General features: G+C 38.0%; 51 protein-coding genes, 8 tRNA genes, 3 rRNA genes and 3 pseudogenes (2 of these 65 running past the window's edge). 53 read left to right on the plus strand and 12 right to left on the minus strand.

Going from position 1 to position 57,671, the window contains the following annotated elements:
* The 13 genes from MHH73_RS01185 to rocF form a co-directional block, all read left to right on the plus strand.
* Positions 1-96, plus strand: partial view of a hypothetical protein gene (locus tag MHH73_RS01185; RefSeq protein ID WP_191816854.1) — the end only. Its footprint begins 144 nt before the window's first position; only the last 96 of its 240 coding nucleotides appear in the window; the start codon falls outside the window, past its left edge; the stop codon is at positions 94-96.
* A gap of 250 nt (positions 97-346) precedes the next feature.
* Positions 347-1,895: ribosomal RNA gene (locus tag MHH73_RS01190) — 16S ribosomal RNA — on the plus strand.
* 326 nt (positions 1,896-2,221) lie between these two features.
* Positions 2,222-5,155, plus strand: a 23S ribosomal RNA gene (locus MHH73_RS01195).
* A 314-nt stretch (positions 5,156-5,469) separates the two neighbouring features.
* Positions 5,470-5,586, plus strand: a 5S ribosomal RNA gene (gene rrf / locus MHH73_RS01200).
* The 16S, 23S and 5S rRNA genes sit together here with 8 tRNA genes alongside, the layout of an rRNA operon.
* A 19-nt stretch (positions 5,587-5,605) precedes the next feature.
* Positions 5,606-5,680 (plus strand) — tRNA-Asn (locus MHH73_RS01205).
* A 31-nt stretch (positions 5,681-5,711) separates the two neighbouring features.
* Positions 5,712-5,784 (plus strand) — tRNA-Thr (locus MHH73_RS01210).
* A 24-nt stretch (positions 5,785-5,808) separates the two neighbouring features.
* Positions 5,809-5,883: transfer RNA gene (locus MHH73_RS01215), tRNA-Glu, on the plus strand.
* A gap of 4 nt (positions 5,884-5,887) precedes the next feature.
* Positions 5,888-5,963, plus strand: a tRNA-Val gene (locus MHH73_RS01220).
* Between the two features lie 20 nt (positions 5,964-5,983).
* Positions 5,984-6,059, plus strand: a tRNA-Thr gene (locus MHH73_RS01225).
* An 18-nt stretch (positions 6,060-6,077) separates the two neighbouring features.
* A tRNA-Tyr gene (locus MHH73_RS01230) sits at positions 6,078-6,161 on the plus strand.
* A 79-nt stretch (positions 6,162-6,240) separates the two neighbouring features.
* Positions 6,241-6,315 (plus strand) — tRNA-Gln (locus tag MHH73_RS01235).
* A 5-nt stretch (positions 6,316-6,320) separates the two neighbouring features.
* Positions 6,321-6,393: transfer RNA gene (locus MHH73_RS01240), tRNA-Lys, on the plus strand.
* A gap of 293 nt (positions 6,394-6,686) precedes the next feature.
* Complete coding sequence (rocF, locus tag MHH73_RS01245) at positions 6,687-7,583, plus strand: arginase (RefSeq protein WP_191813986.1); 897 nt, start codon at positions 6,687-6,689, stop codon at positions 7,581-7,583.
* Positions 7,584-7,607: 24 nt separating this feature from the next.
* Here the strand turns inward: rocF and MHH73_RS01250 are convergent, their stop codons facing one another.
* Entirely contained in the window at positions 7,608-7,772 is a 165-nt protein-coding gene (locus MHH73_RS01250) for an aspartyl-phosphate phosphatase Spo0E family protein (protein WP_095371073.1), read from the minus strand.
* Positions 7,773-8,094: 322 nt separating this feature from the next.
* Here MHH73_RS01250 and sigW point away from each other — a divergent pair, with 322 nt between their 5' ends.
* From sigW to MHH73_RS01285, 7 genes are all read left to right on the plus strand, one after another.
* A complete protein-coding gene (gene sigW / locus MHH73_RS01255) occupies positions 8,095-8,658 on the plus strand; it encodes an RNA polymerase sigma factor SigW (protein WP_191813984.1) in 564 nt (187 codons plus the stop codon).
* A 13-nt stretch (positions 8,659-8,671) separates the two neighbouring features.
* Positions 8,672-9,301, plus strand: coding sequence for a zf-HC2 domain-containing protein (locus MHH73_RS01260; RefSeq protein ID WP_191813982.1), 630 nt, complete (start codon positions 8,672-8,674; stop codon positions 9,299-9,301).
* 235 nt (positions 9,302-9,536) lie between these two features.
* Complete coding sequence (gene cdaA / locus MHH73_RS01265; RefSeq protein ID WP_191813980.1) at positions 9,537-10,379, plus strand: diadenylate cyclase CdaA; 843 nt, start codon at positions 9,537-9,539, stop codon at positions 10,377-10,379.
* Positions 10,372-11,703 carry a CdaR family protein gene (locus tag MHH73_RS01270; RefSeq protein WP_341064106.1) on the plus strand — a complete coding sequence of 444 codons (1,332 nt, stop codon included), beginning with the start codon at positions 10,372-10,374 and terminating at the stop codon, positions 11,701-11,703. The genes cdaA and MHH73_RS01270 overlap by 8 nt, the downstream gene beginning before the upstream one ends.
* 36 nt (positions 11,704-11,739) lie before the next feature.
* On the plus strand, positions 11,740-13,086 hold the full coding sequence (gene glmM / locus MHH73_RS01275) for a phosphoglucosamine mutase (protein ID WP_341064107.1): 1,347 nt from the start codon (positions 11,740-11,742) through the stop codon (positions 13,084-13,086).
* 486 nt (positions 13,087-13,572) lie between these two features.
* Positions 13,573-15,372: a glutamine--fructose-6-phosphate transaminase (isomerizing) gene (gene glmS / locus MHH73_RS01280; protein ID WP_341064108.1), complete on the plus strand. Its 1,800-nt coding sequence runs from the start codon at positions 13,573-13,575 to the stop codon at positions 15,370-15,372.
* A 500-nt stretch (positions 15,373-15,872) separates the two neighbouring features.
* Positions 15,873-16,118, plus strand: coding sequence for a hypothetical protein (locus tag MHH73_RS01285; protein ID WP_341064109.1), 246 nt, complete (start codon positions 15,873-15,875; stop codon positions 16,116-16,118).
* A 417-nt stretch (positions 16,119-16,535) separates the two neighbouring features.
* Here MHH73_RS01285 and MHH73_RS01290 read toward each other — a convergent pair whose 3' ends face one another.
* Positions 16,536-17,408, minus strand: a complete 873-nt coding sequence (locus MHH73_RS01290; RefSeq protein ID WP_341064111.1) for a LysR family transcriptional regulator — start codon at positions 17,406-17,408, stop codon at positions 16,536-16,538.
* 285 nt (positions 17,409-17,693) lie between these two features.
* On the opposite strand from MHH73_RS01290, the gene MHH73_RS01295 reads away from it, so the two are divergent.
* The 7 genes from MHH73_RS01295 to MHH73_RS01325 all read left to right on the plus strand — a co-directional run bounded on the left by MHH73_RS01295 (position 17,694) and on the right by MHH73_RS01325 (position 24,203).
* Positions 17,694-18,527, plus strand: coding sequence for an alpha/beta fold hydrolase (locus MHH73_RS01295; RefSeq protein WP_341064113.1), 834 nt, complete (start codon positions 17,694-17,696; stop codon positions 18,525-18,527).
* 47 nt (positions 18,528-18,574) lie between these two features.
* Positions 18,575-19,345 (plus strand): SDR family NAD(P)-dependent oxidoreductase, encoded by a 771-nt coding sequence (locus tag MHH73_RS01300; protein ID WP_341064115.1) that lies wholly within the window; start codon positions 18,575-18,577, stop codon positions 19,343-19,345.
* Positions 19,346-19,377: 32 nt separating this feature from the next.
* Positions 19,378-20,391 (plus strand): amidohydrolase family protein, encoded by a 1,014-nt coding sequence (locus MHH73_RS01305; RefSeq protein ID WP_341064117.1) that lies wholly within the window; start codon positions 19,378-19,380, stop codon positions 20,389-20,391.
* Positions 20,392-20,412: 21 nt separating this feature from the next.
* Positions 20,413-21,678, plus strand: coding sequence for an aromatic ring-hydroxylating oxygenase subunit alpha (locus MHH73_RS01310; RefSeq protein ID WP_341064118.1), 1,266 nt, complete (start codon positions 20,413-20,415; stop codon positions 21,676-21,678).
* A complete protein-coding gene (locus tag MHH73_RS01315) occupies positions 21,675-22,154 on the plus strand; it encodes an aromatic-ring-hydroxylating dioxygenase subunit beta (protein WP_341064120.1) in 480 nt (159 codons plus the stop codon). Before MHH73_RS01310 ends, MHH73_RS01315 begins: the two co-directional genes overlap by 4 nt.
* Before the next feature lie 20 nt (positions 22,155-22,174).
* Entirely contained in the window at positions 22,175-23,080 is a 906-nt protein-coding gene (locus MHH73_RS01320) for a VOC family protein (protein WP_341064121.1), read from the plus strand.
* A 340-nt stretch (positions 23,081-23,420) separates the two neighbouring features.
* Positions 23,421-24,203: a 2-keto-4-pentenoate hydratase gene (locus MHH73_RS01325; RefSeq protein WP_341064123.1), complete on the plus strand. Its 783-nt coding sequence runs from the start codon at positions 23,421-23,423 to the stop codon at positions 24,201-24,203.
* A 119-nt stretch (positions 24,204-24,322) separates the two neighbouring features.
* Here MHH73_RS01325 and MHH73_RS22435 read toward each other — a convergent pair.
* Positions 24,323-24,472, minus strand: a pseudogene (locus MHH73_RS22435) (Tn3 family transposase); the annotation flags it as partial.
* A 947-nt stretch (positions 24,473-25,419) separates the two neighbouring features.
* On the opposite strand from MHH73_RS22435, the gene MHH73_RS01330 reads away from it, so the two are divergent.
* Positions 25,420-26,274, plus strand: coding sequence for an aldo/keto reductase (locus tag MHH73_RS01330; protein WP_341064124.1), 855 nt, complete (start codon positions 25,420-25,422; stop codon positions 26,272-26,274).
* A gap of 134 nt (positions 26,275-26,408) precedes the next feature.
* Complete coding sequence (locus tag MHH73_RS01335) at positions 26,409-26,765, plus strand: MmcQ/YjbR family DNA-binding protein (protein ID WP_341064125.1); 357 nt, start codon at positions 26,409-26,411, stop codon at positions 26,763-26,765.
* A gap of 161 nt (positions 26,766-26,926) precedes the next feature.
* Here MHH73_RS01335 and MHH73_RS01340 read toward each other — a convergent pair whose 3' ends face one another.
* On the minus strand, positions 26,927-27,703 hold the full coding sequence (locus MHH73_RS01340) for a MerR family transcriptional regulator (RefSeq protein ID WP_191813924.1): 777 nt from the start codon (positions 27,701-27,703) through the stop codon (positions 26,927-26,929).
* A gap of 13 nt (positions 27,704-27,716) precedes the next feature.
* Entirely contained in the window at positions 27,717-28,658 is a 942-nt protein-coding gene (locus tag MHH73_RS01345; protein ID WP_341069603.1) for an alpha/beta fold hydrolase, read from the minus strand.
* Positions 28,659-29,179: 521 nt separating this feature from the next.
* On the opposite strand from MHH73_RS01345, the gene MHH73_RS01350 reads away from it, so the two are divergent.
* From MHH73_RS01350 to MHH73_RS01375, 6 genes are all read left to right on the plus strand, one after another.
* Positions 29,180-29,515, plus strand: coding sequence for a CPCC family cysteine-rich protein (locus MHH73_RS01350; protein ID WP_341064126.1), 336 nt, complete (start codon positions 29,180-29,182; stop codon positions 29,513-29,515).
* Positions 29,516-29,664: 149 nt separating this feature from the next.
* Positions 29,665-30,246, plus strand: coding sequence for a GrpB family protein (locus MHH73_RS01355; RefSeq protein ID WP_341064127.1), 582 nt, complete (start codon positions 29,665-29,667; stop codon positions 30,244-30,246).
* Between the two features lie 177 nt (positions 30,247-30,423).
* A complete protein-coding gene (locus MHH73_RS01360; RefSeq protein ID WP_191813915.1) occupies positions 30,424-30,573 on the plus strand; it encodes a hypothetical protein in 150 nt (49 codons plus the stop codon).
* Positions 30,574-30,904: 331 nt separating this feature from the next.
* Complete coding sequence (locus MHH73_RS01365; RefSeq protein ID WP_341064128.1) at positions 30,905-31,123, plus strand: hypothetical protein; 219 nt, start codon at positions 30,905-30,907, stop codon at positions 31,121-31,123.
* Positions 31,124-31,445: 322 nt separating this feature from the next.
* Positions 31,446-31,922: an SRPBCC family protein gene (locus MHH73_RS01370; RefSeq protein WP_341064129.1), complete on the plus strand. Its 477-nt coding sequence runs from the start codon at positions 31,446-31,448 to the stop codon at positions 31,920-31,922.
* Between the two features lie 264 nt (positions 31,923-32,186).
* Complete coding sequence (locus tag MHH73_RS01375; protein WP_341064131.1) at positions 32,187-32,909, plus strand: MerR family transcriptional regulator; 723 nt, start codon at positions 32,187-32,189, stop codon at positions 32,907-32,909.
* Here MHH73_RS01375 and MHH73_RS01380 read toward each other — a convergent pair.
* Positions 32,901-34,919 (minus strand): HelD family protein, encoded by a 2,019-nt coding sequence (locus MHH73_RS01380; protein WP_341064132.1) that lies wholly within the window; start codon positions 34,917-34,919, stop codon positions 32,901-32,903. The genes MHH73_RS01375 and MHH73_RS01380 overlap by 9 nt on opposite strands.
* A 443-nt stretch (positions 34,920-35,362) precedes the next feature.
* Between MHH73_RS01380 and MHH73_RS01385 the strand changes: the two genes are divergently transcribed.
* Complete coding sequence (locus tag MHH73_RS01385; protein WP_341069606.1) at positions 35,363-35,851, plus strand: GNAT family N-acetyltransferase; 489 nt, start codon at positions 35,363-35,365, stop codon at positions 35,849-35,851.
* A 324-nt stretch (positions 35,852-36,175) separates the two neighbouring features.
* Here the strand turns inward: MHH73_RS01385 and MHH73_RS01390 are convergent, their stop codons facing one another.
* A complete protein-coding gene (locus tag MHH73_RS01390) occupies positions 36,176-37,045 on the minus strand; it encodes a LysR family transcriptional regulator (RefSeq protein WP_341064134.1) in 870 nt (289 codons plus the stop codon).
* A gap of 144 nt (positions 37,046-37,189) precedes the next feature.
* On the opposite strand from MHH73_RS01390, the gene MHH73_RS01395 reads away from it, so the two are divergent.
* The 3 genes from MHH73_RS01395 (at position 37,190) to tcuA (ending at position 41,099) form a co-directional block, all read left to right on the plus strand.
* Positions 37,190-38,479, plus strand: coding sequence for a CitMHS family transporter (locus tag MHH73_RS01395; protein WP_191813901.1), 1,290 nt, complete (start codon positions 37,190-37,192; stop codon positions 38,477-38,479).
* 18 nt (positions 38,480-38,497) lie between these two features.
* Positions 38,498-39,520, plus strand: coding sequence for an AbrB family transcriptional regulator (locus MHH73_RS01400; RefSeq protein WP_341064136.1), 1,023 nt, complete (start codon positions 38,498-38,500; stop codon positions 39,518-39,520).
* A 97-nt stretch (positions 39,521-39,617) separates the two neighbouring features.
* Positions 39,618-41,099: an FAD-dependent tricarballylate dehydrogenase TcuA gene (gene tcuA / locus MHH73_RS01405; RefSeq protein WP_341064138.1), complete on the plus strand. Its 1,482-nt coding sequence runs from the start codon at positions 39,618-39,620 to the stop codon at positions 41,097-41,099.
* A 52-nt stretch (positions 41,100-41,151) separates the two neighbouring features.
* On the opposite strand, the gene MHH73_RS01410 is transcribed toward tcuA, so the two are convergent.
* Positions 41,152-41,784 (minus strand): D-alanine--D-alanine ligase, encoded by a 633-nt coding sequence (locus tag MHH73_RS01410; RefSeq protein ID WP_341064139.1) that lies wholly within the window; start codon positions 41,782-41,784, stop codon positions 41,152-41,154.
* Positions 41,785-42,093: 309 nt separating this feature from the next.
* Between MHH73_RS01410 and MHH73_RS01415 the strand changes: the two genes are divergently transcribed.
* From MHH73_RS01415 to MHH73_RS01435, 5 genes are all read left to right on the plus strand, one after another.
* The gene (locus MHH73_RS01415; protein ID WP_341064140.1) at positions 42,094-42,342 is read left to right on the plus strand and encodes a hypothetical protein; all 249 of its coding nucleotides are present in this window, start codon (positions 42,094-42,096) and stop codon (positions 42,340-42,342) included.
* Positions 42,343-43,386: 1,044 nt separating this feature from the next.
* Complete coding sequence (locus tag MHH73_RS01420; protein ID WP_341064142.1) at positions 43,387-43,782, plus strand: hypothetical protein; 396 nt, start codon at positions 43,387-43,389, stop codon at positions 43,780-43,782.
* A gap of 1,103 nt (positions 43,783-44,885) precedes the next feature.
* Positions 44,886-45,452 (plus strand): HAAS signaling domain-containing protein, encoded by a 567-nt coding sequence (locus MHH73_RS01425; protein WP_191813888.1) that lies wholly within the window; start codon positions 44,886-44,888, stop codon positions 45,450-45,452.
* Complete coding sequence (locus MHH73_RS01430; RefSeq protein WP_341064143.1) at positions 45,449-46,066, plus strand: NDxxF motif lipoprotein; 618 nt, start codon at positions 45,449-45,451, stop codon at positions 46,064-46,066. The genes MHH73_RS01425 and MHH73_RS01430 overlap by 4 nt, the downstream gene beginning before the upstream one ends.
* Positions 46,067-46,450: 384 nt before the next feature.
* Positions 46,451-46,741 (plus strand): hypothetical protein, encoded by a 291-nt coding sequence (locus tag MHH73_RS01435; RefSeq protein WP_341064144.1) that lies wholly within the window; start codon positions 46,451-46,453, stop codon positions 46,739-46,741.
* Between the two features lie 408 nt (positions 46,742-47,149).
* On the opposite strand, the gene MHH73_RS01440 is transcribed toward MHH73_RS01435, so the two are convergent.
* Positions 47,150-47,437 (minus strand): DNA-binding protein, encoded by a 288-nt coding sequence (locus MHH73_RS01440; protein ID WP_225230571.1) that lies wholly within the window; start codon positions 47,435-47,437, stop codon positions 47,150-47,152.
* A gap of 282 nt (positions 47,438-47,719) precedes the next feature.
* Between MHH73_RS01440 and MHH73_RS01445 the strand changes: the two are divergent.
* The 5 genes and pseudogenes from MHH73_RS01445 to MHH73_RS01465 all read left to right on the plus strand — a co-directional run.
* Positions 47,720-48,808: pseudogene (locus tag MHH73_RS01445) on the plus strand (glycosyltransferase family 2 protein); the annotation flags it as partial.
* Between the two features lie 414 nt (positions 48,809-49,222).
* Entirely contained in the window at positions 49,223-50,464 is a 1,242-nt protein-coding gene (locus MHH73_RS01450; RefSeq protein ID WP_191814026.1) for a nucleotide sugar dehydrogenase, read from the plus strand.
* Positions 50,465-50,531: 67 nt separating this feature from the next.
* Complete coding sequence (locus MHH73_RS01455) at positions 50,532-52,016, plus strand: glycosyltransferase family 2 protein (RefSeq protein WP_341064147.1); 1,485 nt, start codon at positions 50,532-50,534, stop codon at positions 52,014-52,016.
* Positions 52,006-52,245: a hypothetical protein gene (locus MHH73_RS01460; RefSeq protein WP_341064149.1), complete on the plus strand. Its 240-nt coding sequence runs from the start codon at positions 52,006-52,008 to the stop codon at positions 52,243-52,245. The genes MHH73_RS01455 and MHH73_RS01460 overlap by 11 nt, the downstream gene beginning before the upstream one ends.
* Before the next feature lie 19 nt (positions 52,246-52,264).
* Entirely contained in the window at positions 52,265-52,504 is a 240-nt protein-coding gene (locus MHH73_RS01465) for a hypothetical protein (protein WP_191813878.1), read from the plus strand.
* Between the two features lie 265 nt (positions 52,505-52,769).
* Here the strand turns inward: MHH73_RS01465 and MHH73_RS01470 are convergent, their stop codons facing one another.
* Positions 52,770-53,456 carry a DUF1796 family putative cysteine peptidase gene (locus tag MHH73_RS01470; protein ID WP_191813876.1) on the minus strand — a complete coding sequence of 229 codons (687 nt, stop codon included), beginning with the start codon at positions 53,454-53,456 and terminating at the stop codon, positions 52,770-52,772.
* Between the two features lie 105 nt (positions 53,457-53,561).
* Positions 53,562-54,695, minus strand: a complete 1,134-nt coding sequence (locus tag MHH73_RS01475) for a CamS family sex pheromone protein (protein ID WP_341064152.1) — start codon at positions 54,693-54,695, stop codon at positions 53,562-53,564.
* Positions 54,696-54,864: 169 nt separating this feature from the next.
* Between MHH73_RS01475 and MHH73_RS01480 the strand changes: the two genes are divergently transcribed.
* The gene (locus MHH73_RS01480) at positions 54,865-55,629 is read left to right on the plus strand and encodes a hypothetical protein (protein WP_341064153.1); all 765 of its coding nucleotides are present in this window, start codon (positions 54,865-54,867) and stop codon (positions 55,627-55,629) included.
* A gap of 40 nt (positions 55,630-55,669) precedes the next feature.
* Here MHH73_RS01480 and MHH73_RS01485 read toward each other — a convergent pair whose 3' ends face one another.
* Positions 55,670-56,383, minus strand: coding sequence for a class I SAM-dependent methyltransferase (locus tag MHH73_RS01485; protein ID WP_341064155.1), 714 nt, complete (start codon positions 56,381-56,383; stop codon positions 55,670-55,672).
* A 130-nt stretch (positions 56,384-56,513) separates the two neighbouring features.
* Between MHH73_RS01485 and MHH73_RS01490 the strand changes: the two are divergent.
* From MHH73_RS01490 to MHH73_RS01500, 3 genes and pseudogenes are all read left to right on the plus strand, one after another.
* A pseudogene (locus tag MHH73_RS01490) lies at positions 56,514-56,990 on the plus strand (NUDIX domain-containing protein).
* Complete coding sequence (locus MHH73_RS01495; RefSeq protein ID WP_341064156.1) at positions 56,983-57,528, plus strand: hypothetical protein; 546 nt, start codon at positions 56,983-56,985, stop codon at positions 57,526-57,528. The pseudogene MHH73_RS01490 and the gene MHH73_RS01495 overlap by 8 nt, the downstream one beginning before the upstream one ends.
* Positions 57,529-57,545: 17 nt before the next feature.
* Positions 57,546-57,671, plus strand: the 5' portion of a protein-coding gene (locus tag MHH73_RS01500) for a DUF4256 domain-containing protein (RefSeq protein ID WP_341064157.1). 432 nt of this gene lie beyond the right edge of the window; 126 of the gene's 558 nt are visible here — the first part of the coding sequence; it begins with the start codon at positions 57,546-57,548; the stop codon falls past the right edge of the window.

Raw genomic sequence — 57,671 nt, forward strand, 5'->3', positions numbered from 1 at the left:
CTTTTAAGCTTATTCAAAAGGGTTGTTCCAGCACATGAATATGCTCATTATAAATTAAATGAAAAAAAGAATAAAAAAATGAAAAAAAGTCATTGACGTTTTAAAAGATATGGTGTTATTATATTAAAGCAGTCGTTAGTGACATCAACTACTAAAAAGTTTTTAAATAAAAAACAAAAAAATTGTTGACAAAAACGAACTGAGATGTTAAATTAATAAAGTCGCTTCTGAAGCGAACGAGATTGTTCTTTGAAAACTGAACGAACATAAAACGTCAAGCGTAATTCTAAAAAAGCTGATTATCAGCAACAAAGCACCATAGGTGCAAACGAGCTAATCAAACACTTTATTGGAGAGTTTGATCCTGGCTCAGGACGAACGCTGGCGGCGTGCCTAATACATGCAAGTCGAGCGAATCAGAGGGAGCTTGCTCCCAATGATTAGCGGCGGACGGGTGAGTAACACGTGGGCAACCTGCCTGTAAGACTGGGATAACTCCGGGAAACCGGGGCTAATACCGGATAATATCTATTTATACATATAATTAGATTGAAAGATGGTTCTGCTATCACTTACAGATGGGCCCGCGGCGCATTAGCTAGTTGGTGAGGTAACGGCTCACCAAGGCGACGATGCGTAGCCGACCTGAGAGGGTGATCGGCCACACTGGGACTGAGACACGGCCCAGACTCCTACGGGAGGCAGCAGTAGGGAATCTTCCGCAATGGACGAAAGTCTGACGGAGCAACGCCGCGTGAGTGATGAAGGTTTTCGGATCGTAAAACTCTGTTGTTAGGGAAGAACAAGTATCGGAGTAACTGCCGGTACCTTGACGGTACCTAACCAGAAAGCCACGGCTAACTACGTGCCAGCAGCCGCGGTAATACGTAGGTGGCAAGCGTTGTCCGGAATTATTGGGCGTAAAGCGCGCGCAGGCGGTTCCTTAAGTCTGATGTGAAAGCCCACGGCTCAACCGTGGAGGGTCATTGGAAACTGGGGAACTTGAGTGCAGAAGAGGAAAGTGGAATTCCAAGTGTAGCGGTGAAATGCGTAGAGATTTGGAGGAACACCAGTGGCGAAGGCGACTTTCTGGTCTGTAACTGACGCTGAGGCGCGAAAGCGTGGGGAGCAAACAGGATTAGATACCCTGGTAGTCCACGCCGTAAACGATGAGTGCTAAGTGTTAGAGGGTTTCCGCCCTTTAGTGCTGCAGCAAACGCATTAAGCACTCCGCCTGGGGAGTACGACCGCAAGGTTGAAACTCAAAGGAATTGACGGGGGCCCGCACAAGCGGTGGAGCATGTGGTTTAATTCGAAGCAACGCGAAGAACCTTACCAGGTCTTGACATCCTCTGACAATCCTAGAGATAGGACTTTCCCCTTCGGGGGACAGAGTGACAGGTGGTGCATGGTTGTCGTCAGCTCGTGTCGTGAGATGTTGGGTTAAGTCCCGCAACGAGCGCAACCCTTGATCTTAGTTGCCAGCATTTAGTTGGGCACTCTAAGGTGACTGCCGGTGACAAACCGGAGGAAGGTGGGGATGACGTCAAATCATCATGCCCCTTATGACCTGGGCTACACACGTGCTACAATGGATGGTACAAAGGGCTGCAAGACCGCGAGGTTTAGCCAATCCCATAAAACCATTCTCAGTTCGGATTGTAGGCTGCAACTCGCCTACATGAAGCCGGAATCGCTAGTAATCGCGGATCAGCATGCCGCGGTGAATACGTTCCCGGGCCTTGTACACACCGCCCGTCACACCACGAGAGTTTGTAACACCCGAAGTCGGTGGGGTAACCTTTTGGAGCCAGCCGCCTAAGGTGGGACAGATGATTGGGGTGAAGTCGTAACAAGGTAGCCGTATCGGAAGGTGCGGCTGGATCACCTCCTTTCTAAGGAATATACGGAATTAACTTGATGTTAGATTGTTCGTTCAGTTTTGAGAGTATAATCTCTCAATTCAATCGTTCTTTGAAAACTAGATAATGTAATGAAGAAGATTACCGAGTAATCGCCACCTTAGTTATTTTCTCTCTATATAATTATAGATAGAGTAAAGATACTAAACTTTTTTTAATGAACACAACCGTGAGGGTTGTGAGAAGCAAGCAGTTCAAGGAAGCGAGTGAGGAAACACCGGAGTGTGCGTCTTGTGCACATGAGGATGTTGACGAGTGAGCTGACACCGAAATGCGTAGCTTATCGCAAGCCGAACATAGGTTAAGTTAATAAGGGCGCACGGTGAATGCCTTGGCACTAGGAGCCGATGAAGGACGGGACTAACACCGATATGCTTCGGGGAGCTGTAAGTAAGCTTTGATCCGGAGATTTCCGAATGGGGAAACCCCCTATCCGTTATGGGATAGGATCCATACCTGAATACATAGGGTATGGAAGGCAGACCCGGGGAACTGAAACATCTAAGTACCCGGAGGAAGAGAAAGCAAACGCGATTCCCTGAGTAGCGGCGAGCGAAACGGGATTAGCCCAAACCAAGAGGCTTGCCTCTTGGGGTTGTAGGACATTCTATACGGAGTTACAAAGGAACGAGATAGACGAAGAGGTCTGGAAAGGCCCGCCATAGGAGGTAAAAGCCCTGTAGTCGAAACTTCGTTCCCTCCAGAGTGGATCCTGAGTACGGCGGGACACGAGAAATCCCGTCGGAAGCAGGGAGGACCATCTCCCAAGGCTAAATACTCCCTAGTGACCGATAGTGAACCAGTACCGTGAGGGAAAGGTGAAAAGCACCCCGGAAGGGGAGTGAAAGAGATCCTGAAACCGTGTGCCTACAAGTAGTTAGAGCCCGTTAATGGGTGATAGCGTGCCTTTTGTAGAATGAACCGGCGAGTTACGATTACATGCGAGGTTAAGTTGGACAGACGGAGCCGTAGCGAAAGCGAGTCTGAATAGGGCGAATATAGTATGTGGTCGTAGACCCGAAACCAGGTGATCTACCCATGTCCAGGGTGAAGTCCAGGTAACACTGGATGGAGGCCCGAACCCACGTACGTTGAAAAGTGCGGGGATGAGGTGTGGGTAGCGGAGAAATTCCAATCGAACTTGGAGATAGCTGGTTCTCTCCGAAATAGCTTTAGGGCTAGCCTCATGCGTAAGAATCTTGGAGGTAGAGCACTGTTTGGACTAGGGGCCCTCATCGGGTTACCGAATTCAGACAAACTCCGAATGCCAAAGATTTATCCATGGGAGTCAGACTGCGAGTGATAAGATCCGTAGTCAAGAGGGAAACAGCCCAGACCACCAGCTAAGGTCCCAAAGTATACGTTAAGTGGAAAAGGATGTGGAGTTGCTTAGACAACCAGGATGTTGGCTTAGAAGCAGCCACCATTTAAAGAGTGCGTAATAGCTCACTGGTCGAGTGACTCCGCGCCGAAAATGTACCGGGGCTAAACGTATCACCGAAGCTGTGGATTGAACATCGTAGATGTTCAGTGGTAGGAGAGCGTTCTAAGGGCGTTGAAGCTAGACCGTAAGGACTGGTGGAGCGCTTAGAAGTGAGAATGCCGGTATGAGTAGCGAAAGATGGGTGAGAATCCCATCCACCGAATGCCTAAGGTTTCCTGAGGAAGGCTCGTCCGCTCAGGGTTAGTCGGGACCTAAGCCGAGGCTGAAAAGCGTAGGCGATGGACAACAGGTTGATATTCCTGTACCACCGTATTCTGTTTGAGTGATGGGGGGACGCAGGAGGATAGGGTAAGCGCACTATTGGATGTGCGTCTAAGCAGTTAGAGGGACCATGAGGCAAATCCCATGGTCACATACCTTGAGCTGTGATAGCGAGGGAAATTTAGTACCGAAGTTCTTGATTCCACACTGCCAAGAAAAGCCTCTAGCGAGGAATAAGGTGCCCGTACCGCAAACCGACACAGGTAGGCGAGGAGAGAATCCTAAGGTGAGCGAGAGAACTCTCGTTAAGGAACTCGGCAAAATGACCCCGTAACTTCGGGAGAAGGGGTGCTCATTAGGGTGTTAAAGCCTTGATGAGCCGCAGTGAATAGGCCCAGGCGACTGTTTAGCAAAAACACAGGTCTCTGCGAAGCCGCAAGGCGAAGTATAGGGGCTGACGCCTGCCCGGTGCTGGAAGGTTAAGAGGAGAGGTTAGCTCACGCGAAGCTTTGAATCGAAGCCCCAGTAAACGGCGGCCGTAACTATAACGGTCCTAAGGTAGCGAAATTCCTTGTCGGGTAAGTTCCGACCCGCACGAAAGGCGTAACGATCTGGGCACTGTCTCAACGAGAGACTCGGTGAAATTATAGTACCTGTGAAGATGCAGGTTACCCGCGACAGGACGGAAAGACCCCGTGGAGCTTTACTGTAGCCTGATATTGAATTTTGGTACAGCTTGTACAGGATAGGTAGGAGCCTTAGAAGCCGGAGCGCTAGCTTCGGTGGAGGCGTCGGTGGGATACTACCCCCGCTGTATTGAAATTCTAACCCACATCCCTTATCGGGATGGGAGACAGTGTCAGGTGGGCAGTTTGACTGGGGCGGTCGCCTCCTAAAGAGTAACGGAGGCGCCCAAAGGTTCCCTCAGAATGGTTGGAAATCATTCGTAGAGTGTAAAGGCACAAGGGAGCTTGACTGCGAGACCTACAAGTCGAGCAGGGACGAAAGTCGGGCTTAGTGATCCGGTGGTTCCGCATGGAAGGGCCATCGCTCAACGGATAAAAGCTACCCCGGGGATAACAGGCTTATCTCCCCCAAGAGTCCACATCGACGGGGAGGTTTGGCACCTCGATGTCGGCTCATCGCATCCTGGGGCTGTAGTCGGTCCCAAGGGTTGGGCTGTTCGCCCATTAAAGCGGTACGCGAGCTGGGTTCAGAACGTCGTGAGACAGTTCGGTCCCTATCCGTCGTGGGCGCAGGAAATTTGAGAGGAGCTGTCCTTAGTACGAGAGGACCGGGATGGACGCACCGCTGGTGTACCAGTTGTCTTGCCAAAGGCATCGCTGGGTAGCTATGTGCGGAAGGGATAAGTGCTGAAAGCATCTAAGCATGAAGCCCCCCTCGAGATGAGATTTCCCATAGCGTCAGCTAGTAAGATCCCTGAAAGATGATCAGGTTGATAGGTTAGAGGTGGAAGTGTGGCGACACATGTAGCTGACTAATACTAATCGATCGAGGACTTAACCAAAAACGAAAAGCGAAAGCGCCTTGCACAGGTGCGACAAGCATAAGACGAGTTCGATAGGAGGTTGTTCTTTAACCTCATAGCGAAATTGGCTTATGACCTCGAGCACCTAGGCGCTGTAGCTGGACAATTCGAAATGCGGGCGGCTCCTTGCCGCCGCAGCTAGACAGCACTACGTAAGTAGCACAGTCAGCAACGCATAGGCGATTACTCAACAACAATCTTCTTCAACATTACCTAGTTTTCAGAGAATGATTTTTAAAATTTCTCTTGAAAAATTCATAAAAGACGTTATAATAATAAATGTCTTTAAAAAGTCCGGTGGCGATAGCGAGAAGGTCACACCCGTTCCCATACCGAACACGGAAGTTAAGCTTCTCAGCGCCGATGGTAGTTAGGGGCTGTCCCCTTGTGAGAGTAGGACGTTGCCGGGCATACATATTATAATATTATTCCGCAGTAGCTCAGTGGTAGAGCATTCGGCTGTTAACCGAACGGTCGTAGGTTCGAATCCTACCTGCGGAGCCATTTTAAACAAAATCAAAGATATTTAGCTGATGCTTCCATAGCTCAGCAGGTAGAGCACTTCCATGGTAAGGAAGAGGTCACCGGTTCGAGCCCGGTTGGAAGCTCTGGTAAGAACTTTAAATATTTTTGGCCCCTTGGTCAAGCGGTTAAGACACCGCCCTTTCACGGCGGTAACACGGGTTCGAATCCCGTAGGGGTCACCATTTTGGAGGATTAGCTCAGCTGGGAGAGCATCTGCCTTACAAGCAGAGGGTCGGCGGTTCGATCCCGTCATCCTCCACCATTTAAAATTACTATAGATGGGCCGGCCTAGCTCAATTGGTAGAGCAACTGACTTGTAATCAGTAGGTTGGGGGTTCAAGTCCTCTGGCCGGCACCATTTTAATATATTTATGTCGGAGGGGTAGCGAAGTGGCTAAACGCGGCGGACTGTAAATCCGCTCCTTCGGGTTCGGCAGTTCGAATCTGCCCCCCTCCACCATTTCAATTTTATTTGAATGAAAATCCAAAAAGCGGACATAATATAATTAGTCCTTTTTATTTTGTTTTTTTACATACGATGGGCTATAGCCAAGCGGTAAGGCAACGGATTTTGATTCCGTCATTCGCAGGTTCGATCCCTGCTAGCCCAGCCATTTTCGAGCCATTAGCTCAGTTGGTAGAGCATCTGACTTTTAATCAGAGGGTCGAAGGTTCGAGTCCTTCATGGCTCACTAAATCCTTAAACATTTATGTTTAAGGATTTTTATTTGTTGTTTTACATTTTTCCCAATTACAAAGATTTTCACAAAGATCGGAATCGGCCTCTCTTTTTTCCATCCTTTTAACAGACTTCCTAGGCATGCAGAAGAAACGCAGCTATTTTTGGTGATTTTATAATTGCCCCTAGCGCTTTAATAAATGTCCTTTTTTTGTATAGATATACAAAATTTTGCACAGTTGAACCACCAGAATGTAACCGTTTACAATAGAATTAGAATTTATTCTGGGTAGGGGGAGCAACTATATGAAAAAAATTTCGATTATTGGTATGCCGATGGACTTGGGACAATTAAGAAGAGGGGTAGACATGGGGCCAAGTGCCATCCGATATGCGGGCATTGAAAATAGATTACAACAACTTAATCACCAAGTTGATGATTTAGGGGATATTGAAATAGGTAGGTCGACTGAACAAATAGATAAGGATACAGGTTTAAGAAACTTGGACTTAATTGCAGCGAAAACTAAAATCTTAGCAGATCAAGTTGATGGGGTAGTAGAAAAAGGAGCATTTCCTCTTGTTTTAGGAGGGGATCATAGTATTGCTATTGGTACATTAGCTGGTTTATTGCAGCATTATCACAACTTAGGTGTCATTTGGTACGACGCACACGGGGATTTAAATACAGCAGAAACTTCTCCTTCCGGTAATATTCATGGTATGTCCTTAGCAGTTGCTTTAGGACATGGACATCCGTTGTTATTAGAAGTGGGCGGCGTCCATAGGAAGTTAAAGCCAGAAAATGTTGTAATTATCGGAGCAAGGTCTTTAGACGAAGGAGAAAGAGATTTGATTAAAGCTAAAGGAATAAAAGTCTTTACGATGCATGAGATTGATCGTTTAGGCATGCCGAGGGTAATGGAAGAGACGATTAGTTATTTACAAGACCGAACAGATGGTGTTCATCTTTCGCTAGATTTAGATGGTCTTGATCCATCTGATGCACCTGGTGTGGGTACACCGGTTATGGGGGGAATTAGTTATCGTGAGAGCCATCTGGCAATGGAGATATTAGCTGAATCACAATTGATTACTTCGGCCGAATTTGTTGAGGTTAATCCGATATTAGATGAAAGAAATAAAACAGCTGATGCAGCGGTGGCTTTAATGGGCTCGCTATTCGGAGAAAAATTACTATAAAGTGAAAGAAGCTTGAGTCGATGCTCAAGCTTCTTTTTTTAATGTTAATGTATAGTATCTATTAATTAGGTTGTCCAATTCAATGCTCGCTTTAAGAACTTGGTGGTTTGAAAATGAAGAAATAGAAGCAAGTTCAACCATTTTAGCTCTGTGGATTTCAATATCTTTTAATAGTTCCTCCGTATACATGAGATCATTGTCCTTTCCATTTGAAAAATTTTATGCCAGCACGTAGACAATTTTTAAATGTATGGTCTCTTGTTCGTTGGAGCAAAAATATTGAAGGGAAGGTCTTTTTTCCTTCGTCAACACACTGGTTTTAAATCCTTTATACCCAGTATGAAAATTAATTAAACTACTTTAGTTAAAATTTGTTAAAATATTATGTGATAACTCTTATATAACTGAAGTACTTATGGAGGAAAAGGAACCAAATAAAAAATATGTGAAACCTTTTTGCTATCGATTCGTAAATGATTATCGATAAGCCGCATAGAGCGGGGGTAAATAGATGGAATTGTTGGTGAAGAAAAGAATTAAACAAGTATTAAAAGGAGATCAAGATGCTTACGCTGAAATAGTAGAAATATACAAAGACAGAGTATATCATATCTGTTATCGAATGTTGGGTAATCAACATGAGTCTGAAGATATTGCACAAGAAGCTTTCTTACGAGCATATGTAAATATACAAAGCTTCAATACGAACTTAAAATTCTCAACTTGGTTATATCGCATTGCAACAAACCTATGTATCGACCGGATCAGGAAGAAAAAGCCTGACTATTATTTGGACGCGGAAGTAGCAGGAACAGACGGTTTAAATATGTATTCACAGATTCCTGCGAATACGAAACTACCTGAAGAAGATGTAGAAAAAATGGAGTTACAGGAAACCATCCAAATGGAAATTTCGAAGCTACCGGAAAAATATCGATCGGTCATCGTGCTTAAGTACATTGAGGAACTGTCCTTGAATGAAATCAGTGAGACCTTAGATTTACCATTAGGTACTGTGAAAACGAGGATTCATAGGGGAAGAGAAGCTTTAAGAAAGCAATTACGCTACGTATAAGAAGGTGATTTCAGTGAAATGTAATGAAGAAATTATTGAATATATGCATGAATATTTAGATGAAGAAATAACAGATGAGCATAAACAAATACTCAAAACACATATAGAGCAATGTGAAGAATGCCGCACGCATTTTCATGAACTAAAACGAGCGATTGCCTTTGTACAGAGTACATCACATTTCCAAGCGCCTGCAGGTTTTACTGAAAATGTGATGGCGAGACTGCCTAAAGAAAAGAAAAAAGTAGGTGCACAAAGATGGCTTAGGAAGCACCCGATGCTTGCTGCAGCATCCCTCTTTCTCATCTTAATGTCTGGTAGTGTTCTATCTGCCTGGAATCAAGAAAATGCATTGTCTGTCTCCAAGCAACCTAATCTAGTGATTGAGAACGAAACAGTCATTGTCCCAGAAGGAGAAGTGGTCAAGGGCGATGTTGTCGTTAAGAATGGAAACTTGCAGATAAACGGTGAAGTTGAAGGGGATGCAACGGTCATTAATGGTGAGCAATATTTAGCCTCTGCTGGTAAAGTAACTGGGGAAATTAAAGAAGTGGATCAGCTTTTTGAATGGTTATGGTATCACATTAAAAATACAAGTAAAAGTTTAATCTCGACTGTTACACAAGAGAATAAAGAAAAATAAGGTCACTGCTAAGATGCGGTGGCCTTTTCCTTTGTTCAAAGAAGTATAAATATGTAATAATTTGTTAATAAATCGCTTAATCTTTGCATATGTAGTAATAAAAATGTAGGATATATTTTAATAACGTTAACGATTGTATACATACCTAGAAAATTGGATTCCAGTAGAAATATGGTATAATAAGTAGGTTAAACGACTATTTTAATGGTGGAAATAAATACTTGGAGGAAGGAAAATGTCGCTTTTAGATTTATCTTTCACAGATTTACCTTTATTAAGGCTTTTAGCGAATACAGTAGACATTCTCCTTGTCTGGTTCGTTATATATAAATTAATTATGATTGTTAAAGGGACGAAAGCCGTCCAATTAGTCAAAGGGATCTTTATTATTCTGATTGTAAAGGTTTTAAGTGATATCCTACAATTGCAAACATTAGGATGGATGATGGAACAAGTTCTCTTATGGGGGGTACTAGCCATTATAATTATCTTCCAACCAGAGTTGCGTCGTGCATTAGAGCAGCTTGGTAGGGGTAAATTCTTCGTTAGAAGTGGCAACCAAGAAGAGATGGATCAAGATCAATTAGTTACTGCAATTGTTAAGTCTGTTGATTATATGGCTAAGCGGAGAATTGGTGCGTTAATTTCGATTGAACGTGAAACTGGTATGGGTGACTATATTGAAACTGGTATTCCATTGCATTCCAAAATATCATCAGAATTACTTATTAATATCTTTATTCCCAATACACCATTACATGATGGCGCCGTTATTATACAGAAAAGTCAAATTGCAGCGGCCGCATGTTACTTGCCGTTATCAGAAAGTCCTTTTATCTCCAAAGAGTTAGGTACGAGACATCGAGCGGCGATGGGGATTAGTGAGGTAACAGATAGTATCACCATTATTGTGTCTGAAGAGACAGGTGGGATATCTGTAGCGAAAAATGGTGAACTTACACGCGATTTGAAACTCGATCAGCTCAAAGAACTTTTAAATGAAGAGCTTATTCACTCAGCTAAATCAAAACAATCTTCTTCCACTCTTTGGAACTGGAGGGGAAAGAAAAATGGATAAATATATTGATAAGCTCATTGATACCAGATGGTTTATGAAGGTAGTGGCTTTATTAATTGCTCTGCTCCTGTTTGATTCGGTTTATGATACGAATAATGAAAATAGAAGTATCAATGTACCTGGGGATGATGGCTCAGCTGTCATAGAAAACGTCCCGCTTACAGCTTACTATGATACAGATAATCTTGTTGTTACCGGTCTTCCTGAAACAGTGGCTGTTACCTTAGATGGCCCAAGGAGTCATTTGGAAAATGCGAAGGCACAGCGGAACTTTGAAGTGTTTGTTGACTTATCAGATGCAGAGATTGGTCGACAAGAAGTAGAGGTAGGGATCAAAGATCTATCCGATAAGCTTGAATATATCATTGATCCTTCTACTGTAGATGTAACAATTGATGAAAAAGTAACAGAAGAGTTCAATGTGGAAGCAGAATTTAACAATAGTTTACTTGAAGAAGGTTACAAGGCCGAAGCGGCACTTGCTGAACCAAATACAGTCAAAATAACAGGTGCCAAAAATGTGATTGAATCGATTGCTTATGTGAAAGCAACTGTTAATACGAAAGGTTCTATTACGGAATCATTTACAGAAACAGCTGCGATTAATGTGCTCGACCGTAATATGAATAAATTAGATGTAGATGTTAGCCCAGGTGAGGTGGAGGTCTCGGTCGATGTGAAACGTTTAAGTAAGACGGTGCCCATCGATATTGTTGAAACCGGGAGCCTTCCTTCTGGAGTTGAGTTAGATTCTCTTAAGCTCAGCCAAACAGAAGCAACCATATTTGCTCCAGAAAATGTTCTAAGTGAGGTCAAAACGGTTAGGGTAGAGGTTGATTTAAGCAAACTCGATAAAGATCAGGAATTAAAATTACCTGTGATCATCTCTGATGGAATTACTAGTGTCGATCCTAAAGAAGTGACGGTTGATGCCAATGTGACTGTTACAGAACAAGAGTCATCAGAAGATAGTAGTGAAGAAGAAGAACCACAAGTACAAGAACAAGAAAATGAGCAGGAACAAACCGCGGATGAACAAACAGTGAATCGTACGTATTCGGGCATGCCAATTACAATCACAGGCTTAGACGATCAATATGAAATGACCTTTCAAAGTCCTGATGAAGGTGAGACAAGCTTGAAGGTTTCTGGTAATGAAAAGGATATGAATAGTTTAAGTAAAAGTGATTTTACTCTATCTATAGATGTATCTGGCCTTGATCCTGGAGAACATGAGGTGAATATTCAATTAGACGCACCACCTGGTGTGGAGTCCCAACTTGAGAGTGAGACAGCAACAATCAATATTACAGAAAAAGAATAGATGAACAGCAGAGGAAAGTGAAGGAGCGATTTAATAATGGGAAAATATTTTGGTACGGATGGCGTACGCGGAGTGGCAAATAGTGAGTTAACGCCAGAGTTAGCCTTTAAACTAGGAAGATTTGGTGGGTATGTATTAACAAAAGATCAAGAACGACCAAAAGTTTTAATTGGGAGAGATACAAGAATCTCAGGACATATGCTTGAGAATGCATTAGTATCAGGCCTTCTTTCAATCGGTGCAGAGGTGATGCGACTCGGCGTTATTTCTACACCAGGTGTGGCCTATTTAACGAAAGCATTAGATGCAGAAGCGGGCGTAATGATATCTGCTTCCCATAATCCTGTTGCGGATAATGGAATTAAGTTTTTTGGTCCAGATGGCTTCAAGCTTTCAGATGCACAGGAAAATGAAATCGAAGAACTAATGGACAAGGAGAATGATTCCCTACCACGACCAGTTGGTGGTGATCTTGGACAAGTGAATGATTACTTTGAAGGCGGACAGAAATATCTGCAATACTTAAAGCAATCTGTTGATGATGATTTTTCTGGCATTCATATTGCTTTAGATTGTGCACATGGAGCCACTTCTTTCCTAGCGAATCATTTATTTGCTGACTTGGATGCCGATTTATCGATGATGGGCGCTTCACCAAACGGTTTAAATATCAACGAGGAAGTTGGCTCTACACATCCAGAAGCCTTAGCTGCTTTTGTGAAAGAAAGAGGAGCGGATGTAGGACTTGCCTTTGATGGTGATGGTGATCGCTTAATAGCCATCGATGAAAAAGGGCAAATTGTTGACGGTGACCAAATCATGTTCATTTGTGCGAAGTACTTGAAAGAACAAGGTAGGCTTATAGAGGATACCGTTGTTTCTACAGTAATGAGCAACCTCGGTTTCTATAAGGGATTAGAGGCAAATGAGATGAAAAGTGTGCAGACGGCAGTCGGTGACCGCTATGTTGTAGAAGAAATGAAGAAGAATGGTTATAGTTTAGGTGGCGAACAATCCGGCCATATTATCTTCCTTGATCATATCACGACAGGTGACGGGCTACTTTCAGGATTACAACTAGTGAACATTATGAAAGTAACAAACAAATCACTTTCCGAGCTTGCCAAAGAAATGCAGAAGTTTCCACAAAAGCTCGTCAATATAAGAGTAACGGATAAACATCATGTAACAGATAATGAAAAGGTGAAAGCTGTTATAAGTGAAGTTGAAAAAGAAATGAATGGAGATGGACGTATTCTTGTCCGCCCTTCAGGAACAGAACCGCTTGTTCGCGTCATGGCAGAAGCAGCTACAGAAGAGGCATGTGAAGCATATGTCAACCGTATTGCTGCTGTTGTAGAAGAAGAAATGGGTCTGAAATAAGCGTGTAATAATGATGCATAAGGGAACGCTTCCGTTTTCTTATGCATATTTTATTTATGTATGAAAAAAGCATGGTAAACTTCCATTTATAGTAATAAATACCTTTTAATTGATGGTTATTCGTTGACTTTCAACAGCGTATCGGTTATGCTTATCATGTTTTTGTATATAAAAAAGAAAGGTGGTTTAGAAGAACAATTTCATAATTAAAGCGCCCGGGCTAATCTTTGAACGGATATGGAAGGTTAGTTGACGAGGAGGAGGTTTATCGAAGCATCGGCGGGTACCTCCCGGTTGAAAAGCACAACCGTAATCATGTCTTTAAATCATTAGGGTAACCTAATGGACAAAGAGAGATGAATGCCATAAATATAGAAAGGAAAGGCATCTATGTCATGCCTTACTTTCACATTGAAAAAATACGGAGATAAGGGGCAAGTACGCCCTTAAAGGCTTCTTGCCCCTTCTACATTAGGAGGAAGAAGTATGTGCGGTATTGTTGGATATATTGGTAACCAAGATTCGAAGGAAATTTTATTAAAAGGCTTAGAAAAGCTAGAATATAGAGGCTATGATTCTGCAGGTATTGCAGTAGTTAATGAGGCTGGCGTGCAAGTTTTTAAAGAAAAAGGTAGAATTGCTGACCTTCGTGCGATTGTAGACGAAAAAGTTTTAGCGAATACAGGAATCGGTCACACCCGTTGGGCTACTCATGGTGTACCTAGTCAAGAAAATGCACACCCTCATCAAAGTAATTCAGGTCGTTACACACTTGTTCATAACGGTGTAATTGAAAACTATGAACAGATGAAGCGTGAATTCTTACAAGGTGTAGAGTTGAAAAGTGAAACAGACACTGAAGTTATCGTACAAATGATTGATCAATTTGCGAAAGAATTAAGCACTGAAGAAGCTTTCCGCAAAACATTGAAACAGCTTAAAGGCTCTTATGCACTTGCACTTGTTGATAATGAAGATAGAAGCACGATCTATGTAGCGAAAAACAAAAGTCCATTATTAGTCGGTTTAGGAGAGGCATTCAATGTCGTGGCATCTGATGCGATGGCGATGATCCAAATTACAGATCAATATGTAGAACTAATGGATAAAGAAATGGTCATGGTCACAAAAGACGGTGTAACGATTAAGAACCTTAAAGGGGAAACAATTGAACGTGCCCCTTATACAGCAGAACTTGATGCAAGCGATATTGAAAAAGGAACATACCCTCACTACATGCTAAAAGAAATCGATGAGCAACCACTTGTTCTTCGCAAGATCATTCAAAAATACCAGAATGACCAAGGAGAGCTAGCGATTGATGGCGAGATTCTTAACGCTATGAACAGTGCGGATCGTATCTACATTATCGCTGCCGGTACGTCTTACCATGCTGGATTAGTAGGTAAGCAATATATTGAAAAAGTAGCGAAAGTTCCTGTTGAAGTGCATATCTCAAGTGAATTTGTTTATAACACACCGTTGCTATCAGAAAAGCCGTTATTCATCTTTATTTCACAAAGCGGTGAAACAGCTGATAGCCGTGCAGTATTAGTTAGTGTAAAAGAAATGGGCTACCCGGCATTAACGATTACAAATGTCCCTGGCTCAACCTTATCCCGTGAAGCAGACTACACGCTCTTATTACATGCTGGACCAGAAATTGCTGTCGCTTCTACAAAGGCATACACTGCCCAAGTAGCGGTATTAGCGATCTTAGCAGAGGTCACAGCGATTGCTAAAGGTCGTAAATTAGAATTTAACCTTGTAAAAGAACTAGGTATTGTTGCAAGCGCGATGGAAACTTTATGTGATTCAAAAGAAACATTCGAAGACATCTCACGTAGCTTCCTATCAACAACCAGAAATGCCTTCTTTATCGGCCGTAGCATTGATTACTACGTAGGCCTTGAAGGCGCATTAAAACTAAAAGAAATCTCTTACATCCAAGCAGAAGGCTTTGCTGGAGGAGAACTTAAACATGGTACCATTGCTCTGATCGAAGACGGTACACCAATCATCGCCCTAGCAACCCAAGAAGGCGTAAACCTAAGCATCCGCGGCAACGTCAAAGAAGTCGTCGCTCGTGGCGCTAACCCATGCATCATCTCAATGAAAGGCCTAGACCAAGACGGTGACACATTCGTCCTTCCAGAAGTACACGAAATGCTCTCACCACTTGTTTCAGTTATTCCATTGCAGTTGATTTCTTATTACGCTGCTCTGCACCGTGACTGTGATGTAGATAAACCGAGGAACTTGGCTAAGTCGGTTACTGTGGAGTAAGAGGTTTAGGGAATTTGGTATGTCCCTGTTACTTTCCACTTCCTCACGCTAAAAAGTCGGTACCTACTGCTAAAAAGTTGGTATCGGGAGCGGAAGGAAGAGTGACGAAATAAGAGCAGGCGAAACAATATGCTTTCAATTAATAATCAATCGTAAAATCAATACGAATCCAGGCTGAATCCAATACGGGTTCAGTCTTTTCCTCTTGCTCAATACCTCTCCAATCCCTTGTCCAATAGCGTGTTCAGTTGTTTTTCTATACAGTTGGAAAGAACACGGGAAAGAAGAAAGAGAGTGCTGAGGAAAATGGTTTTTTCAGGCTCTTTTTTCATGTTTTTTTCTTATTTCTGTTCCCGTTCAGGGAACATCTATTTAAAATTGTCGGAATATTCGATGCGATCCAGAACGTAAAAAAGAGGGCGAAAATGAAGGTTTTGGGGAAGAACTTAATAACATGCCTTTAGGTATAGAAGAGGGGATGAAGTGTTGGGGGATAAGGGATGAAGGGGGAGATGGATAGGGAAGAAGAAAGTAACAGGGGCATACAAGTATTTATAGTTTTCAACGTTAACAATGATAGGACTTTACTTGGAGGGGCGGGGATGATAGGCTGGCACCCTACAGAAACAACTGCTTCAGCTTTTCAAGACCAATCATGCCCACAGAGGCTCCAAGTCAAGTCCTTAAACACTTACTATAGATACATGTACACAAAGATAAAATTCATATCTACGTTTTATCACTAATACTGTAGATAAAGGATCAGAGTTAGCCTTAAGGTGTGAACTAGACCATAAGTAAATAAGGATAACTTTAGAGCAAAATCAAAAGGCTAATCCTATAATGGACCGACTTTATATATTGGCTTATTATTTCGAACCTATTGATTATTCTCTGCGTGGTATGTTTATTACTGCTTCTGCTGTAATCCTTTAGAATATTCTTGTTCCTCTACACCTTTTTCTAATACGTTTTATACTATATCATCAATTACATCTGGATCACTTACTTTACAGTTACGTAGGCCTGCAATACCTATACCGATATTCCCCTAATACTTTTTTATACCCAATCAGTTAGGTTTGAATAATTTCAATAAAGTCTTAATCATGGTCGGGGTTCATCATCCCCTCTTACTCCATTTAGGTTAAATGAAAGTTACTCTATTTATCGATTTCATGATTAATAATGGAATAAATCATTTTTTTTACTGGCTGTTCGATAAGCGAATTTTTTCTGTATTGTACATAAACTTTATTTGGAATATTTTCAATACCATGAATAGGTTTTACTCTTATTTTACTATTTTCAACTTGGTCTATGCCAAGGGTTGGAGTGATTCCCACTCCTATTCCACTTCCAACTACTGTTTTCAACATTTCGTTGTTTCCCACTTCAATTCGTTTAATATTTAAAATACCTACAAGTTGTTGTTCAATGGCAGTCCAAAGAGGTGTATGGCGCTGATAGCATATCAGCGTTTCCCCTTGCAAATCAGAAGGAAGAATAATATCTTTATCCACTAACCGGTGGTTTTCCCCGCATATCAGTACTAATTTATCATCAAATAGGTGCTCAAAGATGAAGTTCGATTTGTTTGTAAAAAAGTTTCTGGTGAAGACCAGATCAAATTTTCCTGACAACATTTGATCATTTAATCTGCTTGAGTCTTCTCCTTCAAATATAGAAACATCTAAATTATCAATAGAAATAATAGATGAGATTAACTCTGAAATAAAAGAATACGAAAAGCCGGGAGCAAAACCAACTCTGATTTTAGGATAGTTAGATGTACTGGTGGCTTCTTTAGAATGCTTCATATAGGTGAGTATACTAGTGGCATACTCTATAAATATTTCACCTTCTTTTGTAAGTGTTGCATTTTTCCCTTCAAATAATGTGCAACACAACTCTTCTTCTAATTTTTTTATTCTAGCCGTTACTGTTGGCTGAGTAACATTTAAAACATCTGCTGCTTTGGAAAAATTTTTATATTGGATAATTGTGATAAAGGTTTCTAACTGATTCGTGTCCAAAAAACATCACTCCTAATAATTTTTCATTGTTTATTACTTTTTTAAATATAGAAAATTTTTTGAAAACTAATTAAAATATAAGGTTTTTTCGATTAGAAATATCTTGTGTATAGAATTATTATAAAAGTATCGAAATATTTTTTAAATTTTTGTTCTTACTTTCCTTGAATCTATTAATAGAATACCAGAAAAATTTTTAATTTTGTTAGTTTTTGAAACCCCTTTCATTTCTTAGGTTAAGTGTGATAGTTGTCAATAATATTCTTTTTAGGAGGAGTGTTCGTAATGGATCAAAATTCAAAGTATTTAAATATAAACGGAATCTCTACTCACTATCACGAGGCTGGTCAAGGTGAACCTGTACTATTAATTCATGGGTCAGGACCTGGAGTATCTGCCTGGGCAAACTGGAGATTAATCATACCTAGGCTATCAAATCATTTCCATGTTTTTGCACCAGATATTGTTGGGTTTGGTTATACAGATAGACCAGAAAATATTGAATACGGAGTTGAAATCTGGACCGAGCATTTAATTAATTTCATAGAGAAGATCGGTAAAGGGAAGGTCCATATTATTGGAAACTCTCTTGGAGGAGCATTAGCTCTTCATATAGCTAAAAAAAGGCCGGAATTAGTTGGGAAAATGGTTTTAATGGGGGCAGCAGGCATTAAATTCCCGGTTACATATGGTTTAGATAAGGTTTGGGGTTATGAGCCAAGTATTGCAAATATGAAAAGACTTTTAGAAATCTTCGCTTATAACCAAGAATTTGCAACAGATGAATTAGCAGAGCTCCGTTATAAAGCTAGTGTGCAGCCTGGCCTTCAGGAAGCATTTTCAAAAATGTTTGCGGAGCCACGTCAGCCTAAATTAGATGCATTAGCCTTGCCAGAGAAGGAGATTAAACAAATCAAACATCCAGTGTTATTAATTCATGGTAAGGATGACATTGTTGTTCCTTTCAAGGAAACAAGTTTAAAGTTCTTAGAGCTATTACCAAACTCAGAGCTGCACGTTTTTTCAAACTGTGGTCATTGGACCCAAATTGAGAAAAAAAATGAGTTTGCTCAGCTATGTGAGAATTTCCTCCTAAGTAAGGAGACTGTTCATCAATAGAAATATAAAAAATATTTAATGAAAAGGTGGGAAAGAGGTGGTTTTTAATGACAAAAAATAATCGATCTTTGGAAGGGAAAGTTGCAATCGTTACGGGGTCTTCCCGAGGAATCGGCAAAGCTATTGCTCTTATGCTTTCAAGAGAAGGTGTTCATGTAATGGTAACGGGAACAGAAGAAGATAGTACAAAGAATGCGGCTCATGAAGTCCGTCAAGAATTTGGGTCTCAAGTAGATTACTATGCAGGCGACCTTTCGAAAGAAGAAAATGTTGAAAAAATGGTAGAGAAAACAATAGAAAACTGGGATAGAATTGATATTCTCGTAAATAATGCAGGCGGAGGAGTGATTCTTCCATTCTTAGAACACACGGCAGAAACACTTAACACGACTATTGATCGTAATTTGTGGACGGCAATTTGGCCATCACATAAAGTCCTACCTTATATGTTAAAACAAAACTACGGAAGAATTATCAATATTGGAGCTGATTCTGTACGAAATGGCTTATGGGACCATGCGGCTTACAACGCAGCAAAGGGTGGGGTACATGCCTTGACTACAGGGTTGGCAAGAGAATTTGCAAAATATGATATTACCGTAAATACAATCGCTCCTCCTGCTGTTGAATCAGAACCTCTAGAGAATGTAAGAAAAAAGGACCCTAAATTAGCAGAAAAATATATTGGAATTATTCCCAAGGGAAGAGGAGCGTATGAAGAAGAAATTGCAGACGCTGTATGGTTTCTAGCAACTGATAAAGCAAAATTTATTACTGGGCAAGTCATTAGTGTGAATGGCGGAAGTACTATGCTGTAAAACTTGTTTAGAAAAGGGAAGTGACAACTTCATTGATAGTAGATGTTCATACTCATTTTGTTCCAGAACAATTGCCGTCGATGGCTGATCGGCTGGGTGGTGAAAAATGGCCAGCTACAAAATGTGTTTGCGGGAAAGCAAACCATAAGCATGTGATGATCTCAGGGAAGAATTTTAGAACCATTTCAAATCAATGCTGGAGTCCGCAGCGCAGATTAAGTGATATGGAACAAGAAGGGGTTAAAATGCAAGTGTTATCACCTATGCCTGAACTGCTTTCATATTGGTTTAAGGCGGAAGATACATTGGATTTTTCCCGCTATTTAAACAGCCAATTATCTGAGTTCATTCAATCTAATCCTGATCGATTTTTGGGTTTAGGAATGCTACCAATGCAGGATCCTGAGCTTGCGGCAAAAGAAATTAAGAACCTCAGATATGAATTCGGGTTAAAAGGTGTCGAAGTAGGAACTAACATAAACGGAAGGTCGATTGGGGATCCCTTTTTTACTCCTTTTTTTGCTGAAGCAGAGGCAGAGGGGATAGCGATTTATATCCATCCTCTTCATCCAATTGGCAATGATAGGATCATTGGTCCGCCATCTTTATCTGCTTTGGTTGGATTTCCTGCTGAAAATGCCCTAGCAGCTACATCATTGATAACAAGTGGATTATTAGAAAAATTCCCAAACCTAAAAATCATTCTCAGCCATGGAGGAGGTAATTTTTCAACCACGTTACCCAGATTAGATCACGGTTGGAAAACAATGGATGAAATTAGAAGAATAATTCCCAAGCGTCCTAGTGAATATGCGAAGATGTTGTATTATGACACTTTGGTTTATGATGTGAAAACCTTAAACTATTTAATCGATACAGTAGGGGCAAACCAATTATTGATTGGCTCAGATTATCCTTTTGTCATTAGAGAGAAATTTCCTGGCCATTGGTTAGAGCAAATGGAAATAAGCCAAGAAATGATAGATGCGATTAGATATAAGAATGCTTTTCAGTTGTTTGAAGTTAATTACCTTAATTTAATATAAAAAGTGCAAGGGGGAACTTTAATGAAACGCTATGTACTTGAGAATAAACAAAAGTCTGAATTTTCCGTAAATAGAAAGGTTTTTAGTGATCAAGAAATCTTAGAATCCGAGCGTAAAGAAATCTTCAGCAAATGCTGGCTTTACATTGGACATGAATCCGAATTGCCGAAAAATGGTGATTATAAAAGGAAAAAGGTAGGGGGGAGAAATCTATTATTTACACGGGGAAGAGATGGGAGAATCAGAGCTCTTTATAATTCTTGTCCACATCGAGGGGCCTTGGTTTGCAGAGAAAATAAAGGGAATTCAAAGGTGTTCCGCTGTTTCTACCATGCTTGGAGCTTTAATAATCATGGGGAATTAGTCGGAATGCCAGGAAGAGACGGGTTTCCGGATGATTTTAATTGTGATGGTTCCAAAAACCTTAAAGAGGTCTTACGCCTGGAGGAATATCGTGGGTTAGTTTTTATTAACTTTGATGAAAACGCCATCACTTTAGAAGAGTATTTAGGAAATGCGAAAGAGTATATTGACCTTATCGCTGATCAGTCAGATGTGGGAATGGAAGTTTTAGATGATCCTCAAGAATACAGTGTTCGGGCCAATTGGAAACTATTAGCGGAGAACAGTGTGGATTCGTATCATGGCATGCCAACACATAAAACGTATTTTGATATTGTCGCAACTCGCGGTGGAGAATTGTCAAAAGATGATCTCCTAGGTGTAGGTAAGGATCTGGGGAATGGGCATGCCGTCGTTGAGTATACAGCTCCTTGGGGAAGGCCAGTGGCACGCTGGATCCCAGCATGGGGTGAAGAAGGTAAAACAGAAATAGAAAAGGTAAAAAATACGTTAATTACAAGGTTTGGGGCAGAGAGGGCAGAAAGAATCTCCAGCTATAACCGTAATCTATTAATCTTCCCCAACTTGATTATTAATGACATTATGGCAGTTACAATCAGAACGTTCTACCCCATTTCGCCAGATTATATGGAAGTTACCGGTTATGCATTGGCACGTAAGGATGAAAGTGAGGCATTCAGGCAGAGAAGAAATGATAACTTCCTTGAATTCCTTGGACCGGGTGGTTTTGCAACACCTGATGATAATGAAGCGCTTGAGCTTTGCCAAGAAGGATTCCTCAATAATAAAGAAGTAGAATGGAATGACATTTCAAAAGGAATGAATAGAGAGCAACCGTTATCCAATGACGAGGAACAAATGCGTGCGTTCTGGCGCAGATGGAATGAAGTAATGGTAGAAGAAGCGAAGGAGGTTAAAGTATGAAATTAACACGGGAAGAAATTGAGGACTTTTTATTCCATGAAGCTGAACTTCTTGATGAATGGAAACTTGAGGAATGGACCTCTTTGTTTTCTTCAGAAGGTGTCTATTTAATTCCGCCTATCGGAAGTCCTGGAGCAAATGCCAACAAGTCTTTATTCTATGTCCATGATGATCGAGCCCGATTAGTCCAAAGGGCTAAGAGACTATTAAAAAGAGAGGCACACGTTGAATATCCTCACTCAACAACATTAAGAAATATCCATAATGTGAGAATAAAAGAACAGAATGCTAATCAATTAAAAGTAATATGTAACTTCTCAACTTATAGGACAAAACGTGAAATTCTTGACTGCTTTGTTGGTGTTTCAGAATATACACTTGTGTTTGAAGAAGGGGAATTAAAGATCAAGGAAAAAAAGGTCATACTTAAACTTGATAGTTTGCGCCCCCATGGGAAAGTTAGCATTATTTTATAAACCTTAAGGAGGATGGAAAAATGTTTAGATATAAAAAAATAGGTTACGTAGCTTTAAATGTTAGTGATATTCAAAAGTCGACAAAATTTTATCAAGAGACTGTAGGTCTCCAGCATGTTGAGTCTAATGAAAAAGGCCTTTCTTTCTTACGATGCAGCAACGACCATCATAATATTATTTTGTATCCATCTTCAGATCCTGGAATTAAAAGAGTTGGGTTCCAGTTAGAAAATGATACTCAATTAGAGATTGCTTATAACGAGTTTGTGAAAAACGGTTTGAATCCTCGAGAAGTATCTTCCATTGAAATAGAGGAACTAAAACAAGGTAGATCTTTTCGAATTATTGAGCCGAACACAGGGATCGAATTAGAGTTTTACAGCAAAATGATGCATATGATTAAAGATTTTGTTCCCACTCATACAAAAATTCAGCGTTTAGGGCATGTAGTTTTAAATGTGGTTGACGTTGAAAGTACATTGAAATTCTTTGTAGAAAAATTAAACTTTGTTGTTTCAGACCATTTAGGTGAAAATGCATGGATGCGTTGTTTCCCAAATCCTTATCACCATTCTTTTGCATTAATAAAAAGCAATGAAAATAAACTGCATCATGTAAATTTCATGGTAGAAGATATTGATGATATTGGCATCTCAAGGAATCGTATATTGAATGGAGATGTTCCAATTGCTTTTGGTCCTGGCCGTCACGAACCTTCTGAAAGTATTTTCTTCTACTTCCTAGATCCAGACGGAATGACATTGGAATACAGTTTTGGAATGGAGGAATTTCCAGAAGGAAATGCAAGGGATGCACGCATACTTGAACCAGGTCCATATACGCTTGACAGATGGGGAGGAAAACCAAGTCCCCAATTTGCTTCAAAAGGAAAAATAGAAGAACAAGTTGATAATGTTTTAAAGTAAATTGATAAATTCAGATAGATTTATGACTTTTAAAAATCCATGCTTCCTAATTAGGAGGCATGAATTTTTTCTAGATGTACTTCATAATAACGTCAGTGAAGGAGTGAAGGAGTGAAAGATTTGCTTTTCGTATGCAAAGGTCATGTTAAATATGGATTAAAAAACTTTTCTCGGCCTCATGTCCAGAAAGCTGCTGTACGGAGGAAATGTAAATTTTGTTCTCAATCCGCTGATTTCCAACTAGGCCTATTTCTTGAAATCCAAAAATACGGTGATAAAAAGCTTAGTCATTATTCGTACAAGGAAAAAGTGTAGATTTAAATATGAAGGGAGAAATTTTTTGACTGCTAAAACTTATAATTTTGCAGAAAAACTGGCAGAAGCGGAATCAACTCGAATTGGAATAGAACCTCTTACAGAGATCAATCCTCAGATAACTATTAATGAGGCATACTCCATACAATTAGAAAACATTCATAGGAAAGTAAATAATGGAGAAAAGGTTATTGGTAAAAAAATTGGACTTACTTCTAAGGCTATGCAAGAACTGCTGGGAGTCGACGAACCGGATTATGGGCATTTGCTTAATTCGATGGTTATTGAAAATAATGGGGAAATCTCCTGTACAAGACGGCTTCAGCCAAAAGTTGAAGCAGAAATCGCTTTTATATTAAAAAAAGATTTAAAAGGACCAAATGTAACTGCAGAAGATGTGATAGCAGCAACAGATTATATCATGCCGGCTCTTGAAATTGTAGATAGCCGAATTAAGAACTGGCAGATACAACTGGCAGATACGATTGCTGATAATGCATCATCGGGATTATATGTGTTAGGCGGAACCCCTACAAAAGTGGAAGAGGTAGATCTTGAACTAATGGGCATGGCTTTATATAAAAATGGCGAAATTGCAAATACAGGGGCAGGGGCTGCTGCTCTAGGAAATCCGGCTATTTGTGTAGCTTGGTTGGCAAATAAATTATTCGAATACGATATCACTTTAAAAGAAGGAGAAGTTATTCTATCAGGTGCTCTTTCGGCAGCAATTGAAGCGATATCTGGAGATGTGTTCTTAGCAAAATTCGCTCAAATTGGCGTGGTTAGTGTCCGCTTTGTAGATTAACAGATGGTAGTGTCAAAAGTTCTATGAAAACTAAATAGGGGTAGTACCAGCGATAAGGAATAAAGTTAAATATGCAAAGTGTTTTCTTTTTCTGATTGCCTTTCATGGATTGGAATTCTCTCCATCATATCCAGCCATTTCTTTTCTGATAAAACAGATTGAATCATGAGGGTATTAATATACACTAGACAATTTTGCAATAGATGCAGAGAAAGAACGGCGACCTCCTGGTCTTCTATTCTATTGGTTGAAATTTCTCCACCTTTTCCTGTTTAAACGCACGCTATTTTGCTCTAATTACAATCGAGAAATACAAGATGGAGAAGAAATATATGCGAAGATGAAGGCTACGAAGGATACGATTATGGTTGAGATTAAAGCCTACTTAAAAAAAGAAAGTGAAATTTTTTGTACGGATTGTATTGATAAAGAAAAGTAACCTTTTTTTCTCCGCAATCGGGCGCTTTAACGGAATAACACAAGTAGAAAATGATCAATCTTTTTTATAAAAAATCACCGGAAAGAAATATTTTGAAAGCCTGTTTTGATTAATCTTTTTTTCAAAATCAGGCTCTTTGCTTTTCGCTATATCGAGTTTTAAATGCTTATTTTGATCAAACTTTATTTTAAACTCACAGAATTTGTAGATTTAAAATAAAGTCGCGACGTTTATAAAAAAGATGCGAATCTTTGCCCCTTTGGATATGCGGGCTGGATCCAATAGGGTTCAGTCCTTTTCTTTGGCCAATATTCCCCCAAAAACCTTGTCTGTTAAGAGTTAAGTGTATTCGTTTGTTTGTCATATTGTTTCTATACAGTTCGTAAGAAAACGGGATAGAAGAATAAGAGTGTTGGGAAAGATATTTTTTATTCTCATTGCTCATGTTTTTTTTCCTATTTCTTACCCATTCAGAGAACATCTATTTAATATTGTCGAAATATTATATACAATACTGAACGTAAAAAAAGAGGTCGAAAATGGGCTTTTGTGTACGAACTTAATAACATTGCCTTCAGGCGTAAAAGAGGGGATGGACCGTTGGAGGAGGAAGGATGGAGGGGATTTAGTGAGAAACCAAGAAAGTAACAAAGGCATAACTATCAATTCCGGTTGGTGTAGGATTTTTTAAATCGGGTATTGTAATTATGGACATCATGGAAATAGCTATTTCCAATCTCAACTTACATTGCAAAATTTTTAAAAGGAGATGAGGTTTTGACTTTAAATAATAATGGTTTTACTCTAAATGATGGTACAGAACTTCCTTTTGTGGGATTAGGCACGATCGGTATTAACGGAGATCAGGGTACGTTTGAAATTTTAAACGCCTTCAATATAGGATATCGCTTAATCGATACGTCAACAAACTACGACAATGAAGGGATTGTCGGTGAAGCTGTGCGTCGGTCCGCACTGCCCAGAGAAGAAATTTTGATTAGTACGAAATTGCCCGGTGCTTACCATGAATATGACAAGGCATTTATCTTTATTCAAGAATCTCTACGCCGCACTGGATTAAAATATTTTGACAAGTATTTAATTCATTGGCCGAACCCTAAGGACGGCAAGTATGTAGAAGCTTGGAAGGCTTTAGTGGATGCTCAAAAACAAGGGTTAATCAGAACCATTGGCGTTTCAAACTTTGAACCAGATCATCTGGACGACATTATCGAGGCAACAGGTGTGACACCTGCTACAAACCAGGTGGAGCGTCATCCGTATTTTAATAATAATCGTATGGTAGAAGAAAATAAAAAACGGGGCATTCTTACTGAATCTTGGAGCCCTTTTGGTAGAGGTTATCTGAATGACGTGCTAAAAAATAACACAATTAAAGAAATTGCGGATAAGTACGATAAAAGCCCGGCGCAGATTATTTTAAATTGGAATTACCAAGCAGACGTATTTTCTATACCAAAATCCAGTAATCCCGTGCATCAAAAAGATAACTTCAATAGTACCAACTTTGAATTAGCACCTGAGGATATTGAAAGAATTGATTCATTGGATAAAGGAGAAGCCGGACGTGTAGAAGGGCAGGACCCGAATGAATATCACGAATATGTATAGGCAGGACAATATATAAACATCGTGTAGTATTCGTTCAAAAAATGAATATCGTTTTGATATGATATTTGGTTGGAAGCGCTGAATTAGATATTTTTGAACTATAGATAATAGGAGGGTTGGAGGGATTATCTAGTATGTTGACAAGAGAAGATATCTTTAAGCATGTCAAAGAAAACTACGGGACATCGCCTGATTATCCATTTCAAAAATTTCCAGACTATGCTGCTTTAAGACATGAATCTAACGGAAGATGGTATGGTTTAATCATGAATGTTCCCTCAGAAAAATTAGGATTAGATGGTAATGATAAAATTGATGTTTTAAATTTAAAATGTCCCCCCGAAATTAGTGATAGTTTAAGAAATGGAAAAAACATTTTATATGGATATCATATGGATAAAGGAAATTGGGTTTCACTTGTTTTAGAACGTACCGATTCAAAAGGAGAAATTTATAAATTAATTGAGCAAAGCTTTAATTTAACCAAGTAAAAAAAGATTGTTCTTGCTCATCATCCCTAATAAATGTTGAAAAATTGATGAAGTGTAACCTTTGTGTTGTTCCGTTAACGTGGCGTTTGTTGAAGATCAAAGTCAAAAAATGATCAAACTTAATTCCAAAGCTACAGTTTGAACTATCAAATAAACACCCATTAGATATTTTTATCTAATGGGGTGTTTTTCATATATGATTTAAGAAGTTCCTCCAAGTAAGGCTCTGCTTCTTCGAGAAGGTCTTTTTCCCCTTTATTCCACCTTTCGCGATTCGCATCTACTTGGAGAAAGGAGTTTAAAATCTCTGGTTTGCCTTTTGTCACTTTTTCAATCATTTTAAGCCATTCTTTAGCTAATTCAATGGCAAGTTTTGAATTTACAGGGACCCCAGCCCCTTTATATGAAGCAGCCTTGATGGCAAGTTTTCGAAACGTATGATAAAATTGGAAAACTTGCTGTTGAGAATCAAATATACTTTCAAATATAGTTAATTGAGTTTCTGAGAAGGGGTAGGTACTCCAAATAGACATATCGACTTTATTTAGCCCCTTCATAATTTTCGATAAAAGCTCCCAAGGAGGGGTATATCCTTCTGCAATTAATCTTTTGGAAGTGGAGACCGCATCGACTCTTCCCTGAATCTCTTCTAACTGTGAATATAAATGGGTTTCTTGTTTCGTGAGTATATTTAGTAATGCTTCTTTTTGATCATTGTAGTTGATTTCTTCTTTTATCTGTTTAAGAGAAAAACCTAAATTACGGTAAAAAGTAATTTGTTCTAATATACTCAATTCCTTTGTTGTATAATAGCGTCGATTATGTTCATCTCGACCGGCAGGTTTTAAGATTCCTTCATTATCATAGTATTGAATGGTGCGCTTAGTTAACCCTGATATGTTAGAAATATCACTTACATAATAGCGTTCCTTTTTCATATCTGGAGCTCCTTTATTCACTTATATTTGTTTCTACTTTCCCTAAAAAATCGTTGATATGCTGAGCTAGCTCATCTGGGTATTCACCATTAATAGCGTGAGAGGCATTTGCAAACATGACCATTTGACTTAATGGATTTTTCAAGTTTTCTATTCCAACTTCCATTGATTTCTTTGAATGATGCATCGTTGAATCTTCAGCTATAATACCTAATACTGGTATTTTTAATTCTTGCAATTGTTCTTCTGTTATTTTCTCAGGTAAAGGGAGTTTACTTTTATAGGTTCTCATACTTGTTTCAATCAGCTTACCTATTGGTTCATTTTCATCAGTTTCTGCACCGCCAGAAATATAACTTAACATCTTTTCCCGAATCGGTTTTGGTACAGCTGAGACAGAAGCCGGTATAGAAGCAAATATCATCTTTAAAGGAATCGGCCCAAAAACGTATACTGGATCTATTAATATGATAGAGGCAATTTTTGTTGAATTAAATAAGGTGACATTTACAACATTCCATCCCCCAAATGATAAGCCTGCAAGATGAACCGTATCTTCTGGCAATTGTTCAATTACGTTGTTCAAATAAGCAGCTTGGTCTGCAGCAGTTTTCAAACGTTTTGTGAGCACACTCAGTCCTGGTTCTCCTAGTAAATCTATCGTGTATACGGGTCTATCCTTCATTAGATCTTTCAAATTTGGTTCCCACATTGGGGTAGGGGCTGACTTTCCTGGTAACAGTAATAATGGAATTCTTGATTCCGTTCCTTCTTCTAAAAATTTATAAACCTTCACCTTTCCAAAAACAGTGTCTACCCAAAATTCTTCCTTTGGTTTAGGCAAATCCTCCATGGCAATATCGTATGCTTGGATAAACTCCTTTTCCCCTTCTTCAGATGTAAAACCTCCCAATGTGCCGTCATCACGAAAAAATAATCCAACAGCAAGCAACATGACAAACAATATCCCTATTATTATGATTACTAATGTTATTCTTCGTTTCCTTTTCATAAACTCAACTCCATGATTTATTTGCTTATAGCATAATCTATTACGCAACGTTATAAGCAAGTGACCATCTTTCTTTTTAATATGAAGATTCAAAAGAAAAATCAATGGGCCAAAAACATTTAGCGTTCATTATTAACAAAGAAGTAAGTATAAATCCTTCGGAAACGAGTCAAGAAATTGGAAAGCTTTGTTGGGCTATGTCTTTTAGGAGCGGTAAGTGTGGTTCTTTCGATTAAGTTGATTGTCAGAGTGGGGGATGTATAGTTTTAATATGGTATTGGAGGGGTGGGAGTTGCCAATTGAGTTGCATAAATATTTTTTTAACATATGGTAAAATAAGGATATAATAAAGGATTTGTGAAAAAGTGTACTTACACTAACGCATCAGATAGTTGAACAAGCTACATAGTTTTATAATGAACTAGAAAGATATAATTAAGAAATAAGAAAGGGAGTTGGTGCGTTTGAGATATACTTGTCCCTGTTGTGGTTTTAAAACATTAGATGATCCTTTCAGTTACGATATATGTGAGGTTTGTTATTGGGAAGATGACCCAACACAACTAGAATATCCAGCGTTGGAATTAGGTCCTAATGATGGCAGTTTATGTGAAGAACAAGCAAAAATTTTAAAAGCGATACCCGTTACAATTAGAGAATATAAGGGTTTTTCAAGAGATGATGAGTGGAGACCACTACATTCTGATGAATGTATTACACCCTCTAAACCCCATAAAAATGGGCTGGATTATTTTAACCTTATTGGTGAAGAACAGTTAAAATATTATTGGGAAAAGTAAGCGAGCTCCTTTCACGAACGGGTGCGTTAGTTGAAGGGTGTTGTTTATCTTGTATAAAATGAAAAGAATAGGTTTTTGATTCTTTTCCAATGACAAAAATTTGAACTTTTCTTTAATAACGATTCACTAAGTAAAGGGAGGATTGTATTGTGCGTAAGCGTTTATCAGAAATGTCACTTGAAGAATTGTGGGAACTATTTCCGGTTATTCTGAAAGAACATGATCCAATATGGAAAGATTGGTATTTACAAGAAGAAAAACTGCTTAAAAAAATCGGTAATCAATATATTGAACGAATAAATCACATAGGGAGTACTTCTGTTAATGGGTTATTAGCAAAGCCAACGATAGATATATTGCTTGAAATCACAGAAGACTGCGATTTGAAGTTTTTAGTGAGTATGTTAGAGGAAAACGGATATATTTTTGAAAAGCAACCACAAAAGCCAGCACCTCATATGATGTTTATGAAAGGCTATACAGAAAAAGGATTTGCCGAAAAAGTATTTCATCTTCATGTTAGATATATAGGCGATTGGAATGAATTGTATTTTAGAGATTTTTTACAGCTGCATAAAGAGGTTGCTCAAGAATATAGTAACTTAAAACTGAGCTTAATAGACAAATATGAACATGACAGGGATGGATATACGGAAGCAAAAACAGAGTTTGTGAACAAATACACTAAAATGGCAAGAATTGAATTTGAAAACAAATATACTCCATACTAATGAGCTTTTACTTCCAACCAATCTTAAAAAAAATATTGATTACATTAAACCTAGTAAGAGCCCGTTTTGATCAATCTTTATTCAAAACTGAGTTTTTATATCAAGTGCATTGTATAAGGATTCCAGAGACTGCTTCCAAGATTGTGATTGATTCACTAAACTGTTAGGGTGATAAAAATGATGAAAATTATGTTTTTGCTTGCAACATTTAGTATAGGCCTATTTGCATTCTTAGATAAGCATTTTTGGGGCTTCATGCTTGGGCTTGCATTCTTTTTTATCGGTTTATTTTTCATTAAGCCACGCTTTAAAAAAAATAACGATTAGCGTAATGGCAATTGGAGAAATATTAACTTTCCTTATTAAACACTTTTGATCCAGATTTGGATTAAAAGTGTAAAAATTAAATTTAGTAAGCTTTTATGAAGAAAAGAAAGCCCGCATATAGCGTCTATCAACGGTAAGCAGACTGAATAAGGAGTTGATAAACTCACTTCACCAAGACCCTTTTAGTGTGTCAAAAGGTCTCCAATTTCAATTCAGCGGTATAGAGTTGAAGGTTTTTCAGTGCCTTTCGGTATTTTCCTTACTAATCAGATTGAAACATTTTCCTAAGGCTCACCGTATATAATGCTAATAAACAAAAGGAGGGGAGTTAATGAGTGTTGTAACAAATCAAGGAGATTCAGTAAAAGTTGTATTTGTCTTTCAAAAAAATGAAGAGACAGAAGAAGTAACACTTAATACTGCTCAAATAACGGCATTATTGAATTCGAAACAGGTTTGGATTGAAAAATTTAGTGCTAACTTAAAAATAGAAAATACAGTTTGGTCTTATGCAAATAATCATATATCAATGCAAATTTATTTGAAATAATTGTTGTTGAAATTAAAGGCTTCTTAAAAGAATAAGACACTTCCAAAAAGAGCTTATATATCTCCCTGTAACTATTGGTTTCTGAAAGAGAAAAATTAGGACAAACATAGATGTATTCAGGTGGTTTTCCAATAATCATACAAGCGTTTGTTTAATATCAAAATCAACACCCATTTCAGGCTAGATCTAGTATCGAATCAGCCTGTTTCTTTTTGCCCAACACCCCACAATTGCTTATCAATATTATTTCGCAAATGGGCATAGTTTAAGATCAAACTTTTTGTTAATGTTAATAAAGAATAAAAATGTAAGGGAGAATAAAATGACTGAATACGGTAAGTTATATGCAGTTAATGGTCGTTATGTTTTGCAATTTGAGCGTTTGTTTGCCTATAAACCTGAGGTTGTTTTCCGCTGTGTAACAGATCCTGATTACTTTACCAAGTGGTATCCGTTTGCAACAGGAGAGATGGATCTTAAGGAAGATGGCAAAATAGCTTTTGATGATGGTGAGGGGACGAAGTACGAAGGAATCATTACTGAATACCAACCACCTGCAGTTTTTGCCTTTCGTGAAGGCGCTGATTTGCTGAGAATCGAGTTGGAAAATACCGATGATGGGAGCAGAATGACTTTTAAGCATACGTTTGATGACCGGTCTTGGGCAGCGGCAACAGCTGCGGGATGGCATCGCTGTCTTGATGCATTGGTTATGTTGGTTAATGAACAGTCGCCTGAATGGCCGGATAACGGAGCGGAGTTAAGAGGTTTTTATCGGGAAGCATTTGATTCAAATTAAGTGGAAATGATTGAACTAATGCTCAAGGGTATACGAAGAAAGTTAATAGTGAATGAAAAATGGAAAAAAATAAATAAAATGGCTTTTTTGCGAGCATTCATACCAAGCCCATTTTGAGCAGATTGTACCGCATTCGTTCATCATTTTTTTTCGGATATCTAGCTATTTTTATCACTTGCTTTACCCCTTTTGATATGATAAATCTTAATTATTCGTAGGATTTTTTCATTACATTCTATCTTCAGTGAGTAAGGTGACTTTTTTATGAAAACTAGTGAAATTGCTAAATTATCTAAGGTTCATCCAAATACCGTAAGACTTTATGAAGAATGGCAGTTTATTTCGCCTGTACCAAGAAAACCAAATGGTTACAGAGTTTATTCTGAACTTCATCTTAAACAAATGGAAATTTCTAGACTTGCTTTTAGACAAGAATTTATACAGAATAATCTTCGCAAAAAGGCAACAGAAATTGTTAGACTTAGTGGTCGCGAACAGTTCAAGGATAGCTTACGAGCAGCAGAATCCTATTTAACCTATTTGCAAACAGAATATGAGTTTGCTTTAAAAGCAATTGAAACGGTGAAAAATTTATTACAAAACAAATCGATTACTGGTCAAACATACTCCCACAAGTCTGTTGCTTCTATGCTTCAGTTAACGGAAGAAACAATACGGAATTGGGAACGGAATCATCTGTATACTGTTAAAAGAAATGCACAAAATCGAAGAATCTATACAGAGCGTGATATCCAAAAATTACTTGTAATACGGACGTTACGCAGTGCACATTTCTCGATTACTAGCATTGCCCATTTATTTCAAGAAATGAAACAATCGAAAAAAAATACAGATATCCTGGAAATTTTACAAACGCCCACCTTTTCATCGGATTTTTTCCATGTAACTGACGATTTAATGAATCAATTAAAGATAGCAATGGATGACTTGAAAACAATCATTGCTATCTTAACAGAATTACAATAACGGGGATGGTGCTTCTTGATCCACTAATACGGTTAATTCATGCATCGCTCTTGTTGAAGCTATATACAGTAGTCCACGATCAAATTCAGTTTTATAATTGGTTTCATTCACAAAAGGTACAATGACAACATCAAATTCAAGACCTTTCGCATACTGAATCGTCGTTAAAAGTAGACCTGTTTCAAACTTTTCCGTTTGACCATCCAGTACTGTAAAAGGTATGTTTAAATGTTCCTGCAAGATCTGTAAGTCTTCCTCCATCTTACAGATAATGGCCGTCGTTCGATAATCATTCTTCGCAATTTCATGAATCTGTTTCATCATTTGTTCAATTGTTAAATACATCCATTCTTTCGGCTCTTTCCCGTGTCTTGCAATTGGATGAATTTCCCCATTACGCATGAATTTTTTTGCATACATTGCGATTTCATACGATGATCGATAGGTGGTTGTTAATTCGACGTATTCTAGATTATTAAACATGGCTTCAAATCCCTCTTTTGATATCGTTTCATATGGTAAGAGGGCCTGACTAAAATCACCAATGATTGTTCGTTTACACGTAAACACTTTAGAAAGTACAGCATATTGGATCGGTGTATAATCCTGCATTTCATCTAGTAAAAAATGCTGTACGAGCTCATACTGCTTAATTCCTTTAAAATATAACTGTACAAAAAGATAAGGGTATACATCATTAAATTCAAAATGTTTTTTCGAAAACTGAAAAGAATTCTCCCCAAGTGTTTCGGTAAAAGATCGATAAATCTCTAATGGTGAAGAAAATAAGAGACGTTTTTTTAGACGCTTTATGATTTCATTTTTACTCGGTATTTTCCCTTCCCTATCCCACTTAGATTTAAGCACTTGAATGATATCATCTGCCATAAGTTCTAAACGTGTAATAATCGGTTCTTTTCCATATTGAAGGAAGCGACCTTGTAAATAATCAGCTTGTAGCACTACACCAGCAATGGAGATGCTTTCGTTTTTAAGAAGCCTTGAGTCTAAGTTAGATAAAAAGGATTGTAGCTTTTGAACAAATGAATAATTCCCCTTCATTTTTGCACGTGAAGCCAACGGCCCATTTGGATTCGATAAAATCTCTTTTGTTTCTTCCTCAAATGATTTAAACGTTACATCAGCTGGTAATAAATTTGCCGTAAGCTCGTCCAATGTAAAGGAGCGAATTAGCTCTTCACCTAGTTCCGGTAGGACGTTAGAAATATAGTCACCGAATACTTTATTTGGCGACAAAATAAAAATACGTTCTGCTCGTAACGTATCACGGAATTTATATAAATAATAAGCTAAGCGATGCAAGGCAACGGCTGTTTTTCCAGAACCAGCGACTCCTTGAATGATGACATTATACGCTGATTCATTCCTTACAATTTTATTTTGTTCTCGTTGAATCGAAGTGACGATTGTTTTCATCTTATCATTTGTATGCTGATTTAATGTTTGTTGTAGTACTTGATCTTGTATCGTTAATGAGCTATCAAGCACATATTCTAGCTTAGAATTTTCAATTTTAATCTGACGTTTCTTAATCAGTTCCCCGTCAAATTGCTGATCCATCGCAATATAATAGGCCTCACCGATTTCAAATTCATAGTACATATTACAAATAGGTGCACGCCAATCGTAGATAAATTGTGTCCCTTCTTCATCGGCAAAACCGAAGCGCCCGATATAGAACGTCTCTGCTTCACTAGGATCGTCACCATGATATAAAAAATCAAATCGACCGAAGTATGGGGAATCTATCAGCTTTCTTACTTGCTCACGTTCCACCACTTGTGCGAAACCCTGTTTGTCTATCATACTTAAGGTTTGCTGGTAGTCATACACCTGGAATTTATCGAGTTCATTTTTATATTCAACCATATATTTTTGTAAATCCTTAAAATTGTGGTCTTGATCAATAATGTTTGATGAAAGCTTTTTATATGCCTTTGTTAATTCATTTATCGTTTTTTCAAGATAAGCAATTTCGCTTGTCTCCATCAAAAATTCCCTCCTTTTCAAGTGTATCACCAAATATAACAAAAAGATTCTCGTTGGTGTCTAAATGGATGGTTATATTTTTTAGATCTTAAATCTATTGTAACCAACAAGTTAAATACATCGTATTTTTCCTCTAATAATTAGTTATATCACCTCATATAAAAAAATATCAATATTTCGATTAACCTGACTCTATTGTGACTTAAGAAAAGGACCAACCTGTTAATGCCCCTGTTAGTTTATGGTTTAAGAGTAATTGTTCACAATATAGGCTCTAGCTTACTTAGGTTAGAAGTAGCAGTAATATACGGGTTTTTCAGCAAAATGATGCAGGGAAAACATCCATCACGAAAATTGTAACGGGTTTAATTCATCCTTTTGCAGGAGAGATTGTGTTGTTTGGTGAAAATATACAAAAAAAACAAAAAGGTGGAGCTAATATAATGTCTGTGGCACTTAGAGAAGTATTAAAATCAGAAAAGAATATTTTAAAAAACCTTTACTCTTTGTACCTTCATGACCTTTCAAGATACACATCAACACTTGACATCGGGCCAGAAGGCATTTTTGAATATGAGGGATTAGATCAGTTTTGGGAAGTAGATGGTCTCTCCCCATACTTCATCATGAAAGATATGAATATTATAGGGTTTATCCTCCTATTAGAGCGGCCTTTGTTAAAAAAAGATCATGATTTTGCAGTGAATGATCTTTTCATGCTTAATAAATACAGAGGGCAAGGAAATAGCACGCAAGCTATGCAAGAGTTATTTGATAAGAGACAAGGAAAGTATTACGTCATTGAGTTGATAGAAAATAAACCCGCGGTATCGTTTTGGAAAAAAATATATAACGATTTCAATATTCAGTACGAAGAAAAGCAGGATCGTATTGACGATGAATTATGTCTGATCCAATCATTTAACATATAAATGTTCATCATAATGATTCAGGATGATAAGGGCTATGTAGCTTGATAGTATTTTTCCTATGAAGGTGACCATGGACAGAATTTTTATCTGATATAAAAAAATAAGAATTGCCTTAATGGGTGGGATGCAATCAGATCAACCCTGGTCCTTTAAAATACTGTCCTTTAAGCACTATTTTAAATGGCGCTCAAACGCATGTGTAGAATGAGTGATTATAAGAAAACGAAAGCAATAAACAAAGTAAATGAGAGATATTTTGAGGATAGACTTAAAGGCTTTATAGTATAGCCCGAGCCAAACGCTAACGCTTGGCTCCCCCCTCAGCTATATTTCCACATCATAATGACTCTTCAAAAAATCTATAAATAATTTAACATGACGTAAGTTCTCGACGAATGGATTATAAAATAGACTCGTTTCTCGATAATAGATGTCTTCTCCAAATTCATTTAATGAAATAGTGTATAAGTCGTCTTCGCCTTCGATACTGATGCCGGGTAGTACGGCGATACCAACATTATACTTTACCATCTCTTTGCATGTAGCGGCTTGATCTGTTTCGATGCTTGGGTGGATGGGTTGTTGAAAATTGGTACGCCACCATTTATCAATTAAGAGACTTAATGAAGGGTCTGTTTTATAGGTGATAAAGGGTAAGTGCGGGATATCCTCCTTTTTAAACGGTGTTTTCGATACGACAAATAATTCTTCAGTACAGAGTGTGTATTTCTTTGCATTTAAAGCGTAATTTCCCCGGATAATGGCTAAATGAATATCTTCCGCATTGAGTGCTTCTTTCATACCGCTACTCCATCCCGTTTTAAGTTGTATATGAATGTTAGGATAAAGTTCTTTAAAGTCATTTAATATTTTAGGTAGATGATATAACGAGAACAAACCAGAAGCACCAATAGCAATGGTCCCCCGTGTATCCACTGTTAGATTAGCTAAACGGTCAACTAATAATCTTTCGGTATGGATGATATGTTCTGCGTGTTCATAAAGAATTCGCCCTTCCTCCGTAAAATCGATTCCTTTTGAGCCTCGTACGATTAATTCTATTTCATACTTTTTTTCTAATTGTTTAATACGATAAGTGATTGCAGGTTGGGATGTATATAAATGATTGGCTGTGTGCGTAATATTTTTTGTTTTGTACAAATCGATGAGCATGTGGCAATCGTTCAGATTCATAGAAACTCCTTTCCGCTTGAAATAAAAATTTTTTATAGGTATTACTGAAAACTATTTATTTTATTTATTAGAATATATCATATATTCTGTAAAAAAAGATAAATAAAACGCTTTCAAAACTAAGAGAAAAGGGGGAGAGTTCTTTTGCTAGCTACTTTAGGATTTGTCTTGATTATTGTATTTACATATCTAATCATGAGTAATCGTTTGTCTCCAATTGTGGCATTGATCACCGTTCCGATCATCTTTGCTTTGTTTGGAGGGTTTGTTTCTTCGCTTGGCGACATGATGTTAGATGGGGTAAAGCAAGTCTCGCCAACTGCAGCTTTATTATTATTCGCTATTTTATATTTTGGTGTGATGATAGATGCAGGTTTATTCGATCCATTTATACGACGACTTTTAGCTATTGTCAAAGGGGATCCAGTTAAAATTGCTATAGGTACAGGGGCGTTAGCATTAGCGGTTGCATTAGATGGAGATGGAACAACAACGTACATGATTACAGTCTCAGCATTATTACCATTATATTTGAGAATAGGTATGAATCCATTAATTTTAGCAACCATCGCTATGATCTCTTTAAGTGTCATGAGTGGGATGACGCCGTGGGGTGGACCAGCAACACGGGCAATTGTTGCAACTGGTGTGGATGCGTCGGAGTTTTTTGTTCCATTGATTCCGTTAATGGTAGTTGGGGCGATATGGGTACTTTTCGTCGCCTATTTTTTAGGGAAGAGAGAACGTAACCGTGTAGGGATTCATGACATTTCCATTGATCATATCGTCCATACAGGTGAAGAAAGTGCCGGTAAACCGTCCCGTATCCGGTGGTGGACTAACTTAGTATTAACGGTTGTTATTATGGTCGTCCTCGTAAAAGGGGTTTGGCCACCGTCGGTTATTTTTATCCTTGGTTTTGCTATGGCATTAATGATTAACTTCCCGAAAAATAATGTGCAAAAAGAAATAATCATGAAGCATGCAGGGAATGCATTAATCGTCACAGCGCTTGTTTTTGCGGCTGGGATTTTTACAGGCATCTTATCGGGGACGGGTATGGTCACAGCGATGTCAAATGCGCTTATTTCTTTAATCCCTGACTCTTTAGGTTCACAATTTCCTTTAATTGTAGCGATTACAAGTATTCCTTTTACTTTTGTTATGTCTAATGACGCTTATTACTTTGGTGTTCTGCCAGTCTTAGCAGAAACGGCTACATCATTCGGAATTGATCCCATTGAAGTAGCAAGAGCGTCTGTACTTGGTCAACCAGTTCATCTTCTAAGTCCGTTAGTTGCTTCGACATTTTTATTAGTCGGAATGATTTCAAGAGAATTAGGAGAATACCAAAAGTATGCGGTTCTTTGGTGTTTCTTAACATCTGTTGTCTTAATAATAACAGCGGTCATTACTGGAGCCATTAGCGTTTAATCATTAGGAGGAAATATAATGCGCGCAATTTTCCCTATTGTCACAGTGGTAATTGTAGCAATTATTGGTGTAATTGTTTTCCATCTGCTCTCCTTCCCTATGCCTTGGATGTTAGGCTCATTATTTGGTGTATTGCTCACACAGCTGATATGGAAAATACCGATGAAATGGCCTGTTATGATGCGAAATATTGGACTCCTAATAGTAGGGACGGCGATTGGTCAACTTTTTACTTTCAATATATTGATTGCTATGAAAGACACATTATTGTTTATGTTCATACTCAACATTGTTTTAAGTTTATTTTGTTTGGCAATGGCGTATCTCTTGAAAAAATGGGCACGTATCCCATTTGCCACAGCGATAATAGCTAGTATTCCTGGTGGTTTATCGCAATTAGTCGTTTTTGCAGAAGAACAAAAGGATATTGATGTAACAGTAGTCACGTTTTTTCATGTTATTCGCGTCCTGTTTGTTGTTGGTCTCATTCCGATTATTGTTTCCCTAACAGGTGAAGTTCCGGGAGCACCCGCACAAGGTTCATCCAATCTTCTGCATAATCTTAGCTTAATCTTACTAGGATTGCTCTTGTTACCGATTGGAAAAAAATTAAGATTACCTGTCCCGCATTTTTTAACGCCTGTTCTGATCGGACTACTACTAAGCCTTTTTAAAGTAGACGTAGCCCCAATGGATGGTCACTTGCTACATATAGCACAGCTTTGTATTGGTGCATACATTGGCTTACTTTTACATCCGAAATCTTTACGTTTACCTGTTCGTGTTTTAATTGGTGGGATCAGTAGCGCCATTTTACTGTTAGTCCTGACCTTTTTTATTGCAGAGGGGATGGTGTTCTTCTTTGATTTGGACTTTGCTACTAGTTATTTAAGTACTGCCCCGGGAGGGATGGATCAAATGGGGCTCATTGCTACAGCTTTACAAGCTGATGCAACACATGTGACGATTTTTCAATTATTTCGGATGTTATTTATTTATGTGATCATCCTACCAATATTAAAGTGGAAAATATTAAAGTGATAAAAAATATTTATGCTTATTACTAAAAATCCTGTATTTTATTTATCTCTAATTATTTCTTATAGTTAAAATATCAATGAAAAAGGGGATATGCTTGATGTTAAAATATGACGTCGTGATTGTTGGTGCAGGAAATGCGGCCTTATGTGCAGCGATATCTGCAAAAGAGCAAGGGAGTTCGGTACTCGTTTTAGAAAAAGGACCAATTGAAAAACGTGGTGGTAATTCATTTTTTACAGACGGTGCCATTCGTGTAGCTTATCAAGACTTAGAAGCCATTACGAAAGTGATAGATTTAGATCAAGAAACGATTAATAAAATTGATATGCCCGTATACGGAACAGAAGACTTTTATGAAGATATTATGCGTGTTTCAAAGAATCAAAGTAAACCAGAGCTGATTCGTCAATTAGTCGAACAATCTCTACCAACCATTGAATGGATGAAAACGCATGGGGTTGCATTTGAGTTAAACTATGCGAATCAATCTTTTGAAAAAGAAGGGAAAATTCATTTCTGGGGCGGTTTACCAGTTAAAACCGTTGATAAGGGGATTGGTTTAATGCGCAGCTTATTTCATCGCTGTGAAGAGTTGGGAATTGAGGTTTGGTATGAAAGTGCAGCTACAAATATTGTCACGGAAAATGAGGCAGTAGTGGCGATCGAAGTGCAAAGAAAAGAGCAGCTGCAGACGATTCAATGTGAAAGTGTTGTTTTAGCATGTGGAAGTATAGAAGCAGACAACAAGAAACGTGCTGAGGCATTAGGAAGTGAGTGGAACGAAGCAATCGTTAGAGGGACGGAGTTTAACACGGGCGATGGCATTGATATGGCGATATCTATCGGTGCACAAACGTTTGGACAAAGGAATGGCTGTCACGCCATTGGAACTGATGCCAATGCACCAAGAGTAGGAGATTTCCAAAAACCAGGTGATATCTTTAAAAAACATTCTTACCCGTATAGTGTGATGGTGAATGTGGAAGGCAAACGCTTTGTAGACGAGGGAGCCGATTTCCGTAACTATACCTATGCAAAATACGGTAAAGAAATCTTAAAACAACCGAAAAATATTGCCTACCAAATTTATGATGCAAAAGTTCGCCCAATCTTGCGTGCGGAATATGATTTAGAAGAAGCAACAGTCTTTGAAGCAGCTACACTTGTAGCGCTTGCAGACCAATTAGATGTGAATAAAGAACAGTTTCTACAAACCATTCATGCATATAATGCAGCTGTCCAAGAGGGCGAATTCAACCCTTCAGAAAAAGACGGTAAAGCGACAAAAGGCATTACCCCAGCTAAATCTAACTGGGCACAAACGATAAGTGAAGGACCATTCTATGCCTATCCTGTGACGTGCGGAATTACTTTCTCATTTTGGGGATTAGCGACAACAATAGAAGGGGAAGTAGTCAATCAAGTAAATGAACCGATCGAAGGTTTATATGCGGCTGGAGAAATGATTGGTGGTATTTTCTATGAAAATTACCCCGGTGGCTCAGGCTTAATGTCTGGCGCGGTTTTTGGCAAATTAGCTGGTGCAGCGGCTTCACGCCATGCCCAAAAAGTAAGATAATTTATTCAGAACGACTCCCAGTATGAAAAGGTGGGAGTCGTCTTGATATCCATTATGGATGGAGTAATGTTTTCACAGTCTGGTTAGCGACGTTATGATGCGAGGATTGCGTTAATTGCTCTAATACATAAAAGGTAGAAGGCATAGAGGTTGCCGCTCCTTGGTTTAATAAAATCGATTTCATTGATAAAATATAACTCAAATGCTCTTGTTCAGTAAGTTGTTGCCAACGTTCGCCATCCATCTGTTTATGATTTAAATCAGCCATTGTATACAGATTCATACCACTATATTTGCTTTGGGCATGCTCAACTTCATATAGTGTCGATAAATAAGCATCAACGTAGAAATCAGCCTTAGATAAATCCTTGTGGTAGATTGCACTCTTCAATTGAACCAGCATCGTTTGGGCCTGTTGAAGCAACGGTTGATCCAATCCACTAGCCTCCGCTAAATCTCCTTGAAGCTGTTGTAGTTTGGCTAACTCTTTTCTCGTGTCATACGCCTCTTCATGATCATGCATTGCTACATAACTTGTTTGTAAATAGTGATTGATCGATTGCAAACAATCGTTTCCTGACCTTTCATCATGAGCTAATGGGGTTTTTATAAAACATAAAAAAACCAATGCGATGACGAGCAAACTGACAAGTACATATTTTGCAGAGAAAAGAACGATTTTCATGCAAAACGCCTCCTTTATGAGTTAGACAAAGATAGTAAAGATTGAACTTTTTTTTATTATTGTATTCTAACGGTGTCTTAGTTAACCATTTAATAAACGATTTTGTTCGCCTCTGAAAAGAGCTTTTTCTGTTCGTTTAAGATTTCGGCTCACGAAAGGTATTTTCCTCCTCAAAAAAACCCTCTAGTATTTTTCTATAAAACTTTCTTTTTGGTCCATCGTACGGTCTAAGGTAGTAATGCAATGAGAGATATGGTATAACCCATTCCAACAAATGGTTTATGCTGATAAAATATAAATTAACACTTTTTGTTTAAATATGCCGTAGCGTCTATTGGAGGGGCTGGACCATTTGCCCCTGTAAGAGTGGCGGTTGGCGGAATTGTAGGTAGTTCTGTAAGTAATTGGGCAACAAAGTATACTAGTAAATTTATAAGGGGTGTTGGCGAAAAAGTAGGCGAAGTTTCACATGCAGTGAAAGACAAGGCGAAAGAGGCACAAGATGGCGCGAAAAATGTATTTAATGGTGCCACGAATGCCCTTTTCGGGTGGCTATAAATTAATATAAAGGTAGTGTAGTGAGGTGTTATATATTATATGATGGGTTTTATCGCAGTATTGTTTGGAACGCTAGGGTTTTTTTTAATAGTTAATCTATTTTTTTCTTTTTTGTATTTGATTAGTCGAGCAGCAGGAGGTAAATTTTATAGCTGGATTGTGCACGATTTTGAATTCTTAATGATTTTATCATTACCTTTGTTTGGATTAACCGAAATAATCGCTAATGAACTCTATGAGAGATACAACGGTTTGGTAACAAGAATGCTATTGCTCATTTATGCTTTTTTAGTGTTCATTCTTGCTATAATTTGTTTTATATTCTTTTTCTATTTTGCGGATAAATGATAATCATCTAATGAAAGGAATAAAAAAATGAGCTATACATTAACGGCTGAAGAATACATATTATCTCTTCTTTTACTAAATGGTGCTGAAGTTGCTTACTCCATTAAAGAAGAGGTGTTTGGAGAGATTTCGTAGAAAGAACTTGAAACTAGGCTTGATAGTGCAACTAGTGGATTAATATCTAAAGGTTTATTAACATTTGAAAATCAACAAGAAAGAATGGATGAAACGTTCAAAAGTTTCATGTTGGGTTTAACAAGAGTAAAAAGAGTCATTCGTTGCCAAATTGCTTCGGATGACGGAGTATTTAGCACTTCCCTATTTTGCCATGATTCGTTTTTTATCCAGAATGCTTTATACGATAATCGAATATATCACCTCTATGAAAAAAATGATCATGCTGACTTGTCTGCATTAATAGACCTTAATCCCCTATGTTGAAAGCGGGGAGTCATTTTCTATTAAAGAGCAACTTTTTGAGAGAGTAATAGTTAAATTATTGGGTAATGAAGAATTAGCAAACGAAGAAATAGACCACTTTTCTTCTTAAAAGCTTTACAAGTAAAACAAGGGAAATTAAACGCATTATACGATTATATTCTGGGTAGAAAGTTTCAATCGGATCTTTACTATACATAACATATGAAGAGGAGTCATGGTCTATAGAGTGAAAAGACAAGGCGAAAGAGGCACTAGATGGCGCGAAAAATGTATTTAATGGTGCCGCGAATGCCCTATTCGGGTTGCTATAAATTAATGTATCGAGGTGATATTTATTATATGATGGGTTTTATCGCAGTATTGTTTGGAACGCTAGGATTTTTTTTAATAGTTAATCTATTTTTTTCTTTTTTGTATTTGATTAGTCGAGCAGCAGGGGGTAAATTTTATAGCTGGATTGTGTATGATTTTGAATTCTTAATGATTTTAGCATTACCTTTTTTTGGATTAACCGAATATGTTGCTAATGAATTCTATGAGAGATTCAACGGTTTTGTAACAAGAATGCTACTGCTTGTTTATGCATTATTAGTATTCATTCTTGCTATAATTTGTTTTATATTATTTGGTTATTTTGCTGATTTGGATTAAAGGGGAGGGGAATAGTGTGCAATCAATAGAAGTGATTGGTGAGCTTATCCATTAAAATCAATCGGGAGTGTATTTTAGCGATTGCATTATGACAACCTTTTCTATTCGTGGTCATAGGTGTAGCCCCCTTTATAGCGCATTACAACAGGAAAAATTATGAATACAATTACTGGAGTATTCCATAAGAAGTAACTCAAGATATTGTGGGATGAAGGAAATACTTTAGTGGTTACTAAGATTAATCTTTTTCATATTCCACTATTCAAGGTAATGGGCAACTAAGAAACTTGTTAGGTAAGGGGGGGGATAAATGAATATTCTTAATTTAGGAAGATTGAATAATACCCCTCAAAATAAACTCATTAGAACGATGTTTTTTGCTTTTGCAGAATTTGAAAGAGATATTTTAAATTAAATATTAAATGTACTCGAGCTTATTCCATATAAATTATTCTAATAATTAAGTTTTTTCATTTTGCGATCCCCTCATTTGTTTCCTTTAAATGTCCTAATATGCAACTTTTTATTAATTTTACAATTCTTGGTATATTTATATACCAGGTTTGCTTTATAATGGGAAATATAGGATGAGGGTAGGTGATTTATATTAGAATGCATATCTATTTACTACTTAATTAAAGAATTTGAAAAGTATAATGACAAATAACTCCTCATAAAGATTTCCTTTATTTTATTTTCCTATACCTCAAGTACGATGTAACAATAAATTAAATCAATTTATAATACCCACAATTGTTAAATTAGCTAACGAAAAATATAGAGTGTGGATTTTAGCAACAATCATCCATATGATCCTTTTAAGGTATTAATTACTTATAATTTTAATATTATGATATTTATATACAGTGTTAAGTGTAGTACCTTTTAATACACATGTAGTATTAAATAAATTAAAAACGCTTGTGATAATTATGAACGCACAGTTTAAAAGGTGTACTGGAATGAATAGTCTTATTAATAATAAATACCTAATCAATTATTATATCTGAGGGAACTATTTACCCGATTTGAAGAAGGTTGGTTTAAAAAGAAGGACCATATAGAAAATTACTACAGAATTCAAAGGGGGGGTATGGATAAACTTGAACAAAAATAATTTCTTAAAACGACTTAAAAATAGCTTGAAGTTTATGTCTGAAAAAGAACAAAAAGATATATTAGAAGAATATATAATACATTTTACAGAAGGGAAAAGTGAAAATAAGAGTGAAGAGGAGATATCTAAAGAATTAGGAAACCCTGAAGAAATCGCTAAAGAATTAAACGCTGTTTATGCGATTAATAAGATTGAGGAGAATAAAAACTTAAGAAGTATACTTACAGCATTGCTGACAATTATGGGATTAAGCGTAATGAATTGCTTTATTATTATAGTGAGTTTAATCTTTTTGATATTACTAACACCATTTATATTGGCCTATATAATTAGTGTACCTATAATGATACTCTCTCCCATAATTTTAATTATAATGGGATTTGTTAATGAATTTACAATAGGATTTGCAGAAATTCTCGAGTCCATAAAAGGTCTAATTATAGGTTCAATTTTAGCACTCCTAGGGTATTATATAGGGAGGTCATTTGTTAGATTATTTATTAAATACCTAAGATGGCATACGTCAATTGCAAGGGGGAAGAATGGAATATGAAAAGATTTTTTTGTATCCTAATACTCTTTATGTTAAGTGCATGTTCAAATGGAGAAAGTATTGACACTACTGAAGATGAAATGCTTGATACCAAGAATGTAGACATTCCTAGTATTATTTTTACTTCCAATAAGCAAAACAGTGTAATTGATGAAAAAGAAATGAAATCAAGCATAAAAACTTACCTAGACACTTATGAAGCATTATATCTTGCAAGTTATCCATTTCAAGGAAAGATAGATGATGAAATAAAATTGACTCAAAGTGAATTGGACAAATTAGACCAAATTTACAGACTTACAAAAGAAAATGATGAAAATTTCTCCAATTATATTTCACAAAATACATTACCTGAAGGTTATCTAGAGGAGTCTGAAAGAATTAGCAGATATATTACAGGTATAAATGAGATGCTGTATGAAATAGATATAATGCTCAATCAACTTACAGATGACATAGATAAAGGAGTTATTCCAACAGTAAACCTAGATTCAATAACTAAAAAAAGTGATGTCGTGAATGGAAGAGAACAGAAAAAAATAGAAGAATTCCTTGAGCGTAAAGATATTGATACCAATGCATTCGGGGAGAATTCACTAAGAAAATCAGAATAATCTTATTTGTTTATAGATGTACAAAAAGGTGTGCCCAGATTTAGTTTTTGGTACACTTTTTTCTTTGTATTTCGTACAGGAAAGGTTCCTTTTAGCATTGCCATTCTACCTTAGATATTCTTTTTAACAAGTGATATTTCCGATGAATGATTGAAATATAAAAGTATATATTTGTAAAAAATATAACTATTGGTATAATTTAAACAAAAAGTGTTGATCGTAAAACTTAAAAATATGAGCAACTCTAAAATTCATAGCTAATAACATACCTTAGAATATATAAGTAACGCAAACCTATAAATCACACCAACTAATGTAAGTTATAACCCACACAAATACTCACAGCCAATCACATATAAATCATAAGAGAGGATGCATCCACTAATGAAAAAGTTTTTCCTGAATTTGATAAGCATTATTTCTTTTGCCCCCTTTATTACGCAAGTCACGCAAGAGGATGTAACACATAATCTGCGGAAGTTGAAGGAGTATAGTTGGTTTAATGCTTATTTGGAGAATGAGATTTTTCGAAACTTAATCGTCCATAATGACCGTGTACGGAATGTGATTGGTGAATTTAACGAAAAGAGATTTAGCCATTGTTCTTATCAGAAGAAGATGAACAAGAGGTTAAATGCAGTGTTATTGAATGAGGAAGTCCGAACGACTGTGTAATCGTTCGGATTTCTGTTTGTATGTTCCCCTTTTTTACAAGTTGTTTTTGTTTCGAGATAGGATAATCGGATTGACTGCAATTTGCTGCAGAAAAGTCTCTTTCTCCACCTTACTACAATCCTCTTGATTGGATTTTCTCAACAAAAAAGCCCCTCTATCTATTAATAAATGAGAGATTCATACGCGACATTCACTAGAGTTGAGACCATTCGATTTGCTCAATACATGTATCCGTGGAGTCTAAATATTCCTTCCCATTTCTCTTTATGAAATAGTGGTCGATATAAATCGCTCTCCTTCAGTATTTCACCGGGCCATTCCCTCCACCTCTCTGAATATAAGATTGACATATTTATAATATTGTGAATTTTATAGATGGATTAGCGTAAAACTGTCAAAACAAATTCTTCATGAGTGATATATATCATCAGAATCAAGCCATGCGCGAAATTTATGTAGATGATAATAATGCTTGCCATTAAGCGTAACTTTTGGTGCATGAGGATGCTTCTCCAACAGATCTTTCATATCTTCTTCACTTAAGTAAAAGTAAAGATGAAGGTGGCTCTGTTCCACAAGTAAACTATTCATATTTGCTTCGGTCTTGCTCTTAAATTGCTTTAAGCCATTGCCTATGAAATAGCCAAGTAATGCTAAACCGACGGCAATCCAGAAAAAATTCAACTCGAATTCCAATTTGTACGCCCCCTTAAATATATATATCTACTTTAACATGTCCTAATAAGTAATAAAAATATGATTTTTGAGTATCAAAATTTGATCATTCCTCGATAATTAAACCAATTTCCCCTGTCTATCGCACCATCTTTCATAGATTGTATACTTGTCCGAGAACAAAAATGGCCAAGCTGTATATATTGATATTACTTAGTGTTTTTCTCGGGTTTGTGATGGAAAAGGCTATAGTTACAGCACAAAGGAGACTATTAATTTTGCTGAAGGAGAGAAGTGAAGTGTATGAATCTATCTGTTATTATTCCCATTCAGAATGAAGAGTCTACGTTGGCACCCGTATTAGAAGAGTTAGTGAAGATTGAGCCATATGAAATCATCGCTGTTTTGAATGGTTCAACAGATGGATCGGAAAAAATAGCGGAAGCATTCGGGTGTAGAATGCTCGTTTATGAAGAACCCCTTGGCGTAGATATTGGACGAGCAATTGGTGCAAGGGAGGCAAAAGGAGATACGCTTCTTTTTATCGATGGAGATATTGTCGTTAGAGCACAAGAGTTACAAGGATTGCTTGATGGCATTCGGGATGGGGCGGATATTGCCCTAAATGACTTAAGCTGGACCATGAAGCGCCCCATTAGACCACATCCGACGGCAGTATCGAAGTTCTCTCTTAATCATTTTTTAGGTAAAGGTGAATTATCCGTTAATTCCTTAGTCGCTGTTCCTCATGTAATGACAAAAACAGCGCTTGATACGATTGGTTGGGAGAATTTAGCCTGTCCTCCATTGGCTCATTGTATAGCTGTGATGAAAGAATTAAAGATGAGTGCACCGGTAGCCATTGATGTGATTGCTACAAATAAGATTCGACCGAAACATCATCAGAAGATTACTGGCTCCTCTTTTTCAATTTCCACAAATTTAATCATTGGTGACCACTTACGTGCAGTGGCGCAATTGATTGAAGAGAGAGGCTTTCGCGGTGGTTTAAATGATGGAAGGCGAAATCGTCCATCTTTTAAGGAATATGTACAAGCTTTTTCGGTAAAGGAAGAGAAACGAGCGAAGTATAGTGCGATTATTCCTGCAGGGAAAGAGCCGGATACGATTGCTGAAGTGATTGCTGAGGTAAAAAAGGCAGGCATTGATGAAATTATTGTTGTTTTAAATGGTGCAGATGAACGAACAAAGGAAAAGGTAGAAGAATCAGGTGTGAAAGTGATCGTATTTGATCATTCGCTCGGACATAATATTCCAAGAGCCATTGGTGCGCTTCACAGTACAGGAGATATTTGTTTGTTCTTAGATAGTGATTTTGTTATTAAAGCAGAAAACCTAACACCTTTTATAAAAGCTGTAGAAGCAGGAGCAGATATGGCACTTAATGATTTAGAGGTATTGCTCGATCGTGCCCATCCGTTGCATTCCGTGAGTGCTGCTAAATATTTATTGAATATGGCGCTGAAAAGAGAGGACCTCACTGTTAATTCTCTTACTGCCATCCCACACGCAATGAGCAGGAAAGTGATTGACGAGGTTGGTATCCTCACATTGATGTCTCCACCGTTATTTCAAGCAAAGGCTATTTTAAAAGGATTTAAAGTCGAAGCCGTTCATTATGTTGATGTCGTCAAGCCGAATAAAATCAGAATACAGCATCACAGGCAAGCCGATGGTCGAGTCGAATCAACGGATCGGATTCTAGGTGATCATATTGAAGCATTTTCATATTTATTATCGTTCAATCAAAGATGCGGTTATACAGATGGCAATCGAAAATGGGACATGCTCCTAGGTCACACAGATAGAGTAGCTGTTATTGGTCTCGGCTATGTTGGTCTACCACTTGCCCTCCACTTAGCAGAAAAGGGCTGTCATGTAACAGGCATCGATCAAGATACTCAAAAGATTGAGTTATTACAGCAAGGTAGCAGTTATATTCCTGATGTAACAGACGAAGAGCTGCAAGCAATAAAGCATTTTATTCCGAGGCATACGGACACAGCGGAGGAATTGCTTAAAGCCGCTGACTATATTATCGTCACAGTTCCAACACCGATTGACGAACAGGATGAACCAGATTTAAGTGCGATGATTGCAGCTACTAACTATCTTTGCCAATATTTACAGACGGGACAAACGATTATTTATGAAAGCTCTACTTATCCGGGAACAGTAGAAGAGGTGATTGAGCCTATATTCACACGCCATCACTTTAAAGCTGGTGAAGATTACTATTTATGTTATTCACCTGAGAGAATTGATCCAGCAAATAAGCAATATACGTTAGCCTCTATCCCTAAAGTGATCAGCGGTCAAACGGATAGTTCTCTTGCGAAAATAGAACAGTTTTATGCAAAGTATTTTGCTGAAGTTGTACCAGTAAGTTCGCCGAAAGTTGCAGAGTTAGCAAAGTTATTTGAAAACACACAGCGATTGGTCAATATTTCACTAGTGAATGAGTTGGACGAGCTATGTGATCGATTAGACATTGATTTTTTTGAAGCTTTGCAGGCAGCTGCGACAAAGCCATTTGGATTTACTCCCTATTGGCCTGGTCCTGGAATAGGTGGACATTGTATCCCTGTTGACCCAATTTATTTACAATGGAAGTTCAATCAATACGGCTTAAGTAGTCAGCTTGTAGCAGCAGCAAGAGAGATTAATGATACGATGCCTCAAAAAATCGTCAAAAAAGTAGAAGCTGAATTAGGAGGGGAAGCTGGAGCAATCCTTGTGGTTGGCCTTGCGTACAAAAGAGATGTGAACGATGTCCGCGAATCTCCAGCTTTAACGATTTTTAGTGAACTCTTGCAAAAAGGTTATCAGGTAGACTATCACGATCCTTATGTACCCACTATTATCCTTGAAAATAAAAGCTATCAATCCGTTCCGTTAACGAAAGAGAAATTATCACAGTATCAATTAACCCTGCTTCTTACCGATCATAGTAATTTGGATTATAAACTTTTGTCGAAAGTTGAAAATATTATTGATACAAGGCATGTATTAAAAACAGGGAAATGAAGAGGCGATACAATATTCTCCTTGTAAGGGGGTGATGCCACTTAAAGATATAAGGAGACGATGATTTTTGGATGGTTCATGTTTATCTTTGATTGTTCCTATTAGTCGGGATGCAAGTAATCAGTATGTAAGTAAGTTAATCCACACCTATCAATCTATCACAAATGTTGAAGTAATCTTTGTTGCCCACAAATCACGCAATGTTGATCCGTTTCGCCTCGTAGTCAATGATGCTTGGCAGGATGTCTACGAAGCACATGTCATCGGGGCAAAAAAGGCAACGAGAACATGTATGTTATTTTTAGACCTCAACCAACATATTACGGTACCGACGCTCCAGCAATTTTTACAACCACTGATGGATAATAGCGCGGATGTTGTTCTTAATAATATGGACTATGAATTTCAAAAAAAACACCGCCATATTCCTTCTACTATTTTCCCGCAAATAACCAATGCTTTTATTCATCGTTCAGATTTAAAAATAGACCAAATCATGTTTGTCCCTTATGGACTCTCTAAAAAAGCAATAGATACAATTGGTATCGATACACTTAGCAATCCTGTTGAAGCACATGTGAAATTAGTTCAACAAGGCTATGTATTGTCACATCAGCTTCCTATTCGTAATATCTTTCAGCTGCAAAATCAAGTGTGGGATAGGAAGGATGATAGGAGAAGAATAGACAATTTTTTACGAGCGTACACACAAAGATACCCACCTAATAGTCGTTCTAGATTTTCTGATGGTGAAAGGAGATTAGATGTACTAGATGCGGTTATCCAGGGCTATGAGCCAACTATTCGAAAAAATGACCATGCCAATCCCTTATCCCAATTATCGATTATCATCCCAGCGCAAAATGAACAAGCACGAATGAAGGCAGTAATTGAGGAGTGTATGCGATTAGCTCCGTTAGAAATCATCGTTGTTGTGAATGGGTCAAATGATCAGACAGCGGTTCATGCATATGATGCAGGGGCAACGGTGATTCAGTTTCCTGAAAAACTAGGTTTAGATACTGGTAGAGCGATAGGTGCACACTTTGCCACCGGTGAGATTTTGTTATTTGTTGATGGCGATTTTGTCATTTCGATGGAAGACTTACAGCCGTTTGTAGAGGCCGTAGAGCGGGGCGTTGATGTTGCAGTAAATGACCTCAATGCTAGCTTAAAGCAGCACTGGCCGCTTCATTTAGTTACTGCCTGTAAATATGCAATAAATTTAGCCTGTGATCGAGCTGATTTAGGTGTTGGCTCCACTGTTGCTGTCCCCCATGCCTTGAGTAGGAAAAGTATTGAAAAAGTAGGAGTGCAATCATTAGCTAATCCTGTATTAGCTTACGTAAAGTTACTTGTTACTAATTGTGTAGTCGAAAATGTACACCATGTAGAAGTGGATAAAATCAATCGCTTTCGCCCGCATACTCATTATGCAAATCAAAAAGGAAGTCTAGCACCGACTACTTCAGTTATCGTCGGTGATCATTTAGAGGCGATGATATATTTAGGGAATTTACAAAAAAAAGGAGAGAAGAAGAATGAGTTGTAAAAATGAAAGTTGTTTTGATGTGTGTTTAAAATTGGTGGTAAATACGAATAGCAAACGAGCAGAAACGTCCGTTGAGTGCGATGAAGCTTGCGGTGGGATCGATTTCGAATTTGAAAATGGTGTCATTCATATCACATTGCCACTTGTAGCGTGTGTGGAAACGACATTAAAAGATGATTTAAGTGCGAGTGCAGTGCTAACAAGTTTATCTTTACCAGGCTATCAATAAACACAAGGAGTGAATGGAAATGGCATGTAGTCATGAAAGTTGTTTTGATATTTGTCTGAAAATCATGGTGAATACAAGAACAGGAAGAGCAGAAACGAAAATACAATGCGATGAGGTTTGCCCAGGTCTTGAGTTTGAATTCGAAAATGGCATCATCATCATCACAATTCCGCTAGTTGCCTGTGTGGAAACAACCTTACGAGACTCCCTGCGTGCAGATGCACAACTCGTCAGTTTATCTTTGCCAGGTTATTCATAAACAAATAAGGCGTACGGAACCTGATACCATTTTGGTGTGAGGTTCTTTTTTGTTGATAGTGTATAACGGTGAGGAGTAGGAGGAGAGGGAAAGTCGGCCAAAGTTGGCTTGAGAACTACGGGAAAAAGGAAACAGTCGCACTTGGGATTCTAAAATATGTTGATAACGTGGAAAAGGGGACCCCGCCAATCTTTAAAGTGTTTGAATAGGGAGAGATAATAAAGTCTTGTTTAAATAAAAAAAGACAGTGCATCATCGACTGTCTTTACTTCCTCAAACTTACACCCGTAAGGATTTCATTCCATATTTGTTTATCATAATGATGGTTAACGGGTATTTTTACGAAGCAGATTCCTTCATGTGGCCATTCCTCATCAATGAGTGGTCGCTCTAATGGTATATCTACTTGTTGGATGATGATGATGTTGAAGGGGCCACGGGTGAGTTTCGAAAGGGTCGTTTGCAATTCAATAATGTCATCATAGTTTGCAATTTCCCATTCATATCGGATGAATAACGTTTTTTTGCTGGTTTGGATCTTTGTGAGAAAATTTCGGATGCGTTTGTAGAGTTTTTGTTTGAATGCTGGATATTGTTCGGTCCAATGTTGGTTGGCAATCATAGGGAAATCGTGGACAGAATCAATTTGATATAGACGGTCCTGAACAAAATGAGCTCTTGTAGGAGTGTTGCCACCTTCTTCATAAATGACTTGTCCTTCGTTGACGAAATGAGCCGTAATATTCTTTTCCACCATGTGATCTTTTTCCATGTAATTTTTAAACTTGTTTTTAAGTAGTTGATTGACCATGTTTAGATGTGTTGACTGTACCCAATCAAAAGGAAATGAATTTTTTCTTAAGTTATACTCTTTTGTATAGATGGCAGGGCCACACCAACTGCCTAAACTTACAACGAGATCGTATGCGCCTTTTGTTTCTGAAAGTTTCAAGTTATCACTCCTTTACTTATCATTATTTTATTAACAAGGAAGAGGAAGTGATTGGACAAACAGTAAAAAGGCTCCTCCTTTTTTAAAAAAGAAGAAGCCTATCCTTTATAATATTTCCGTTAAGATTTCTTTTTTCTCTGTATCCCAAATCATAAGCCCAAGTTCTTCATCTACATTGATGATGCGAATGGAGACGGGCACATGGTCGCCTGCTATAGAATTAATTTTCGTACCACAAAAGTTAAGAATGCTCGTTAATTCGGTCTTTGAAATACCTGGTGCATAGATTTTTAATTCTATATTTGTTAAATTATCATGCTCATAATTAATATCGCCGTTTAATCTTAAATCCAAATTTGTAAAGTAGGTAAGAAGGTCATCTGATAGATAATTGAGACTATCGTGGAGACTTTTATCTACTTCATTTAATTCATCTGAAGGATAGACATATTGGTCTTTTTCAACCTTTTCCCAGCTGCTAATCCCCTGTTTCCCTTTATCAATATAAGTATGAGCTAGGAATTGGCCAGGTGTAATTTCATTTGGACCTGCTTCTTCATAGATAGATAAGACAATGGGTACATTAGGGACATTTTCAACCCCTCTGACGGCAGAAATGACATCTTTTGCGATGTTTTTTGCATATTTTTCGTTGTAATTTTTGTCTTTATAAACCTCATTCACTCTTACTTCACCGGTGTGAACTAAGCCAGCATCATCCATTACCCGAATATGGTAGTAATCATTGATGGAAATAGCTAATGAAATGCCAACAACTTTCCCTTTTTCATTTAAGTAATTTTGTTCGTGAATATGAGAGATGATATTAGGGGTTTTTTCCTCATCTTCCAGACGATCTTTTGTTTCTTTCATTTTGGGGTTCAGCCCATTAGGCGTATCATTAGATTCTCTTGCAAGTAATTCATTAAGCAAGTCACTATCTATGTATTGACCTGATTGATAAAGGTGGTCTTCTGGTGAAAAATATTCAGAAGTGATATCCATCAACCCCAGTTCAATCTCAGTGATATCGTAGTTATTAGACACATTTGCTGTAATTGCGCCTCGTGCATTAGCTGGTTTAAACGGTTGCTTGACTTTAAATATATTATTCTCAATTTGCGTTGGAATGACGATATCTTCGGGTTGATCCGTTGTTTCTTCCTCGTCCTTATTCATACATGCTGTTAGCGTAATAAGTAGTAATGGTGTAAGTGTAAGTAGTAGAAGCCTTCTCATGGTTAACTCCTTGTTTGTATGTATTTGAACCAATCATCTTGCAAATAAAAGGTACCATATAATGACATTATGTACAAATGATATTTTCATAGCTTGCTTGAAAAAAAGAAGGAATATGAAAGGTGGAATAGAAAGGGTTAGAACAGAAAGAAGATGGATGTGAATGATCATGAGAGCAACCGAAAGTATTCAGCAAGTTTGGAATCAATTTAACACGTTCCCAATGGATAATCTGACGAAAATATGGTATCACCAAAAGGGTAGTGAGAAAAAGCAAAGAGAACTATCGCTAATGAAAGAACATAGAGAACAATATGGCCTTACCGGTAATTGCTTTGATTTAGCTATTTGGTTGCTAGATGCGTTTCAACAATCAAGAATTCAAGCATTCCCAATCGGTCATGATTTAGGGACAGTACGTGCCCATGTAGCAGTGGTGGCGGTAGATGATGATGGTAGCCGATACTTATGTGATTTAGGTGATCAGTGGATAAACCCAGTGTTAATAGATAAGCACCATGAACATTTTACAAGTGAAAAACAAGGCGGTTTTTTTCCCGGTGCTAACATTCAATTAATACCGAATGAAGATATGGTAGAAGTTCGCTATCATAGATCGAATGGGAAAGAATCAAGGCAAATCTATGATACACGTCCGATTGATCGTGATGTTTTTCTCCATGCAGCTGAACATTCGCAAAATCTCATTAAGCCTACTCCCTTACTCGAATGCAGAATCCCCTACCAAACAGAAGTAGCGCACTGGGAATTTACGAATTGGACCAGCTTTTTGAGCACGAATCATGGACTAATTAAAGAAAGTCCGTTAAACAGTATCGATGAATGGGTTATGAAAATCCATGAAAAAACGGGATATAATAAAGAAATTCTGTTGGAGGTGTTGATGTTGTATCATGCTTTTCAAAATAAATAATAAGACTTGAGCAAGCGTGCTAGTGACAATAACACCTACTTTATTTCATACAGTGAAAAACAAAACTAACTGAATCATTATTCGCTTGTTTATCTTGATAATCTCCGTAACATGATTTGATCGTAAACCCGGCTCTTGATAAAGAGCTCTCAATATCTTTAAGTGTGCGGAACCTTATTTGATGCTTACTTTGAGTGATAAGTTCACCGTTATCACAGTATTGAACGGTCTCATAGAAGGTAAAAACATCATTTTCCATTCCTTCATACGACGAAATAATGGTAAGTTTCTCTCCAGTATAGGGATGAGTTGTATAGTCGGGTGTCTCATCCGCCATCCATTTCTCCCATTCTTTTGCATAAAGGTTGCGGCAATCAAATATAAGGGAGCCATTAGGTTGTAAAGCCTGATGGATATCAGAAAGCGTTGCTGTCCAACTCTCATCTGTTAAAAATACTTGGGCAACATTTGCTGTCATGATGACGGCATCGTAGGTGTTTGCCTGCAGGAGTCGACTATCACCAACCAGCCATTGGACATTTGCTAACCCTTTATTTTTAGCAACGACTATTGCCTCATCATCGGGATCAATTGCCGTAATTCCATATCCCTTCGTATCTAAGTAACTGGTTAATCTTCCTGTACCGCATCCTAAATCTGCTAAGCGATGAATCTGTAAATTGTTGATGATTGATAATAAAAATTTATCGTCGGGTCCGATTTTATACATTTGGTCATATATCAAAGGTATCATCTTAAAGTGCTGTCTCCTTTAGTAGAAAATAAAGATCTCCAATCGTATATTTGAATTTCGACACGAGCAATATTAAACCCTTTAAAGGAAATGGCTGTAGCTGAGCGAATAAATAAGTGAGGTGTTTTTTATGACGAATCTACCCATTTATTGTAGTGGCATAGCCATTGTCTTATTAAAAAAGTATGAGGATGATATGTTCGTTCTGCTTATGAAAAGAAATTCAGAGCCTTTTCTTGGCGAATGGTGCTATGTGGGTGGCGCCATTGAAGAGGGCGAAAAGGCGTAAGAAGCAGCACTAAGAGAGGTGAGAGAAGAAACGGGGCTAACGGATATTCGTTTATATGTCAGCAATACATTTGAGCAGTACTATCATCCAAAAGGTGATTTCATCTATATGGCACCGGTTTTTGTGGGCTTTGTTGGTGAAGAAGAGCAGGTGAAGTTGAACGAAGAGCATAGCGATTTTGTCTGGTTTTCATTCGAGAAGGCACTTCAGCAAATAACGGTGCCTGGCAATGACTGCGTGCTTTCTTTTGTTGAGAAGCACTTTGTGAAAGCAAAACCGTACACGCAATTGGAAGTGAAGTGGTGGCTAGATGAATAAGGAATTCTATATCATGACAGAAGCCTGTCCTGCGCTAAACTTTTTCATCTATATTCAAAATATATATGGAAATCAGAAGAAAAATAATAAGCCAAGGTTTCCTTATATGACTAGGGAATATGCTTTTCGTAAAAACTTTGAACAATGCTATAAAGAGAAATGGGGAGAAGCGGTTTCTCTTGTAGCTGAGAATAGGTTTAACGGGGAGAAGTTATTTTATGATCAAAAAAACGACTTCTTTAAAGGGTTGTTTATCGATGATGCAAGCTTTAATGAAGTATATCAATCTTTTCAAGTATGGTGGGGGAGTCTAACAGGGCAACTGGCCATCACAAGGACAGTAGATGATGAGATAAGTAGTGTTTACGATGATTTGGCGAAGTTTTCCCCGAAACAAAACTTATATGTGGAGATTGTGTATGATGATTGTTTCTTAAGCGACTTGAGAAACCGACCATATTTTAGTATTTTAACGATAGAACAATGTTTGCACGGCAAAGAGAAGCTACTCGCCCGATTGCTAACAAGTATGAGATAAAGGAAGGAATAAAGCCGATGACTAAGAAATTATCAGAAGAACAACAAGAAGCGTTATTATCTACTTTGAAATTGCGTTTTGAAAAAAACCCAGACAGGCATGAAGGCATTGAATGGGAGAAGGTGCAAGAAAAATTAACAGCA

It is taken from the genome of Cytobacillus sp. FSL K6-0265 (assembly GCF_038003465.1).
Lineage (GTDB): Bacteria > Bacillota > Bacilli > Bacillales > Cytobacillaceae > Cytobacillus > Cytobacillus stercorigallinarum.

Coding starts and splice junctions, on each gene's coding strand:
- MHH73_RS01460 (WP_341064149.1), top strand. CDS start 52,006: ATGAGTTGTAAAAATGAAAGTTGTTTTGATGTGTGTTTAAAATTGGTG.
- MHH73_RS01475 (WP_341064152.1), bottom strand. CDS start 54,695: ATGAGAAGGCTTCTACTACTTACACTTACACCATTACTACTTATTACG.
- rocF (WP_191813986.1), top strand. CDS start 6,687: ATGAAAAAAATTTCGATTATTGGTATGCCGATGGACTTGGGACAATTA.
- glmS (WP_341064108.1), top strand. CDS start 13,573: ATGTGCGGTATTGTTGGATATATTGGTAACCAAGATTCGAAGGAAATT.
- MHH73_RS01370 (WP_341064129.1), top strand. CDS start 31,446: ATGACTGAATACGGTAAGTTATATGCAGTTAATGGTCGTTATGTTTTG.
- MHH73_RS01335 (WP_341064125.1), top strand. CDS start 26,409: ATGTTGACAAGAGAAGATATCTTTAAGCATGTCAAAGAAAACTACGGG.
- MHH73_RS01435 (WP_341064144.1), top strand. CDS start 46,451: ATGAAAAAGTTTTTCCTGAATTTGATAAGCATTATTTCTTTTGCCCCC.
- MHH73_RS01300 (WP_341064115.1), top strand. CDS start 18,575: ATGACAAAAAATAATCGATCTTTGGAAGGGAAAGTTGCAATCGTTACG.
- MHH73_RS01250 (WP_095371073.1), bottom strand. CDS start 7,772: ATGTATACGGAGGAACTATTAAAAGATATTGAAATCCACAGAGCTAAA.
- MHH73_RS01465 (WP_191813878.1), top strand. CDS start 52,265: ATGGCATGTAGTCATGAAAGTTGTTTTGATATTTGTCTGAAAATCATG.
- MHH73_RS01480 (WP_341064153.1), top strand. CDS start 54,865: ATGAGAGCAACCGAAAGTATTCAGCAAGTTTGGAATCAATTTAACACG.
- MHH73_RS01450 (WP_191814026.1), top strand. CDS start 49,223: ATGCTCCTAGGTCACACAGATAGAGTAGCTGTTATTGGTCTCGGCTAT.
- glmM (WP_341064107.1), top strand. CDS start 11,740: ATGGGAAAATATTTTGGTACGGATGGCGTACGCGGAGTGGCAAATAGT.
- MHH73_RS01310 (WP_341064118.1), top strand. CDS start 20,413: ATGAAACGCTATGTACTTGAGAATAAACAAAAGTCTGAATTTTCCGTA.
- MHH73_RS01420 (WP_341064142.1), top strand. CDS start 43,387: ATGGCGCGAAAAATGTATTTAATGGTGCCGCGAATGCCCTATTCGGGT.
- MHH73_RS01340 (WP_191813924.1), bottom strand. CDS start 27,703: ATGAAAAAGGAACGCTATTATGTAAGTGATATTTCTAACATATCAGGG.
- MHH73_RS01400 (WP_341064136.1), top strand. CDS start 38,498: ATGCGCGCAATTTTCCCTATTGTCACAGTGGTAATTGTAGCAATTATT.
- sigW (WP_191813984.1), top strand. CDS start 8,095: ATGGAATTGTTGGTGAAGAAAAGAATTAAACAAGTATTAAAAGGAGAT.
- MHH73_RS01320 (WP_341064121.1), top strand. CDS start 22,175: ATGTTTAGATATAAAAAAATAGGTTACGTAGCTTTAAATGTTAGTGAT.
- MHH73_RS01380 (WP_341064132.1), bottom strand. CDS start 34,919: ATGGAGACAAGCGAAATTGCTTATCTTGAAAAAACGATAAATGAATTA.
- cdaA (WP_191813980.1), top strand. CDS start 9,537: ATGTCGCTTTTAGATTTATCTTTCACAGATTTACCTTTATTAAGGCTT.
- MHH73_RS01390 (WP_341064134.1), bottom strand. CDS start 37,045: ATGAATCTGAACGATTGCCACATGCTCATCGATTTGTACAAAACAAAA.
- MHH73_RS01375 (WP_341064131.1), top strand. CDS start 32,187: ATGAAAACTAGTGAAATTGCTAAATTATCTAAGGTTCATCCAAATACC.
- MHH73_RS01430 (WP_341064143.1), top strand. CDS start 45,449: ATGAAAAGATTTTTTTGTATCCTAATACTCTTTATGTTAAGTGCATGT.
- MHH73_RS01295 (WP_341064113.1), top strand. CDS start 17,694: ATGGATCAAAATTCAAAGTATTTAAATATAAACGGAATCTCTACTCAC.
- MHH73_RS01315 (WP_341064120.1), top strand. CDS start 21,675: ATGAAATTAACACGGGAAGAAATTGAGGACTTTTTATTCCATGAAGCT.
- MHH73_RS01385 (WP_341069606.1), top strand. CDS start 35,363: ATGTCTGTGGCACTTAGAGAAGTATTAAAATCAGAAAAGAATATTTTA.
- MHH73_RS01485 (WP_341064155.1), bottom strand. CDS start 56,383: ATGATACCTTTGATATATGACCAAATGTATAAAATCGGACCCGACGAT.
- MHH73_RS01365 (WP_341064128.1), top strand. CDS start 30,905: ATGAGTGTTGTAACAAATCAAGGAGATTCAGTAAAAGTTGTATTTGTC.
- MHH73_RS01410 (WP_341064139.1), bottom strand. CDS start 41,784: ATGAAAATCGTTCTTTTCTCTGCAAAATATGTACTTGTCAGTTTGCTC.
- MHH73_RS01360 (WP_191813915.1), top strand. CDS start 30,424: ATGATGAAAATTATGTTTTTGCTTGCAACATTTAGTATAGGCCTATTT.
- MHH73_RS01495 (WP_341064156.1), top strand. CDS start 56,983: ATGAATAAGGAATTCTATATCATGACAGAAGCCTGTCCTGCGCTAAAC.
- MHH73_RS01270 (WP_341064106.1), top strand. CDS start 10,372: ATGGATAAATATATTGATAAGCTCATTGATACCAGATGGTTTATGAAG.
- MHH73_RS01285 (WP_341064109.1), top strand. CDS start 15,873: ATGAAGGGGGAGATGGATAGGGAAGAAGAAAGTAACAGGGGCATACAA.
- MHH73_RS01345 (WP_341069603.1), bottom strand. CDS start 28,658: ATGTTGCTTGCTGTTGGATTATTTTTTCGTGATGACGGCACATTGGGA.
- tcuA (WP_341064138.1), top strand. CDS start 39,618: ATGTTAAAATATGACGTCGTGATTGTTGGTGCAGGAAATGCGGCCTTA.